The 57,671-nt window shown below is 59.7% G+C and carries 48 protein-coding genes; 14 read left to right on the top strand and 34 right to left on the bottom strand.

What is annotated here, in order from left to right; all coding sequences use genetic code 11:
• Positions 1 to 45: 45 nt before the first annotated feature.
• The 3 genes from clpB to rluD form a co-directional block, all read right to left on the bottom strand.
• Positions 46 to 2,610, bottom strand: a complete 2,565-nt coding sequence (gene clpB / locus KBY02_RS21125; protein WP_058399559.1) for an ATP-dependent chaperone ClpB — start codon at positions 2,608 to 2,610, stop codon at positions 46 to 48.
• Positions 2,611 to 2,781: 171 nt separating this feature from the next.
• Positions 2,782 to 3,510: a peptidoglycan editing factor PgeF gene (pgeF, locus tag KBY02_RS21120; protein ID WP_011266592.1), complete on the bottom strand. Its 729-nt coding sequence runs from the start codon at positions 3,508 to 3,510 to the stop codon at positions 2,782 to 2,784.
• Positions 3,507 to 4,469, bottom strand: coding sequence for a 23S rRNA pseudouridine(1911/1915/1917) synthase RluD (gene rluD, locus KBY02_RS21115; protein WP_002551999.1), 963 nt, complete (start codon positions 4,467 to 4,469; stop codon positions 3,507 to 3,509). The genes pgeF and rluD overlap by 4 nt, the downstream gene beginning before the upstream one ends.
• Before the next feature lie 149 nt (positions 4,470 to 4,618).
• On the opposite strand from rluD, the gene KBY02_RS21110 reads away from it, so the two are divergent.
• The 4 genes from KBY02_RS21110 (at position 4,619) to KBY02_RS21095 (ending at position 8,923) form a co-directional block, all read left to right on the top strand.
• A complete protein-coding gene (locus tag KBY02_RS21110) occupies positions 4,619 to 5,641 on the top strand; it encodes an outer membrane protein assembly factor BamD (protein WP_003371138.1) in 1,023 nt (340 codons plus the stop codon).
• 120 nt (positions 5,642 to 5,761) lie between these two features.
• Complete coding sequence (locus KBY02_RS21105) at positions 5,762 to 6,001, top strand: PP0621 family protein (protein ID WP_011266590.1); 240 nt, start codon at positions 5,762 to 5,764, stop codon at positions 5,999 to 6,001.
• On the top strand, positions 5,991 to 7,583 hold the full coding sequence (locus KBY02_RS21100) for a sensor histidine kinase (RefSeq protein WP_024642307.1): 1,593 nt from the start codon (positions 5,991 to 5,993) through the stop codon (positions 7,581 to 7,583). The genes KBY02_RS21105 and KBY02_RS21100 overlap by 11 nt, the downstream gene beginning before the upstream one ends.
• 2 nt (positions 7,584 to 7,585) lie before the next feature.
• Complete coding sequence (locus KBY02_RS21095; protein WP_024642308.1) at positions 7,586 to 8,923, top strand: sigma-54-dependent transcriptional regulator; 1,338 nt, start codon at positions 7,586 to 7,588, stop codon at positions 8,921 to 8,923.
• Between the two features lie 126 nt (positions 8,924 to 9,049).
• Here the strand turns inward: KBY02_RS21095 and thiO are convergent, their stop codons facing one another.
• The 7 genes from thiO to KBY02_RS21060 are packed head-to-tail and all read right to left on the bottom strand — an operon-like array spanning position 9,050 to position 15,978.
• On the bottom strand, positions 9,050 to 10,153 hold the full coding sequence (gene thiO / locus KBY02_RS21090) for a glycine oxidase ThiO (RefSeq protein WP_024641655.1): 1,104 nt from the start codon (positions 10,151 to 10,153) through the stop codon (positions 9,050 to 9,052).
• A gap of 26 nt (positions 10,154 to 10,179) precedes the next feature.
• Positions 10,180 to 10,581 carry a type IV pilin protein gene (locus KBY02_RS21085; protein ID WP_046720033.1) on the bottom strand — a complete coding sequence of 134 codons (402 nt, stop codon included), beginning with the start codon at positions 10,579 to 10,581 and terminating at the stop codon, positions 10,180 to 10,182.
• A gap of 11 nt (positions 10,582 to 10,592) precedes the next feature.
• Positions 10,593 to 13,790, bottom strand: a complete 3,198-nt coding sequence (locus tag KBY02_RS21080; protein ID WP_024641656.1) for a pilus assembly protein — start codon at positions 13,788 to 13,790, stop codon at positions 10,593 to 10,595.
• A complete protein-coding gene (locus KBY02_RS21075; protein WP_024641657.1) occupies positions 13,777 to 14,274 on the bottom strand; it encodes a PilX N-terminal domain-containing pilus assembly protein in 498 nt (165 codons plus the stop codon). Before KBY02_RS21075 ends, KBY02_RS21080 begins: the two co-directional genes overlap by 14 nt.
• Positions 14,275 to 14,285: 11 nt before the next feature.
• Positions 14,286 to 14,993, bottom strand: coding sequence for a PilW family protein (locus KBY02_RS21070; protein ID WP_004409697.1), 708 nt, complete (start codon positions 14,991 to 14,993; stop codon positions 14,286 to 14,288).
• Positions 14,990 to 15,505 (bottom strand): type IV pilus modification protein PilV, encoded by a 516-nt coding sequence (gene pilV / locus KBY02_RS21065; RefSeq protein WP_024641659.1) that lies wholly within the window; start codon positions 15,503 to 15,505, stop codon positions 14,990 to 14,992. Before pilV ends, KBY02_RS21070 begins: the two co-directional genes overlap by 4 nt.
• Complete coding sequence (locus KBY02_RS21060; RefSeq protein WP_003371119.1) at positions 15,505 to 15,978, bottom strand: GspH/FimT family pseudopilin; 474 nt, start codon at positions 15,976 to 15,978, stop codon at positions 15,505 to 15,507. The genes pilV and KBY02_RS21060 overlap by 1 nt, the downstream gene beginning before the upstream one ends.
• Before the next feature lie 131 nt (positions 15,979 to 16,109).
• Here KBY02_RS21060 and KBY02_RS21055 point away from each other — a divergent pair, with 131 nt between their 5' ends.
• Complete coding sequence (locus tag KBY02_RS21055; protein ID WP_024641660.1) at positions 16,110 to 16,610, top strand: GspH/FimT family pseudopilin; 501 nt, start codon at positions 16,110 to 16,112, stop codon at positions 16,608 to 16,610.
• Positions 16,611 to 16,616: 6 nt separating this feature from the next.
• Here the strand turns inward: KBY02_RS21055 and ispH are convergent, their stop codons facing one another.
• The 6 genes from ispH to murJ all read right to left on the bottom strand — a co-directional run bounded on the left by ispH (position 16,617) and on the right by murJ (position 24,040).
• Positions 16,617 to 17,564, bottom strand: a complete 948-nt coding sequence (gene ispH / locus KBY02_RS21050; protein WP_003318785.1) for a 4-hydroxy-3-methylbut-2-enyl diphosphate reductase — start codon at positions 17,562 to 17,564, stop codon at positions 16,617 to 16,619.
• A 58-nt stretch (positions 17,565 to 17,622) separates the two neighbouring features.
• On the bottom strand, positions 17,623 to 18,099 hold the full coding sequence (locus KBY02_RS21045; protein WP_003318786.1) for an FKBP-type peptidyl-prolyl cis-trans isomerase: 477 nt from the start codon (positions 18,097 to 18,099) through the stop codon (positions 17,623 to 17,625).
• Entirely contained in the window at positions 18,092 to 18,598 is a 507-nt protein-coding gene (gene lspA, locus KBY02_RS21040; RefSeq protein ID WP_011266581.1) for a signal peptidase II, read from the bottom strand. The genes KBY02_RS21045 and lspA overlap by 8 nt, the downstream gene beginning before the upstream one ends.
• The gene (gene ileS, locus KBY02_RS21035) at positions 18,591 to 21,422 is read right to left on the bottom strand and encodes an isoleucine--tRNA ligase (RefSeq protein ID WP_060400904.1); all 2,832 of its coding nucleotides are present in this window, start codon (positions 21,420 to 21,422) and stop codon (positions 18,591 to 18,593) included. Before ileS ends, lspA begins: the two co-directional genes overlap by 8 nt.
• 20 nt (positions 21,423 to 21,442) lie before the next feature.
• The gene (gene ribF / locus KBY02_RS21030; protein ID WP_024641662.1) at positions 21,443 to 22,369 is read right to left on the bottom strand and encodes a bifunctional riboflavin kinase/FAD synthetase; all 927 of its coding nucleotides are present in this window, start codon (positions 22,367 to 22,369) and stop codon (positions 21,443 to 21,445) included.
• Positions 22,370 to 22,501: 132 nt separating this feature from the next.
• Positions 22,502 to 24,040: a murein biosynthesis integral membrane protein MurJ gene (gene murJ / locus KBY02_RS21025; protein ID WP_225650730.1), complete on the bottom strand. Its 1,539-nt coding sequence runs from the start codon at positions 24,038 to 24,040 to the stop codon at positions 22,502 to 22,504.
• A gap of 250 nt (positions 24,041 to 24,290) precedes the next feature.
• On the opposite strand from murJ, the gene rpsT reads away from it, so the two are divergent.
• Positions 24,291 to 24,569 (top strand): 30S ribosomal protein S20, encoded by a 279-nt coding sequence (gene rpsT, locus KBY02_RS21020; protein WP_003344603.1) that lies wholly within the window; start codon positions 24,291 to 24,293, stop codon positions 24,567 to 24,569.
• Between the two features lie 294 nt (positions 24,570 to 24,863).
• Here rpsT and KBY02_RS21015 read toward each other — a convergent pair whose 3' ends face one another.
• From KBY02_RS21015 to rplU, 6 genes are all read right to left on the bottom strand, one after another.
• Complete coding sequence (locus KBY02_RS21015; RefSeq protein WP_024639441.1) at positions 24,864 to 25,925, bottom strand: acyltransferase family protein; 1,062 nt, start codon at positions 25,923 to 25,925, stop codon at positions 24,864 to 24,866.
• A gap of 468 nt (positions 25,926 to 26,393) precedes the next feature.
• Complete coding sequence (locus KBY02_RS21010; RefSeq protein ID WP_003403541.1) at positions 26,394 to 26,864, bottom strand: CreA family protein; 471 nt, start codon at positions 26,862 to 26,864, stop codon at positions 26,394 to 26,396.
• Between the two features lie 25 nt (positions 26,865 to 26,889).
• On the bottom strand, positions 26,890 to 28,008 hold the full coding sequence (gene proB / locus KBY02_RS21005; RefSeq protein WP_060400907.1) for a glutamate 5-kinase: 1,119 nt from the start codon (positions 28,006 to 28,008) through the stop codon (positions 26,890 to 26,892).
• An 89-nt stretch (positions 28,009 to 28,097) separates the two neighbouring features.
• Positions 28,098 to 29,321, bottom strand: a complete 1,224-nt coding sequence (gene cgtA / locus KBY02_RS21000) for an Obg family GTPase CgtA (protein WP_002551973.1) — start codon at positions 29,319 to 29,321, stop codon at positions 28,098 to 28,100.
• Positions 29,322 to 29,537: 216 nt separating this feature from the next.
• Positions 29,538 to 29,813: a 50S ribosomal protein L27 gene (gene rpmA / locus KBY02_RS20995; protein ID WP_002551972.1), complete on the bottom strand. Its 276-nt coding sequence runs from the start codon at positions 29,811 to 29,813 to the stop codon at positions 29,538 to 29,540.
• Positions 29,814 to 29,845: 32 nt separating this feature from the next.
• Entirely contained in the window at positions 29,846 to 30,157 is a 312-nt protein-coding gene (gene rplU, locus KBY02_RS20990) for a 50S ribosomal protein L21 (protein WP_002551971.1), read from the bottom strand.
• Between the two features lie 239 nt (positions 30,158 to 30,396).
• Here rplU and KBY02_RS20985 point away from each other — a divergent pair, with 239 nt between their 5' ends.
• Positions 30,397 to 31,365, top strand: coding sequence for a polyprenyl synthetase family protein (locus KBY02_RS20985; protein WP_003344609.1), 969 nt, complete (start codon positions 30,397 to 30,399; stop codon positions 31,363 to 31,365).
• A 146-nt stretch (positions 31,366 to 31,511) separates the two neighbouring features.
• Here the strand turns inward: KBY02_RS20985 and KBY02_RS20980 are convergent, their stop codons facing one another.
• The 3 genes from KBY02_RS20980 to selD are packed head-to-tail and all read right to left on the bottom strand — an operon-like array spanning position 31,512 to position 34,444.
• Positions 31,512 to 32,276, bottom strand: coding sequence for a sulfite exporter TauE/SafE family protein (locus KBY02_RS20980; protein WP_024639439.1), 765 nt, complete (start codon positions 32,274 to 32,276; stop codon positions 31,512 to 31,514).
• A gap of 33 nt (positions 32,277 to 32,309) precedes the next feature.
• Positions 32,310 to 33,410 (bottom strand): tRNA 2-selenouridine(34) synthase MnmH, encoded by a 1,101-nt coding sequence (gene mnmH, locus KBY02_RS20975; RefSeq protein ID WP_225650729.1) that lies wholly within the window; start codon positions 33,408 to 33,410, stop codon positions 32,310 to 32,312.
• Complete coding sequence (selD, locus tag KBY02_RS20970) at positions 33,410 to 34,444, bottom strand: selenide, water dikinase SelD (protein WP_116891933.1); 1,035 nt, start codon at positions 34,442 to 34,444, stop codon at positions 33,410 to 33,412. The genes mnmH and selD overlap by 1 nt, the downstream gene beginning before the upstream one ends.
• 235 nt (positions 34,445 to 34,679) lie before the next feature.
• Here selD and KBY02_RS20965 point away from each other — a divergent pair, with 235 nt between their 5' ends.
• Genes KBY02_RS20965 through phnE form a run of 4 tightly spaced genes read left to right on the top strand, consistent with a single transcriptional unit; the run spans position 34,680 to position 37,910 of the window.
• Positions 34,680 to 35,531, top strand: coding sequence for a putative selenate ABC transporter substrate-binding protein (locus KBY02_RS20965; protein ID WP_032654650.1), 852 nt, complete (start codon positions 34,680 to 34,682; stop codon positions 35,529 to 35,531).
• Positions 35,528 to 36,325 carry a phosphonate ABC transporter ATP-binding protein gene (locus tag KBY02_RS20960; RefSeq protein ID WP_116800309.1) on the top strand — a complete coding sequence of 266 codons (798 nt, stop codon included), beginning with the start codon at positions 35,528 to 35,530 and terminating at the stop codon, positions 36,323 to 36,325. Before KBY02_RS20965 ends, KBY02_RS20960 begins: the two co-directional genes overlap by 4 nt.
• The gene (locus KBY02_RS20955; protein ID WP_225650728.1) at positions 36,319 to 37,146 is read left to right on the top strand and encodes a PhnE/PtxC family ABC transporter permease; all 828 of its coding nucleotides are present in this window, start codon (positions 36,319 to 36,321) and stop codon (positions 37,144 to 37,146) included. The genes KBY02_RS20960 and KBY02_RS20955 overlap by 7 nt, the downstream gene beginning before the upstream one ends.
• On the top strand, positions 37,143 to 37,910 hold the full coding sequence (phnE, locus tag KBY02_RS20950; protein WP_011266574.1) for a phosphonate ABC transporter, permease protein PhnE: 768 nt from the start codon (positions 37,143 to 37,145) through the stop codon (positions 37,908 to 37,910). Before KBY02_RS20955 ends, phnE begins: the two co-directional genes overlap by 4 nt.
• A 67-nt stretch (positions 37,911 to 37,977) precedes the next feature.
• Here phnE and ggt read toward each other — a convergent pair whose 3' ends face one another.
• From ggt to KBY02_RS20935, 3 genes are all read right to left on the bottom strand, one after another.
• Positions 37,978 to 39,705 (bottom strand): gamma-glutamyltransferase, encoded by a 1,728-nt coding sequence (gene ggt / locus KBY02_RS20945; protein WP_011266573.1) that lies wholly within the window; start codon positions 39,703 to 39,705, stop codon positions 37,978 to 37,980.
• A gap of 204 nt (positions 39,706 to 39,909) precedes the next feature.
• Positions 39,910 to 40,797 (bottom strand): 3-hydroxyisobutyrate dehydrogenase, encoded by an 888-nt coding sequence (gene mmsB / locus KBY02_RS20940; RefSeq protein ID WP_003403556.1) that lies wholly within the window; start codon positions 40,795 to 40,797, stop codon positions 39,910 to 39,912.
• 33 nt (positions 40,798 to 40,830) lie between these two features.
• Positions 40,831 to 42,357, bottom strand: a complete 1,527-nt coding sequence (locus KBY02_RS20935; RefSeq protein WP_225650727.1) for a CoA-acylating methylmalonate-semialdehyde dehydrogenase — start codon at positions 42,355 to 42,357, stop codon at positions 40,831 to 40,833.
• 158 nt (positions 42,358 to 42,515) lie between these two features.
• Here KBY02_RS20935 and KBY02_RS20930 point away from each other — a divergent pair, with 158 nt between their 5' ends.
• Entirely contained in the window at positions 42,516 to 43,463 is a 948-nt protein-coding gene (locus KBY02_RS20930) for a LysR family transcriptional regulator (RefSeq protein ID WP_103714263.1), read from the top strand.
• Between the two features lie 273 nt (positions 43,464 to 43,736).
• On the opposite strand, the gene KBY02_RS20925 is transcribed toward KBY02_RS20930, so the two are convergent.
• Together KBY02_RS20925 and KBY02_RS20920 are read right to left on the bottom strand one after the other, a co-directional pair.
• Positions 43,737 to 44,345, bottom strand: a complete 609-nt coding sequence (locus KBY02_RS20925) for a GAD-like domain-containing protein (protein WP_011266570.1) — start codon at positions 44,343 to 44,345, stop codon at positions 43,737 to 43,739.
• A gap of 15 nt (positions 44,346 to 44,360) precedes the next feature.
• Entirely contained in the window at positions 44,361 to 45,728 is a 1,368-nt protein-coding gene (locus KBY02_RS20920; protein WP_011266569.1) for a DUF6861 domain-containing protein, read from the bottom strand.
• Positions 45,729 to 45,985: 257 nt separating this feature from the next.
• Here KBY02_RS20920 and KBY02_RS20915 point away from each other — a divergent pair, with 257 nt between their 5' ends.
• A complete protein-coding gene (locus KBY02_RS20915) occupies positions 45,986 to 47,125 on the top strand; it encodes a polymorphic toxin type 44 domain-containing protein (RefSeq protein ID WP_096135981.1) in 1,140 nt (379 codons plus the stop codon).
• On the top strand, positions 47,112 to 47,528 hold the full coding sequence (locus KBY02_RS20910; RefSeq protein WP_011266567.1) for a hypothetical protein: 417 nt from the start codon (positions 47,112 to 47,114) through the stop codon (positions 47,526 to 47,528). The genes KBY02_RS20915 and KBY02_RS20910 overlap by 14 nt, the downstream gene beginning before the upstream one ends.
• 96 nt (positions 47,529 to 47,624) lie before the next feature.
• On the opposite strand, the gene KBY02_RS20905 is transcribed toward KBY02_RS20910, so the two are convergent.
• The 4 genes from KBY02_RS20905 to recC form a co-directional block, all read right to left on the bottom strand.
• On the bottom strand, positions 47,625 to 48,029 hold the full coding sequence (locus KBY02_RS20905; RefSeq protein ID WP_003403563.1) for an NUDIX hydrolase: 405 nt from the start codon (positions 48,027 to 48,029) through the stop codon (positions 47,625 to 47,627).
• 120 nt (positions 48,030 to 48,149) lie between these two features.
• A complete protein-coding gene (recD, locus tag KBY02_RS20900; RefSeq protein ID WP_096135982.1) occupies positions 48,150 to 50,243 on the bottom strand; it encodes an exodeoxyribonuclease V subunit alpha in 2,094 nt (697 codons plus the stop codon).
• Positions 50,240 to 53,932 carry an exodeoxyribonuclease V subunit beta gene (recB, locus tag KBY02_RS20895; RefSeq protein ID WP_096135983.1) on the bottom strand — a complete coding sequence of 1,231 codons (3,693 nt, stop codon included), beginning with the start codon at positions 53,930 to 53,932 and terminating at the stop codon, positions 50,240 to 50,242. Before recB ends, recD begins: the two co-directional genes overlap by 4 nt.
• On the bottom strand, positions 53,929 to 57,402 hold the full coding sequence (gene recC, locus KBY02_RS20890) for an exodeoxyribonuclease V subunit gamma (protein ID WP_024641675.1): 3,474 nt from the start codon (positions 57,400 to 57,402) through the stop codon (positions 53,929 to 53,931). The genes recB and recC overlap by 4 nt, the downstream gene beginning before the upstream one ends.
• Positions 57,403 to 57,671: the final 269 nt, after the last annotated feature.

The raw sequence follows: 57,671 nt of genomic DNA, 5'->3' as shown, positions 1-57,671 counted from the left end.
GGCCCTCGGTTCGAGGGCCCTTCTATAGAGCGTTGACGAGCGCTGTCAGACAAACGTGATCTCGTCGTCGACCACCTTGCCGGTGATGGTCGTGCCGGGCATGAAGCTGCCCGAGAGGATCATCTGCGCCAGCGGGTTCTCGATCCAGCGCTGGATCGCCCGCTTCAGCGGGCGTGCGCCATAGACCGGGTCGTAACCAACGGCGATCAGCTTGTCCAGCGCCTCTGGGGTCAGGGTCATCGACAGCTCGCGCTCGGCCAGACGCTTGCGCAGGCGGCCCAGCTGGATGTCGGTGATACCGGCAATCTGGTCACGCGCCAGCGGTTCGAAGATCACCACTTCGTCGATCCGGTTAACGAACTCCGGACGGAAGTGCGTACCGACCGCGTCCATTACCGCAGCACGCTGCGCCTCACGATCACCGACCAGTTCCTGGATCTGCGCCGAGCCGAGGTTGGAGGTCATGACGATCACGGTATTGCGGAAGTCCACCGTACGCCCGTGGCTGTCAGTCAGGCGTCCGTCTTCAAGCACCTGCAAGAGGATGTTGAACACGTCGGAATGCGCCTTCTCGACTTCGTCGAGCAGAATCAGCGAATACGGTTTGCGACGCACGGCTTCGGTCAGGTAGCCGCCCTCTTCGTAACCGACGTAGCCTGGCGGCGCACCGATCAGGCGAGCCACGGAATGTTTCTCCATGAACTCGGACATGTCGATACGCACCATTGCCTCTTCGGTGTCGAACAGGAACTCGGCCAGCGCCTTGCACAGCTCGGTCTTGCCCACGCCGGTCGGGCCGAGGAACATGAACGAGCCGCTCGGGCGGTTAGGGTCGGAAAGCCCGGCACGCGAACGACGCACGGCATTGGAGACCGCGACCACCGCTTCTTCCTGGCCGATCACCCGGTTGTGCAGCAGGGTTTCCATGCGCAACAGCTTGTCGCGCTCGCCTTCGAGCATCTTCGACACCGGGATACCGGTCCACTTCGACACGACCTCGGCAATTTCTTCCTCGGTTACCTTGCTGCGCAGCAACTGGTTTTCCGGCTTGCCGTGCTGGTCGACCATTTGCAGGCTGCGCTCCAGGTCGGGAATGATCCCGTACTGCAACTCGGCCATGCGGTTCAGATCGCCCCGGCGGCGCGCGGCCTCCAGTTCCTGGCGAGACTGTTCGATTTTCTGCTGGATCTGTGCCGAGCCGGTGACCTCGGCTTTTTCCGAGGTCCAGATTTCTTCAAGATCCGCGTACTCAAGCTCAAGACGCTCGATTTCGCCCTGAAGTTTTTCCAGGCGCTTGATCGCTGCCTCGTCCTTTTCCTTCTTGAGGGCCTGAGCTTCTACTTTCAGCTGGATCAGGCGACGTTCAAGGCGGTCGAGCACTTCAGGCTTGGAGTCGATCTCCATGCGAATACGGCTGGCCGCTTCGTCGATCAGGTCGATGGCCTTGTCCGGCAACTGGCGATCGGTGATATAGCGATGGCTCAGCTTGGCCGCCGCGATGATCGCGCCGTCAGTGATGGCGACCTTGTGGTGCACTTCGTAGCGCTCTTTAAGGCCACGCAGGATCGCGATGGTGTCTTCTTCACTTGGCTCGTCGACCAGGACTTTCTGGAATCGACGCTCAAGCGCCGCATCCTTCTCTATATATTGGCGGTACTCGTTGAGCGTGGTAGCCCCCACACAATGCAGCTCGCCGCGCGCCAGCGCAGGTTTGAGCATGTTGCCAGCGTCCATCGAGCCTTCGCCCTTGCCGGCGCCGACCATGGTGTGCAACTCGTCGATGAACAGGATGATCTGGCCTTCCTGCTTGGACAGTTCGTTGAGCAGCGATTTGAGGCGCTCTTCGAACTCACCCCGGTACTTGGCACCGGCAATCAACGCGCCCATGTCCAGCGACAGCAAGCGCTTGCCGCGCAGGCCATCGGGTACTTCGCCATTGATGATGCGCTGCGCCAGGCCCTCGGCAATGGCGGTCTTGCCCACGCCAGGTTCGCCGATCAGCACCGGGTTGTTCTTGGTGCGCCGCTGCAGGACCTGAATGGTGCGACGAATCTCGTCATCACGACCGATCACCGGGTCGAGCTTGCCCTCTTCGGCACGCTTGGTCAGGTCGACGGTGTACTTGTCCAGCGCCTGACGCGACTCTTCGACGTTCGGGTCATTCACGGCACCTTCGCCGCGCAGGTTGTTAATGGCATTTTCCAGGGCCTTCTTGCTGACGCCCTGCCCCAGCAACAATTTGCCGAGCTTGCTGCTCTCGTCCATTGCCGCGAGCAGCACCAGCTCGCTGGAAATGAACTGGTCGCCTTTCTGCTGCGCCAGACGGTCAGCCTGATTGAGCAGGCGCGCCAGATCCTGCGACATGTTGACGTCGCCGGTCGGGTTCTGGATTTTTGGCAGGCGGTCCAGCTCTGCACTCAGTTCCTTGCGCAGGCTGTTGATGTCGAAGCCTACCTGCAACAGCAGAGGCTTGATGGAACCGCCCTGCTGCTCAAGCAGCGCCTGCATCAAGTGCGCAGGTTCGATGGCGGGATGGTCGAGGCCAACGGCCAGCGACTGTGAATCGGATAACGCTAACTGTAATTTACTGGTCAATCTGTCGATACGCATTTGTCACCTTCCTTTAATGCAGGCCGGAGCAATGAACACACCTATAAAGAAAACCTGCTGAATAGCCAGTTAGATGCGGACGATTCTGCGCGTTTCAAGCGGGCCGGGGTTGATACAGATCAGACGAGTGTTCAGGCAAGCCTAGCTGGAATGTGCAAAACAGCCCGGCAATCAGGCGTGTTCGATCCAGATCAGCGAGGCGAAACGACCAGTGCGCGCGGCGCGGCGGTAGGAAAAGAAGCGCGGGTCGGTGAAGGTGTCCAGCCCGCCGCCGTACACGGCAGAGATACCTTGGGCTGCCAGTCGTAACCGGGCGAGCGCGTAGATGTCGGCCATGAAACGATCAGGATTCGAACTGGCGACAAACGCAGCGGCTGCCTGCGGGTGGCTGGCGGTAAAGGCCTCGCGCACTTCGGGGCCGACTTCGAACGAAGGCTGGCCGATGGCCGGCCCCAACCAGACCATGATGTCTTCGGCAGCACTCTGCAGGCTGTCGGCCGTCGCTTCCAGCACCCCGGCCGCCAGTCCACGCCAGCCGGCATGCGCGGCAGCCACACGTGTGCCATCACGACGACAGAACAACGCGGGCAGGCAATCGGCGGTCATTATGGTGCAGGCCACGCCAGGCGTGCTCGTCCAGCTGGCATCGGCCTCGACGACGCGGGATGGATCGGCAGATACGACGTCTATGCCGTGCACCTGCTTCAACCAGACGGGCTGAGCCTTGAGGCTGGAGCTCAGGCGCTGGCGATTGCTCGCCACGGCCTGCGGGCTGTCATCGACGTGATCGCCCAGATTGAAGCTGTCGAATGGGGCCAGGCTGACCCCACCCGAGCGAGTGGTAACGCAGGACTTGATCTGTGCTGGCGCAGGCCAGTCAGGTATCAGCCAGTCATTCACCCGATGAACGCCTCGCGGTCCTGCTTGAGCAAGGACAGCAACCAGACGAAATCGTCCGGCAATGGCGATTCCCAGCTCATGCGCTTACCGGTGGTCGGATGATCCAGCTCCAGGAAGCGGGCATGCAACGCCTGCCGCGGGAAGGTCTTGAGCGAATCGACCATGGTCAGGCTGGCCGCTGGCGGGATACGGAAACGACCGCCATAGGCCGGGTCGCCGACCAACGGGTAGTTGATGTGCGCCATGTGTACGCGAATCTGGTGGGTGCGCCCGGTTTCCAGCTTGACCCGTACATGGGTGTGCGAACGGAAGCGCTCCAGCACGCGGTAATGACTGACCGCCTGCTTGCCGCCTTCCATCACCGCCATGCGCTGACGCTGCTGGCCGTGACGGCCGATCGGTGCGTCGATCTTGCCGCCTGCGGTCACCACGCCGATCACGATGCACTCGTAGATGCGGCTGACACTGCGACTCTGCAACTGAGTAACCAGTTGGGTCTGTGCCTGAATGGTCTTGGCGACCACCATCAGACCGGTGGTGTCCTTGTCCAGACGATGCACGATGCCCGCACGCGGAACATTGATGATGTCCGGCACATGGTGCAGCAGGGCGTTGAGCAGCGTGCCATCGGCATGACCGGCAGCCGGATGCACCACCAGCCCGGCAGGCTTGTTGATGACGAGGATCTGGTCGTCTTCATATATGATGTCGAGCTCGATGTCCTGAGCAACCCATTCACCCTGGGCCTCCTGCTCGGCAATCAGCTCGAGAACAGCGCCACCGTGCACGATGTCGCGAGGGCGCAGAACGCCTCCGTCCACAGTCAGGCGGCCGTCCTTGATCCAGGCGGAAAGGCGCGAGCGCGAGTGCTCAGCGAATAATTGTGCGGCGACTTGATCGAGGCGTTGACCGCCCAATTCGGACGGTACCTCTGCGCGAAGTTCTATATTTTCGGACATGACCAGACTAGGTGGCGGCTAGCCTTTGGTTTCGGCAGCGCGCTTGTGGTTAAATACGGCGTCTTTTGTCCCGCCGGTATCGCGGGGCGCTCATCATAACAGGACGGCCCCGCCCAAGACAGCAGGCCGTTATAGGGACGCAAGCCGCCATGCAAGTGAAACACCTGCTGCTGATCGCCATCCTCGCATTGACTGCGGCCTGTTCGTCGAAGGAAGTCATCGACGAAAACCTCAGCGAAGTCGAGCTGTACCAGCAGGCGCAGGCCGACCTGGGAAATAACAGCTATAACAGTGCCACTGAGAAGCTCAAGGCGCTGGAATCTCGCTATCCGTTCGGTCGCTACGCCGATCAGGCCCAGCTCGAGTTGATCTACTCGAACTACAAAAACGGTGAACCCGAAGCAGCCAAATCCGCTGCCGAGCGTTTCATCCGCCTGCATCCGCAGCACCCGAACGTCGACTACGCGTATTACATGAAGGGCCTGACCTCCTTCGACCAGGACGTGGGCCTTCTGGCGCGCTTCCTGCCGCTGGACCAGACCAAACGTGACCCGGGAGCTGCCCGCGACTCGTTCAACGAGTTCGCCCAGCTGACCAGCCGCTTTCCGAACAGTCGCTATGCGCCTGACGCCAAGCAGCGCATGATTTACCTGCGCAACCTGCTGGCGTCCTACGAAATCCACGTAGCCGACTACTACCTGACCCGTCAGGCCTACGTCGCCGCCGCCAACCGCGGCCGTTATGTAGTGGAAAACTTCCAGGAGACGCCTTCGGTCGGCGACGGTCTGGCAGTGATGGTCGAGTCTTATCAGCGTCTGCACCTTGACGACCTGGCTGCCACCAGCCTGGAAGTGCTGAAGACCAACTACCCGAACCACCCGCAACTGGCTGACGGCAAATTCACCCCGCGTGAAGCCGAGGCCGATAACCGCTCATGGCTGTCGAAAGCGACCCTTGGCCTGATCGACGGTAGCGCACCGCTGCCACCGGGCCAGACCCGTGCCGATCAGGACATGAAGAAGCAGTACCAGGACGCCAAGGACTCCATTCCGAAAGAGCTGCTGCCGGAGAATCAGGCAGAGCTGGACGAACAGGCGGAAAAAGACGCCGAAGCGAAAGGCACCAAGAGCCGTTCGTGGTTCAGCTACATGACCCTGGGTCTGTTCGACTGATCCTGAGCGCATGAAAAAAAGAGGCCTTCGGGCCTCTTTTTTTGTGCATTAATTTTGCCACTGTGCGCCCGCTCGCGGCTTGGCTACACTGCGCCATCGTCAATCACTAAGCTGGTAGTCATGATTCGCTTACTTATGTGGGTCGCGTTGATCGCGGCGGTGGTCTGGTTCGTCAAGCGTCTGATCAATCCCCCCAAGCCGAAACCCCGCGCCGAGCCGCCTGAACTGGCGTCTACCCCCATGGTGCGATGCGCACAGTGTGGCGTTCATCTGCCGCAGGATCGTGCGCTGAGCCAGGCACAGCAATGGTATTGCAGCGAAGCACACCGACTGCAAGGCCCCGCGGCACGTGACCGCTGACTCACCGTCCCTTGTCAGCCCGCAGGCACAGCGGATTCTACGGCTGTACCACCTCTACCGACTGACCATCGGCGTTGTACTGGTTCTGTTGATTTCCAGCAGCCTGGAAACCGAGCTGCTGCAACTGGCCAACCCGAACCTGTTCCGCTCGGGCTGCTGGTTGTATCTGGTGTTCAACATTCTGGTCGTCGTGCTGCTGGAACGCCCCAGCCGTCAGGCACAGTTTTTCGGCCTGGCGATGACCGACGCGATCATGCTCTCCGCACTGTTCTACGCAGCCGGCGGGCCTTCCAGCGGTATCGGCAACCTGTTGATTGCCTCGGTGGCGATCAGCAACGTGTTGCTGCGCGGCCGTATCGGCTTGTTGATCGCTGCGGTTTCGGCCATCGGCATCATCTACCTGACGTTCTACATCAGCTTCGGCACACCCTCGGTTTCCAACGACTACGTGCAGGCTGGCTCGCTGGGCGCCTTGTGCTTCGCCGCCGCCCTGCTGGTGCAGGCACTGACAGCGCGCATGCAGGTCAGCGAGGTGCTGGCCGAACAGCGCGCGGCGGATGTCGACAGCCTTGAAGCACTCAACGCGCTGATCCTGCAACGCATGCGTACCGGCATTCTGGTGCTGGATGCCAACCATCAGGTGCTGCTGGCCAATCAGGGGGCCTTGAACCTGCTGGGCCAGGAACAACTGGTCGGCCAGATCATCGACACCTGCTCGCCACAACTGGTCGAACGCCTGCGCCAGTGGCTCGTCAACCCGATCATGGTGCCGCGCAGCATCACCACCGCCCCCGTCGGGCTGGTGCTGCAACCGAGCTTTGCCACACTCAACCGTGGCGATCAGCGTCAGACGCTGGTTTTTCTCGAAGACCTGTCGCAGATCGCCCATCAGGCGCAGCAGCTCAAGCTTGCCGCGCTGGGGCGCCTGACCGCCGGGATTGCCCATGAGATACGCAACCCGCTGGGCGCCGTCAGTCATGCGGCGCAGTTGCTTAATGAATCGGAAGAGCTCAGTGCAGCGGATCGACGCTTGGGGCAGATCATTCATGAGCAGTCGGGACGCATTGATAGGGTCATCGAAAATGTCCTGCAGTTGTCACGCAGACGCGAAGCGCAACCCGAACTGCTCGATCTGAAAACCTGGCTGGAACACTTTGTCGCTGAATTTCGCAGTTCCGCTGCGCCCAATCAGAAGATTCATGTCGACATCAGCCCTGGCACGCTGACAACCCGCATGGATTCCGGACAACTGACGCAAATCATGACCAACCTGGTGCAGAACGGCCTGCGCTACAGCGGCAAGAATCATCCGTCAGCGCAGGTCTGGCTGAAACTACACAATGACCAGAAGAGCGACCTGCCCACACTGGAAGTGCTGGACGACGGGCCGGGGGTCAGCGAGCAACACCTGAGCAAAATGTTCGAACCGTTTTTCACCACAGAAAGCAAAGGCACCGGCCTTGGTCTATATCTGTCACGTGAACTGTGTGAAAGCAATCAGGCGCATTTGGAATACGCGCCCCGCCCCACGGGTGGCAGTTGCCTGCGCATTACCTTCGCCCACCCGTTCAAGACGAGCTGAGCATGAGCCAACGGCAAAAAATCCTGATAGTCGATGATGAGCCGGATATTCGCGAACTCCTGGAGATCACGCTGGGACGCATGAAACTCGACACCCGTAGTGCGCGTAACGTTGCCGAAGCCCACGACTGGCTGGCCCGCGAACCGTTCGACATGTGCCTGACCGACATGCGTCTGCCGGACGGCAATGGCCTTGAGCTGGTGCAACACATACAGCACGGCTACCCCCACGTGCCGGTGGCGATGATCACTGCCCACGGCAACCTGGACACCGCGATCCACGCGCTGAAGGCCGGAGCTTTCGACTTTGTGACCAAGCCGGTCGACCTGGGCAGGTTGCGCGAGCTGGTCAATAGCGCGCTGAGCCTGCCCGGCGCGCAACCCACGCGCAGCATCGACAACCGCCTGCTGGGCGACTCGCTGGCAATGCGTACCTTGCGCAGTCAGATCGGCAAGCTGGCCCGCAGCCAGGCGCCGATCTACATCAGCGGTGAGTCGGGCAGCGGCAAGGAGCTTGTAGCGAGGCTGATCCACGAGCAGGGTCCGCGCATCGACAAACCTTTCATACCGGTGAACTGCGGCGCCATTCCTTCCGAACTCATGGAAAGCGAATTCTTCGGTCATCGCAAAGGCAGCTTCAGCGGCGCCCACGAAGACAAGCCAGGTCTGTTTCAGGCGGCGCATACCGGGACGCTGTTTCTCGATGAGGTCGCCGACCTGCCGCTGGCCATGCAGGTCAAACTGCTGCGCGCCATTCAGGAAAAATCCATCCGCAGCGTCGGCGGCCAGCAAGAGCAAATCGTCGACGTGCGCATTCTGTGCGCCACCCATAAGAATCTGAATGCGGAGGTCGCGGCGGGTCGGTTCCGGCAGGATCTGTATTACCGATTGAACGTGATCGAAGTGCGCGTGCCCCCGTTGCGCGAGCGGCGTGAGGATATCGACCAACTGGCAGCCAGCGTGCTCAAGCGCCTTGCCGGGAACGGCGCACAACCCGTCGCGCGCCTGAACGCGCAGGCGCTGGAAACGCTGAAGAGCTACCGCTTCCCCGGTAACGTGCGCGAACTGGAAAACATGCTGGAGCGCGCCTACACGCTGTGCGAGAACGATGAAATCCACGCCAGCGACCTGCGCCTGACAGAGTCCGCCAGCCCTCAGGAGAGCGACGGGCCGAGCCTGGCCGACATCGACAACCTTGAAGACTACCTGGAAAGCATCGAACGCCAGCTCATCCTGCAGGCACTGGAAGAAACCCGCTGGAACCGCACCGCTGCAGCAGAAAGGCTCAGTTTGTCGTTCAGGTCACTGCGCTATCGCCTGAAGAAGCTGGGCCTGGATTGAATGCGTTGCGCGGCAAAAACCGTGCGACGCATAGCGTCACGAAAGGCATTCCACTAGAGCGTGCGGAACGATAGGTGCGCGCGAGAACATCGTCGCGCCCCACGCTCCGCGTGACCGACAGGATGACTAGCCTGCGAGGCGACCAGTCGGCGCGTAGGGTGCCGGATCGATGATCGGCTCGCGCTCCAGCAGCAGGTCAGTGATCAACTGGCAGGACGCCGGAGCCAGCACCAGGCCGTTGCGGTAATGCCCGCAGTTGAGCCACAGGCCGTCAAAACCGTCCAGCGGTCCGATGAACGGGATGCCCTCAGGCGAGCCAGGGCGCAGGCCTGCCCACTGGGCGACCGGCTCGGCATGGGCCAATGGCGGAATCAATTCGACGGCCGACGCCTTCAAACTTTCCAATGCGGCCTGCGTGGTGGTTTTGTCGAAACCTTCGTGCTCAAGAGTACTGCCGATCAGGATATGCCCGTCACGACGCGGGATAGCGTAGCGCCCTTTCGCCAGCACCATGCTCGACAGAAAGTCCGATGCGCACTTGTAGAGAATCATCTGGCCTTTTACCGGCTCGACCGGCAGCTCCAGACCCAGGGTCTTGAGCAACTCGCCGCTCCACGCACCCGCCGCCAGAATCACCCGATCACCGGTGATATCCCCTGCTGGTGTCTGCACACCCGAAATCCTGCTGCCTTCACGGGTAAAGCCGCTGACTTCACACTGCTCGCGAATCTCGACATTGGGCAATGCCAGCAAGGCGGCCTTGAGCGATTTGACCAGACGGGGATTACGTACGTTGGCCACATCGGCCATGTAGATCGCCCGCGAATAGCCCTCACCCAGCACCGGCACGGCATCATTCACCGCCGAGATATCCACGCGGTTCAACGAGCGTTTTTCACGGACCGCCCATTCAAGCGCAGACTGCTCGTCATCGAGGTCGAGCCAGTACAGGCCGGTCTTGTGCACTTCGGGGTCGATACCGGTCTGTGCGAGCAAACGCTCGGCGAGGTGCGGGTAGAAGTCCTGCGACCAATGCGCCAGCGCGGTGACCGCAGGGCTGTAGCGCCACGGGTAAAGCGGCGAAACAATCCCGCCGCCCGCCCAGGAGGATTCCTGGCCAACGCCCAAACGATCCAGCAGCACCACGCTGACCTGCTCGGACGCCAGATTGAAGGCGGTCAACAGACCTATGACGCCACCGCCGACAATGACTATTTTTTGCTTGGACATCTTGGTCTCATGACAAGAAAAACGGTTTAGCGGCCCCAGCAGTCTTTGACAGTGACACCGCTGGTTGCGCCCGTGTTGGTACGCGCCCCGGTGCTAGTGATCACGAAACTGCCGCACTTGTCGCCAGCCATCAGCGTGCCTCCGATAGGGTCAGCTGTCAGGGTGAAGTCGGTGGCAGTTAGGGTCGGCGTTATCTTGTAGTACGTATTACCACCAGATACGCCTTTGTAATCCGAGTAATTTCCCTTCTGCGAATAAAACCGCTCCAGCGCCTGGGTTTGCTCGGACAGCAGGCTAGCAATCGCCGACCGCTGGGTGCGCTTCACGTACTCGGTGTAACTGGGGTACGCGATGGCCGCCAGAATACCGACAATCGCCACGACGATCATGAGTTCGATCAACGTAAAGCCCCTGGATGTCGCTCGCATGTCTAGTTTCCCTATTGGATTTGTCGCCACATGATGCGTTGGAAGACGTTCGCACTGCCGCCCTTCTCATTAATCTTGGTGGGCGTGCCGCCGCTGGAGTCAATCACGTACTTGTTATCGTTGGCCCCATTGGTACCGGCAACGATAGAAGCCACTACCGGGATACCAGTACCGATACCGAGACCGCCAATGATCAAATCCGAAGAGTTGATATCGCCGTCATTATTGGTGTCCAGTACCTGGTAATTAAGCATGCTGCCAGTCGCGGCGTTCAGCTCGAACAAGCGCCCGGTCCCGGTGCTTTCGCAGGGGTCGGTAGAGTTGACGGCTGCCGTGGTGAAGATGATACGACCGCGAGAGGTTTGTGCCGGATAGATAATCCGCTCGCCGACATAAGGGGCCGTGGTTGCCAACGGCAGGTACCAGCCTTTCTTGGTGCCCCAATCCACATCATTGGAAGTCGTGGTGTAATACGTATTGCCACTTCCGACTACCGTCCCGTTAATGGCCTGAGGCTGCAGATTGGCCTCAACGATGTTGCCTGAACCGTTGTCGCCATCCCAGATGGCATAGAAATCCTGCAACGAGCTGGTCTGCTTGTCCGCGGTTTCGCTGAATTTCCCGGTGCCGAAATACACGATCTTGCCGTTGAGTGGATGGTCCAGCAACAAGGGCTGAACGGTAATCGACTGACTGGCCCCTTGAGGTGCAGTGAACAGGGGTGAGCCATTGAAAGCGACTTTCCAGCTGGATGCTGCGGCCCCGCTCATGTCGAACTTCCATAGGCGGCCCTTGAGATCGCCCGCATAGGCTGCTTGAACGACATTCTGCGAATTGACCCGAAGTTTCACCGAAGACAACCCGTTATCCGTTTCGCTGCCAATGACCGGAGTCGGAATTTCGGCAATGAACTGTCCGGTGTTGGCGTTGAGTACATACAGGGACGCCCTCCCGGTAAAACTGCCATAACCATTGCCAACGACAACGATCCCGGTGCCATCGGCCATACGCGCTACATCCGGCTTGGAGTAGGTGTATCCAAGGTTGTTGAACTTGTTGTTGGTGTCTGAAGTGTCGGGAGCCTTGACCTCCCACAATGCCCCGATGCTGTCTGCCGAACCTTCGAAAAGCTTGATCGCAAAAAAAGCCTTGCCGCCAGCGCCCAGCCCGGAATACGCCACCGTGCGCCATACACTCCCTGCGGATGCCTGCGTATCGAAGACTGCAATCTGACCATCCACCGTAAAACGGTGAACGCCGGAACCGTAGGAAGAGGATGAAATGGTCGCCAATGAACTCAGAGACGTAGACGGCATATACGCGTATTTACGCGCACCGGAGCTGGCGTCGATCACGTTGAAGAAGCCATCGTTGGCGTTGGCCAGCAGACTGGAACTCATGTTGCTGGACTTGGCAGAAAGGTACGTCGTGTAAGTGGTGTCGCCGAGCAAATCAGACGCCGTCTTCTCTGTCGGCAGCCCGGCCCCCAATGATGAATTGACGATATCGCCCAAGAGTGTGGCACGAGTACGAAGCTTGGCATTGGCCGTGCCTTTGGCCCAGGCAATAACCTCCGCGCCGGTCACTCCGGTGGGCAGCGTAGCGGTAAAGGCATCGCGTTGCGCCTGCGTGAAATTCAGAAAATCCAGGGTGATTTTCGTCGGTGTCGCCGCTGTGCTCCATGACTCGAAAACAGGCGCCTTGGTGCTGCTGGTGATCGTGGTATCAGTGGTCCAGACAGGGGCGCTCAGCGCTCCTGTCGTAGCGTCCAGATTGTAAGCCTTGATCGTGCCATGCCAGTCCGTCGGGTCATAAAGCGTCTGATAGAAGCGGCTGCCCGCCTGAAGGGTGGACGAGTTTGCCACGCCACCGCCGCCCGAACCGGCCTTGGCATAGATATCGCTCAATGCGAGGTTCAAGGCGTTGTTCAAACCGGCACTGTCATTGGTCTGGAAATACTTGCCGTGCCCGTGATTATTGTCGGCAGCGTCTATCAGCATCTGGTTGGCGGCTGTGAAACCAATGGTGTAGGTAGTCATGTTCTGTTGAGAGAAGCCGTCTGTATCCCAACTTTTCTTGGTCAGGTCAGTGGCAGGTGTACTGCTCGCTCTTCGCATGTCGATGTCATAGGCGAACTTGGCGAGGTCGTCCAGATAAAGCGTATCGCCCTCACCATCACCATTAAGATTGGCCCCGTCATTGGCCGCATTCAAGTCCCAATTGGGCAGCGAGCGGGAGGTATTGAGTACATCCTCCGGATCGTTGCTCGGGAACGTTCGATCGTACGTCGGCAAGCCGTCAGTAATCACCACGCCAAAGTTTTTCTGGCAGCGGTACTGTATTGGGCTGGTGTAGGTTTCCGGTGCACCGTTATAGCCGTAAAACGGAGTCATGCCCCGAAAGTAGCGGGTTATCTCATAGTACGTTTCAGCCAACGGCGTATTGGAGTCGCCTCGCAGTGCATTGATGGCCGTATTGAGGGCGGTAACATTGTCGTTTGCATCACGCTGGCTGACACCGCCGTTGTTGTAAGGGTTACTGGCAACAGGGGACAGGTCTGCAACAGGTCTGGAAATCTTCCCTCCACGCCCGGGGTCAGCGTTGGTCGGCGGGTTGAACCCGGCCAGACCGATTCTCAGGGATTTGTTGTTTTCAACCAGCTTCAATGAAACGTTGCGCGCGACGTTGATACGGTAATCGTTGGGAATGATGTTGTTGACGGTGAAGTCTTTGGTAGTAGTGTTGGCGGCCCGCGTCAAGTCAACCAGATAAGAAAGGTAATCTGCAGTGTAGCGAGTGGTGCTCTCGTTACCGGCCGGATCGGGCAACTTCAGGCAGTAACCCACGTTGTCACGCGCAACGTAGGTGTAATCGCTTCTGCACGTGTAGGGCCCGGCAGAGTCCAGCGAAAGCGTATCGTCGCCCTGAATGGAAACGCCTCTGCAGTTAAGAAAACCGCATGACCCTGGCTGCGCATAGATAATCGACGGACGATTGGTCACCGTCGGATCAAAGCCGGCTGCCCAGATGATGTTGTACATACTCCCGGAGTTATCCACCAGCAGCATCAGGTTAGGCGGCACGGCCGACGCACTGAGCAAAGGTACTTGTGCTGGCGTAAACGCATACACGGGCGTAAGGGCATAAAAAGCCAAAAGCGCACCGCCGAGATACTTCAGGCTGCGACGGAGTTTCTCAGCAATTGGCATAAATACTCTCCAGCACCGTGCGCGACGTGCCTTGAATAGCGACTGATGTCACGCGATAGAGCGTTACTGTTCCGGTACAGATCGGTGGCCGATTCACCGGTGTTGCAGTGGTCCCCAGATTCTGTATACCGTAGAAACCGCCTGCCGCAGCGATCCAATTAACCCCGGATGCGCCTACCCCAGCCGTCGTCAAAGAAGTGGATTCCGCAGGCGGTGCACAAGATGCAGTTGTACACTTGGCCATGGTAAAGCCCGTCATCTTGATCGAAGACTCTCCCAACCTTAATGCCGCTTCGGCCTTCTGGAAGGATTGATTGCGCAGGGTGACGCTGCCCGCCATCTTTTCCTGCAGCGTGGCGTTCTGCATGGAAGAGATACCCAGCAGAGTGAGCAGCAGCAGAAACACCAGACTGACCAGCAACACCATACCGCCCTGCCGTGCAGGGAAAGCCTGTATCGATTTGAATCGCACGATCCTGTTCATGCCCGGCCCGTTCAAAAGCGATTACGCAAGTAAGCGACAACATTGTACTTTTGAGACTTTACGATGCCGTTCTGCCCATCCTGCAGCGTCAGGCTGATACGCACACTGCGCACAGCGTCGGCGTTGGCCTTGGTAACAGCCGTGGTATAGGACATCGGGTTACCCGTCATGCCGAAAGAAACACTGAAGTCCGCGACGTTCTGCAACAGCGGCTGCGGAGTGCCGTCCGTGCCATATTTTATGGTCAAGTCTGTTCCGCTGAGCGTGTAGACCAACTGCCGCAACGGAAAGGCCGTCTCCCCCGTAGCCGGCGCACGAGTACTGGCGTAAAGCTGCGTCTTGGACTGACAGTCTGAAACGATGGTCCAGGTGGGCGTACTGCCTGTGGTCCCTACGTCGGCAGTCACCAGCGTCAGCGTCCTGCTCGGATTATCCCAGAGAATTGGAGTATCCAGTGCGATCGGCCACGGGATAGCAGGAGATACAGGCGTGTAGTTTTTGAAGCTCAGGCAGCCATACATGCCGGTCATCCTGATTTCCTGAATCAGTTTGCTCAGCAGGAAACGCGCATCCTCCTGCATCCGCGCTGCGGCATTCTGGCTCTGGTAGGTGCCTCTGGCAGCCGTGAATATCTGCACGATACCCAGGCTGACCACCAGCCCCAGGACCAGCGCCACCATGATTTCGACCAGGCCGAAGCCTCTGGACAGCTTTCTCATGGGTTGACCCCGATCCGCGAGGTCAGCGTAAAATTCCGGTTGGTCGGGCTGCCGGTCGTGTTTCCGGTTGCCTGATTGCTCGATCCCGCAGCCCTTGTGTCGCTCCAGCCGACGTTAATGGTCACCTCCGGAGCCCCGGTGATATCAATGCTGCCGGTACCGCTCGAGCCTGCAAAGTTGATGATGTTGCTTCTGAAATCAGACAGATCCTGCGCTCTGGCATCGTTCGGATTGGCCGCTGGCGCCGCATCCAGATTCGCCAACGCATAAGTCGCCAGCACGTTGGTCGACCCGTTGGCACTGGCATTACCATCAACATTGGCGCGGATACGATCCATCATGTCGTAAGCAATGAAGCTGGCCTGACTGCTCATGGTCGCGCTGTCGGTGTACTTGAGCGCGTTGAGCTGAATGGCCGCCGCGCCCAGCAGGCCGATGGCCAGAATCAATACCGAGACCAGCACCTCGATCAAAGTCATACCGATCTGGCGATGTCGGGTTTCACCGGCCATCAGCAGCCTCCACCCAGGGTGATCCGACCGGTCAGACAGACCTTTATGGTTTTGCTAATGGTGCCTCGGGTGTAGGTCATGGTCACCGCCGCAGCCGGGGCAATGAGCGCGCCCAGGTTGTTGAAATCAATTGCCGTGGCATTGTTATCGGCCACCAGCGTGGCGCCGCTGCTCATGGCCGCTACTTTCCGGAGCGCAGTGGGCGTCGTCTGAGTATCGGAAACCAGATACACCTGCAATTCGTTGGTCCACGCCGTCCCGCTGGTCGGCGCTATACGCACCGCCACTCCCCTGTTTATCGCCTCGAGTCGCGCATAGTTGAGCGCCCGCTGCAAATCGCTGAGTTCGGTATCGGCCTTGTTGCTCTGGATGGAGCTGGTGAAATTCGGGATAGCGATAGCCGCCAGGATGCCCACCAGGGACACAGTGACTAACAATTCGATGAGGCTGAATCCCTTGGCTATATGACGCATTGGGTGTCTCCTAGACGTTACGACTATAAGGCAGCAACGCCGCGGGAAAATCCATAGCGGGACGTACGGTTGTTTTGCCACGACGAACGCCCGCAGTGCGTTGAAACGGCGGTTTCCAGGGAGGAAGGCATATGAAGCATGCAGGATTCACACTGATCGAATTATTGATCGTCGTTGCACTGGTGGCCATCCTCGCCAACGTCGCAACCCCGTCTTTCAAGGAACTCATCGATTCCAGCCGCGGGCTTGCAACCGCCCGGGAGCTGGCCAGCGGCATTCGCTCGGCGAGAGCGACCGCAATCACACGCAATCAGATCGTTACGCTTCATGCCATCGAGAACGACTGGAGCAACGGCTGGCGGATCATACTCGACGCAGATGGCAAAGGTCCCGACGAAAACGATCCGGTGCTGATAGAACGCGCCAATGGTGGCACAGCGCGAGTGGTCGATAACCGCAAGCGTGTAGAGGAAATCAGTTTCAACGGTCTGGGGACGTTGCGGCGCAGGACCGCCAGGACGTTGCACGTATGTGCCGCAGATCAGCCGGTGAGCAACTATCGGGTGATAGTCGCACCGGCCGGGCGCGTGAGGGTCGAGGACACGAAAATCGATGCAGCGCTGTGTGGCTGAATAGCCTCAGAGCAGCGATTTGACGCGCAATTCCTTGGGCATCGAGAAGGTGATGTTCTCCTCGCGGCCGGCAAGCTCATCCGCACCGGTCGCGCCCCAGGCCTGCAATTGCTGGATCACGCCGCGCACCAGCACTTCGGGGGCCGAAGCGCCCGCAGTGATACCAATACGCTCCACCCCGTCGAACCAGCCTTGTTGCATGTCTTCGGCGCCGTCGATGAGGTAGGCCGGAGTCGCCATGCGCTCGGCCAGCTCACGCAGGCGATTGGAGTTGGAGCTGTTCGGACTGCCCACCACCAACACCACATCGCATTCATCGGCCAGTTGCTTGACTGCGTCCTGACGGTTTTGCGTGGCGTAGCAGATGTCGTCCTTGCGCGGCCCGCCAATGGCCGGGAAACGCTTGCGCAAGGCATCGATCACCCGGCTGGTGTCATCCATGGACAAGGTGGTCTGGGTCACGAAGGCCAGGGCTTCAGGGTTGCGCACTTGCAGGCTGGCAACATCCTCTTCGTCCTCGACCAGATAGATCGCACCGCCGTTGGCGGCGTCGTACTGGCCCATGGTGCCTTCGACTTCCGGGTGACCGGCGTGGCCGATCAGGATGCACTCGCGGCCGTCACGGCTGTAACGGGCGACCTCGATATGCACCTTGGTCACCAGCGGACAGGTAGCATCGAAGACTTTCAAGCCACGGCCTGCCGCCTCGGTACGCACAGCCTGGGAGACACCGTGGGCACTGAAGATAACGATGACGTCATCCGGCACCTGATCCAGCTCTTCAACGAAGATCGCACCGCGAGAGCGCAAGTCTTCGACGACAAATTTGTTGTGAACGACTTCATGGCGCACATAAATCGGCGGACCAAACACTTCCAGAGCGCGATTGACGATTTCGATCGCGCGGTCCACTCCGGCACAAAAGCCGCGGGGGTTGGCGAGTTTGATTTGCATGCGGTGCCTCATGGTTGGTACGGGGTAGCCCGGCCTGAGCCGGGCTTGACGGCGAAGGTCAGGAAGCCAGAATCGCCTTCACTTCGAAGATTTCCACTTCAAAGCTCAGAGTCTTGCCTGCCAGCGGGTGATTGAAGTCGATGGTGACCTGCTCGTCATCGAACGCTTTCACCACGCCGGGCAACTCGGTATTGGCGGCGTCGTTGAAGATCACCAGCAACCCTTCGGACAGTTCCATGCCCACGAACTGCGAGCGTGGCATGATCTGCACGTTTTGTGGGTTGGGCTGACCAAAGGCGTTCTCCGGCAGAATCTCGACGGTCTTTTTATCGCCCGCCTTGAAACCGAAAATCGCCATTTCGAAGCCGGGCAGCAGGTTGCCGTCACCGACCTTGAACGTGGCCGGGGCCTTTTCGAAGGTGCTGTCGACGGTATCGCCGTTTTCCAGACGCAGGGCGAAGTGCAGAGTGACCTGCGTGTTCTGACCGATGCGCAGCTCGTCAGACGAGCCTTGAGTCGAAGATTGCTCAGTCATTGACGGTCTCTCCGGTTTTCTTGCTCTTGAACATGTCCAGCGCCAGCATGACTGCGCCGACGCTGATCGCACTGTCCGCGACGTTGAATGCAGGGAAGTACCAGCGGTTCTGCCAGTGAACCAGGATGAAGTCGATCACGTGGCCCAGCACGATACGGTCGTAGAGGTTGCCCAGTGCGCCGCCCAGTACCAGCGCCAGTGCAACGGCCAGCCACGTGTCGTCACGACCCAGGCGTTTGAGCCAGACGACCAGCACGGCGCTGACCACCACCGCGATCAGGGCGAACAGCCAGCGCTGCCAGCCGGCACCGTCGGCCAGAAAACTGAAGGCGGCACCGGTGTTGTAGGCCAGGGTCCAGCTGAACAGGTCGGGAATCACGATGATCTGCTGATACAGGCTCAACGCGTTCTCGAAGTAATACTTGCTGGCCTGGTCAATGACCAGAACCAGCACGCTCAACCACAGCCAGGCCAGACGGCCAAACGAGGCGTTAGGCATAGTGACGGACCTCGCCTGCACCGCTGATGTTGTCTACGCAACGACCGCAGATTTCCGGATGCTCGGGGTTGACCCCCACATCCTCGCGGTGATGCCAGCAACGGGCGCACTTGGCATGACTGGACTTGAGCACTTTCAGCTTCAGACCGGCGACTTCGGTGACCACGGCATCGGCTGGCGCGGACGCGAGCGGCGCCGCACTGGCTGTCGAGGTGATCAGCACGAAGCGCAGCTCGTTGCTCAGCTTCGACAGGTCAGCCACCAGCGACTCCTCGGCATACAGGGTCACTTCAGCCTGCAGGTTGCCGCCAATGGCCTTGGCAGCGCGCAGGTTTTCCATTTCCTTGTTGACCGAGGTCTTCACCGCCATGATCCGCTCCCAGTAGGCGCGGTCCATGTCGAAGTCGGCCGGCATTTCAGTCAGGCCTTCGTACCAGGTGTTGAGCATCACCGACTCGTTGCGCTCGCCGGGCAGGAACTGCCACAGCTCGTCGGCGGTGAACGCCAGGATCGGCGCGATCCAGCGCACCAGCGCTTCGGAGATGTGGAACAGTGCCGTCTGGCACGAACGACGCGCGGTGCTGTTGGCCGCCGTGGTGTACTGACGATCCTTGATGATGTCGAGGTAGAAACCACCCAGCTCCTGCACGCAGAAGTTGTGGATCTTCGAGTAGACGTTCCAGAAGCGGTATTCGCCGTAATGCTCTTGCAGCTCGCGTTGCAGCAGCAGCGTGCGATCCACGGCCCAACGGTCCAGCGCGAGCATTTCCTCGGCGGGCAGGATGTCGGTCGCCGGGTTGAAGCCCGTCAGGTTGGAGAGCAGGAATCGCGCCGTGTTACGGATACGACGATAGGCGTCGGCGCTGCGCTGCAGGATCTGGTCGGAAACCGCCATCTCGCCGGAATAATCGGTCGCCGATACCCACAGACGCATGATGTCGGCACCCAGCGAATCGTTGACCTTCTGTGGCGCTACCACGTTGTTCAGCGATTTGGACATCTTGCGGCCGTTCTCGTCGACCACGAACCCGTGGGTCAGCAGCTCGCGATACGGTGCGTGATCGTCCAGCATGCAGCCGGTCAGCAGTGAGGAGTGGAACCAGCCGCGATGCTGGTCCGAGCCTTCCAGGTACAGGTCGGCACGCGGACCGCTTTCGTGGCCCATCGGGTGCGAACCGCGCAGCACATGCCAGTGCGTGGTGCCCGAGTCGAACCAGACGTCCAGGGTGTCGGAGATCTTGTCGTACTTGCCGGCCTCTTCACCGAGCAACTCGCTGGCGTCGAGCTTGAACCAGGCCTCGATGCCTTCTTTCTCGACACGCTGCGCCACTTCTTCCATCAGCTCGACGGTACGTGGGTGCAGGTCGCCGCTTTCCTTGTGCAGGAAGAACGGAATCGGCACGCCCCAGTTGCGCTGACGCGAGATGCACCAGTCAGGACGGTTGGCGATCATCGAGTGCAGGCGCGCCTGCCCCCATGCCGGAACGAATTCAGTGTCTTCGATGGCCTTGACCGCACGCTTGCGCAGGGTCTCGCCGCTTTCAGGCTGCTTGTCCATGCCAACGAACCACTGCGCCGTGGCGCGATAGATCAAGGGCGACTTGTGGCGCCAGCAGTGCATGTAGCTGTGGCTGATGGTTTCGGTGTCCATCAGGCTGCCGACTTCGACCAGCTTGTCGATGATGTTCTGGTTGGCCTTGAAGATGAATTGGCCACCGAAGAACTCCAGCGACTCGACATACACACCGTTGCTCTGCACCGGGCTGATGATGTCGTCGTTGCTCAGGCCATACTGTTTGCAGATAGTGAAGTCGTCTACGCCATAGGCAGGCGAGCAGTGAACGATCCCCGTGCCCGCACCCAGTTCGACGTAGTCAGCCAGATAGACTGGCGACAGGCGGTCGTAGAACGGATGGCGGAAGTTGATCAGCTCAAGCGCCTGACCGGTAATGGTCGCGATGACGGTGCCTTCCAGCTTGTAACGGGCCAGACAGCTTTCGACCAGTTCGGCGGCCAGTACCAGCAGCTTGTCGCCGACATCGACCAGCGCGTATTCGAATTCCGGGTGGACGTTCAGTGCCTGGTTGGCGGGGATGGTCCACGGTGTGGTGGTCCAGATCACGATGGACGCAGGCTTGCCCAGCGACGGCACGCCGAACGCGGCTGCCAGTTTCGCTTCGTCGGCGATCGGGAACGCGACGTCGATGGTCGAGGACTTCTTGTCCTGATACTCGACTTCGGCTTCAGCCAGTGCCGAACCGCAATCGAAACACCAGTTGACCGGCTTGAGGCCCTTGAAGACGAAACCGCCCTTGACCATCTCGGCCAGCGCGCGGATTTCCCCGGCTTCGTTGGCAAAGTTCATGGTCAGGTACGGATTGCTCCAGTCGCCCAGCACGCCTAGACGGATGAATTCGGACTTCTGGCCTTCGATCTGCTCGGACGCATAGGCGCGGCACAGCTCACGCGTACGGTCTGCGGAGAGGTTCTTGCCGTGGGTCACTTCGACCTTGTGCTCGATCGGCAGACCATGGCAGTCCCAGCCCGGCACATACGGGGCATCGAAGCCCGCCAGGGTCTTGGAACGCAGGATCATGTCCTTGAGAATCTTGTTGACCGCATGACCGATGTGAATATTGCCGTTGGCGTACGGAGGACCGTCGTGCAGAACGAACTTGGGACGATCCTTGCCAATCTCGCGCAGCTTCTGGTACAGGCCAATGCTGTCCCAGCGCTGCAGAGTTTGCGGCTCGCGCTGGGGCAGGCCGGCCTTCATAGGGAAGGCGGTGTCCGGAAGGTTTAGCGTGGCTTTATAGTCAGTCATTTCAGGCTCTTGTTTAGCGGTTAGCCATGCCAATGGGCACGGGCGGCGGCGACGTCCGCATTGATCGCCGTCTTGAGCGCCTCCAGTGAGGCGAAACGCTGCTCATCACGCAGCTTGTGGTGGAAAGCCACCGTCAAACGCCGGTCATAAAGATCGCCGGCAAAATCCAGAAGATGCACTTCAAGGTGGGCACTGCCATCACCGGTGACCGTCGGGCGCACACCGATGTTGGCGACCCCCGGCCAGGTTTTGCCATCGATGTCCGTGCTGACCAGATAGACCCCGCTCAGCGGTACACGACGACGCTTGAGTTGTACGTTGGCGGTGGGCGTACCCAGCTGGCGCGCCAGCTTCTGGCCGTGCAATACCCGCCCGGCTATCTGGAACGGACGACCGAGCATACGCTCGGCCAGGGCAAAGTCTGACGCAGCCAGAGCCTTGCGCACCTTGGTGCTGCTGACCCGGATGCCATCTATTTCAACGGTCTGCGCCGCTTCTACGGTAAAACCATACGATGTGCCGGCCTGTTGCAGGAAGTCGAAGTCACCGACCCGGTCGAAGCCGAAACGAAAATCGTCGCCCACTTCGAGGTGCTGGACACCGAGGCCGTCGATCAGCACGGTCTCGACAAAACTTGCCGCGCTGAGCTTGCACAGACGCTGATTGAAGGACAGGCACAGTACCCGGTCAACGCCTTCGGCACTCAGCAGTTCGAGCTTGTCACGCAGACGGGCCAGACGTGCCGGCGCCGTCTCGGGCGCAAAGAACTCACGCGGCTGCGGCTCGAAGATCACCACACAACTGGGCACACCCAATTCGACGGCACGCTCGCGCAGACGCGCCAGGATAGCCTGGTGGCCGCGATGAACGCCGTCGAAATTGCCAATCGTGGCGACGCAGCCCCGATGTTCGGGGCGCAGGTTGTGAAGGCCTCTAACCAGCTGCATAACGCACTTCTTGCTCATAAAGTGGCCGATTATAACCACACACGGCCGTGGACGACAGGCAACACACCAAGACCGGATGAAGGTTCTCGGCGTGTGGCGACAAAAACCGAAGGTCAACCCCTGCAACGCGCCCTACATAATGGCTTTGCGGGCGAAATCCCGGAGGCGGAAGCCTAATAAAAGAAGCATGGCGAAATAGGTCACGACGCCGGCTGCAACCAGCGCACCCAGACGCAGAAAACGCTCCAGCATGTGACCTTCGTCCCACGCCGGCATGACATGCATGAGCCCCAGCAGCACCGCCGACATCACCGCGACGGCAATCACCAGCTTGAACAGGAACTTCGTCCAGCCTGGCTGCGGCTGAAACAGATCCTGCTTGCGCAACTGCCAGAACAACAACCCGGCATTGATGCACGCCCCCACACTGATCGCCAGCGCCAGACCGGCATGCTGCAAGGGCACGATGAAGGCCAGGTTGAGCAGTTGAGTCACTATGAGGGTGAAGATCGCGATTTTCACCGGGGTGCGGATATTTTGTTGAGCATAAAAGCCGGGGGCCAGCACCTTGATCAGGATGATCCCCAGCAACCCGACCGAATAGGCGACCAGCGCACGCTGGGTCTTGGCCGCGTCGAGCGCGTCGAATTTACCATACTGAAACAACGAAACGGTCAACGGTTCGGCGAGCAGCCCCAGCGCCAGGGTGCAAGGCAGAACCAGCACAAAACACAGCCGCAGGCCCCAGTCGAGAATTCGCGAATATTCCTGGCGATCCCGTTGCGCATAGGTTTTGGACAGTATCGGCAGCAGAATCGTACCCAGCGCCACACCCAGCACACCGGAGGGCAGCTCCATCAAGCGGTCGGCGTAGTACATCCATGACACCGAGCCAGCGACGAGAAACGAGGCAAAGATCGTGTTGATGATCAGAGAAATCTGACTGACAGAGACGCCAAGGATGGCGGGCAGCATCTGCTTCATTACCCGCCAGACCCCGGTGTCGCGCAGATTCAGGCGCGGCAGCACCAGCATGCCGATCTTTTTCAGGTGCGGCAGTTGGTAAAGCAGCTGCAGCAGGCCGCCCACCAGAACCGCCCAGCCCAGCGCCATGACCGGCGGATCGAAATACGGCGTCAGGAACAGCGCGAAGAAAATCATGCTGACGTTGAGCAGCGTGGGCACGAACGCTGGCACCGAGAAACGGTTCCAGGTATTGAGGATCGCCCCGGCCATCGAGGACAGGGAGATCAGCAATATATAAGGAAAGGTCACCCGCAGCAGGTCCGAGGTGAGGGCGAATTTCTCCGGGGTGTCGACAAAGCCGGGCGCGGTGGCCCAGATCACCCAGGGCGCAAATATCACTCCGAGCAGTGTCACCAGCGCCAGCGCCAGGGTCAGCAGCCCGGTGACATACGAAATGAATGTACGCGTCGCCTCCTCCCCCTGCTGGCTCTTGTACTCGGCCAGGATCGGCACGAATGCCTGGGAAAAGGCACCCTCGGCGAAAATACGGCGCAGCAGATTGGGCAGCTTGAAGGCGATGAAGAACGCATCCGTGGCCATTCCGGCACCGAAAGTGCGCGCGATGATGGTGTCGCGGACAAAGCCCAGAACCCTGGAAACCATGGTGATAGAGCTGACGGCGGCGAGTGACTTGAGTAGATTCATTGAAAGAGTTGTGCGCCTTGGCAAAGGATGGGCGATTAAGCCAGCCATTTATGCGATACTTCGCGCCGCAAAAACGCCCGAAGCAAAGGCCGCGAGTTTACAGGTCACAGGCCGGAAATAAATCCTCCAGTCAAATGTAGCAACCACTCAGCGGAACACCTTAACTGCCCTTGACAAGACTTCAACTCATCGGCATGATTCGCGGCCTATTTTGTTTGCTATTTCACAAAGTCTTTCGAGGAGCTCGACGGTGGCCAACACACCTTCCGCCAAAAAACGTGCAAAACAGGCTGAGAAGCGTCGCAGCCACAACGCCAGCCTGCGTTCCATGGTTCGTACCTACATCAAGAATGTAGTGAAAGCCATTGACGCAAAAGACGCAGAAAAAGCGCAAGCCGCTTATGTTCTGGCTGTTCCTGTTATCGACCGTATGGCCGATAAAGGCATCATCCACAAGAACAAGGCTGCTCGCCACAAAGGTCGTCTGAACGGTCACATCAAGGCTCTGAGCCTTGCTGCTGCAGCCTAAGCGACACGCTGGTTAAAAAACCGACCTCAGGGTCGGTTTTTTATTGCCTGCTTGAAAGCCGCCTCGGCCCAGGCATCTCACAGATCATTGCCGGTCAAGCCGACTGGCCCGCCAAACAGCGGGTAGGGTGTGGCGACAACGGCTTCAATGCCTTGAGCAAGACTGCGCAGAGCACTCATGTGCCGATCGGCAGACCGTAACAGCTGCACCGTCAGCGGACACAAGGTTGCTCAAATCCCGCCTTCTGAGCTCACCACAATAAACATAGCCACGGCCTGAGTTTTAGCGCATCGGTCATTTCTGCCCAGCAGATAAAACACTGGCAACTTTTTTACCCACCCTGATGAAGGGCTTTTCAACCCACTCAAACATGAAAAACGCCAACACGATGCTTGCAGCGATCGACAGAATGAACACCCCTGCTTTTTCAACGATCGGTGCATTGCCAGGAATGATTTTAATCAGGAACATCATCAGGGAATAATGAACAAGATAAAGCGAATAGGAGATATCACCGAGAAAAATCAATAGCCTGTTACCCTTCACTTCAGCGCGATAACCGAGCATCACAACCGACGACACAATAATTAATGCCAGCCAAAAACCGCCACGGAGACCGAAGTCTTGCCACCCCAAAAGGCAGGCACTTATTATCGCCAACAGAAGAGCCAACTGCATAAGCCTTCGCCCCGACAGCGACAGGTCGGGCAACCTGTTCGCGAGCATTAACTCAGCCAGCATCATGCCGGCGATGAATTCGAAAGTGATGGTATTGCTAATAATCTTAATCCAGGCCTGCCATACGTGCACCACAACAATATCGGGCGAGGCCTGTGATGAAAAATCAAAATGACCATTGTAATACAGCTGAAATCCTACCGAAGACACCAGAAAAACCAGCGCGCAGACGTAGCTGCGGTAGCGATAGCTGATGCTCATTGAAATAGTGAATACAAGGTAGAACACAACCTCATAGGTGAGGGTCCAGGGCGGTCCGAGCGCGCTGAATCCAAACGACGGCGCCACGAGACTATAGTCCTGCAGACAAAAATAGAGACTGCATATCATCTGATCGAGGGGTTTTTCAGGGTAAACAAACAGGTAGGAAAGCAGCCACACCACAAAAAAAGCCGGCCATATACGAAAGAGGCGCCTGATCACAAATGATATCGGCCTTTCAGGGGACTGATAAGTGATCAACGTCATAATGAAACCACTCACAATAAAAAAAATATCCACGCCCAGCAAGGCAGGTATATGATCTATCCAGTCGCCGCCCAAAAAAAACGAATTATGCCCAACGACAACAAGTAATGCAGCGAATCCACGCAAGTACTGCAATGAGATCATTCTCATGAGTGCCTACCCTCTTGATACGCCGAAGCCTCCAATGAGTAAATTTTATTCAGCGTGATCATTAAGTAATAGCGTGCTTACCCCCACCAGCCGGCTATTACGAACTGGCCACATCAAACCACTTCGTTCATCAACCCGTCTACTGACAGAAATAACAGGTAGGCCGTTTTTTCAATCCGCGGCCGCAAGGCCGATGTTATTTGCCAGACGACATGATTCAGCCGTCCGCACGAGCTTCGGAATCAGAGGCAAGAGGCTGGAAGTAAGACGACATGCGCATGGGTGCTTTTTTGAGACGAAAAAGAAGTGCATCCTGATGGATCGGGCATCAGCAGTGGCAGTAGCGCACTGCCAAAACGCATAAGCCCAACCCGGGATGTACTCTTTACCGCACAGAACTGCGAACAACCGATGCAGAGCGCCACCACAACGCCCTGACATGGCAACTCCCCTCCGCGCGCAGGAGGATCAAGGCGCTGGCGCGGTTGTCCATGGCAGGATCGGAATGGCGGTCACGGCATTCTGCGGGCTGCCTTCGATGACCCGGTCGCTGTAGACCAGGTACACCAGTGCATTGCGCTTCTTGTCGAAGAAACGCACCACCTGCATAGTCTTGAAGACCAGCGAAGTACGCTCCTTGAACACCTCGTCGCCGTCCTTGAGGGTTTCCTTGAAGCGGATCGGCCCGACCTGGCGACAGGCGATGGACGCCTCGGCACGGTCTTCGGCCAATCCCAGACCACCCCTCACACCGCCCGTCTTGGCGCGTGACAGGTAGCACGTCACCCCGTCCACCTTGGGATCATCAAACGCCTCGACCACGATTCGATCGTTGGGCCCGACCATCTTGAACACGGTCGACACCTGACCGATCTCTTCGGCCGAGACCAGCACCGGGACCAGCAACGCGGCCGCCAATAAACCTTTCATGAAGCGCATCAACGATTCCTTTTGCAGCCTTGAGTCAGACGAGGATCAGGTTATCCCGATGAATCAGCTCAGGCTCGGCCATATAGCCCAGCTCGCGCACGATGGATTCGGAAGAGTGACCAATGATTTTCTGGGCCTCGATGGCACTGTAGTTACTCAGCCCACGAGCGATCTCGCGACCGTCCTGAGCGACGCATACCACCATCTCGCCGCGCCGGAAGCTGCCCTGGACCAGTTTGACGCCCACCGGCAGCAGGCTTTTCTGATCCCTGGCCAGCGCCGCAACAGCGCCATCATCCAGCACCAGCGTACCGCGGGTCTGCAGATGACCTGCCAGCCACTGCTTGCGTGCTGCGAGCATGCCGCGCTCCGGGGACAGCAGCGTACCCAACCGCTCCCCTCCCTTGAGCCGCGCCAGAACGCGCTCGATGCGCCCGCCGACGATGACGGTATGCGCACCGGAACGTGCCGCCAGTCGCGCTGCACGCAACTTGGTCTGCATGCCGCCGCGACCCAGCGCACCGCCGGTACCACCGGCCACTGCATCCAGCGCCGGATCATCGGCACGCGCTTCGTAAATCAGCTGCGCCTTCGGGTTGTTGCGCGGATCGGCGTCGAACATGCCGTCACGGTCGGTCAGGATGACCAGCAGATCAGCTTCGACCAGATTGGCAACCAGCGCCGCCAGCGTGTCGTTATCGCCAAAACGGATTTCGTCGGTGACCACTGTGTCGTTTTCATTGATGACCGGCACAACCCCAAGCTCGACCAGCGTGCGCAGGGTGCTACGGGCATTCAGGTAGCGCTTGCGGTCCGACAGGTCATCGTGAGTCAGAAGGATCTGCGCGGTATGTCGGCCATGCTCGGCGAAGCTCGATTCCCACGCCTGCACCAAGCCCATCTGACCAATCGCCGCAGCAGCCTGAAGCTCATGCATGGCGCTGGGTCGGGCCGTCCAGCCAAGACGGCTCATGCCGGCAGCCACCGCCCCGGAAGACACCAGTACCAGCTCGACACCCGCCTCGTGCAGCGCCACCATCTGCTCCACCCAAACACCCATGGCGTTGCGATCCAGACCCTTGCCATCCGCCGTCAGCAAGGCACTGCCAATCTTCACAACCCAGCGCTGGGCGCCCGTCACTTTGCTGCGCATCTTTTTCCAACCCTAGCCAGAGATTTTCAAATTCGGGATACAAAAACGCCGCTAACAATCGTAGCGGCGTTCAAGTTTACTTCAAGCGATCAGTCACGGACGTAAATGATTTCCGGACCATCTTCATCGTCCACATCTTCTTCATCCCAGTCATCGTCACCGATGTCATGCACGCTCTTCACGCCACTGCGACGCAGGGCACGCTGATCGTCCAGTGCCTGCAACTGGGCACGGGCTTCGTCTTCGATGCGCTGATCGAGCTCGGCCAGCTCTTCGGCGTAACCAGGCTCTTCGGCGATACGCTGGCTGCGCTCTTCAAGGTAACGCATGATGTCGCGGGTCAGTTGCTCGGTGCCTTCTTTGGCAATGGCAGAGATCACGTAAACCGGGCCGGTCCACTCCAGACGATCGACGATCTCCTGCTTGCGCGCTTCCTGCTCCTCTTCGAGAATCTGATCGCACTTGTTCAGCACCAGCCAGCGATCACGCTCGGCCAGCGACGGGCTGAATTTCTCCAGCTCGTTGACGATCACTTCAGCCGCATCCGGAGCACTGCTTTCATCCAGCGGCGCCATATCGACGAGGTGCAGCAACAGACGGGTACGCGCCAGGTGCTTGAGGAAGCGAATCCCCAGGCCTGCGCCGTCGGATGCACCCTCGATCAGACCTGGAATGTCGGCAACCACAAAGCTTTTCCAGCGATCGACACTGACCACGCCCAGGTTCGGCACCAGCGTGGTGAACGGATAGTCGGCAACCTTTGGCTTGGCCGCAGACACCGAACGGATGAAGGTACTCTTGCCCGCATTTGGCAGACCGAGCAGGCCGACGTCGGCCAGCACTTTCAGCTCGAGCTTGAGATCACGCTGATCACCCGGCTTGCCCGGTGTGGTCTGGCGCGGAGCGCGGTTGGTACTGGACTTGAATCGGGTGTTACCCAGACCGTGCCAGCCGCCCTGCGCAACCATCAGGCGCTGACCGTCCTTGGTCAGGTCACCGATGATTTCCTGAGTAGTGGCGTCGATGATGGTGGTCCCGACCGGCACACGCAGCACCAGCTCTTCACCCTTGCGACCGGTGCAGTCGGCGCTGCCACCGTTGGAGCCGCGCTCGGCGTCGAAGTGGCGGGTGTAACGGTAGTCGACCAGCGTGTTCAGGTTGACGTCGGCGACCATGAAGATCGAGCCGCCATCACCACCATCACCGCCGTTGGGACCACCGTTTTCAATGAATTTTTCGCGACGGAAGCTCATGCAACCGTTGCCGCCATCACCGGCTTTTACTCGAATGGATACTTCATCTACAAATTTCATAACGCACGCCTCCCGCCACAGGGACGAGCAGAACCACATAAATTACATAAGACTCTTGCAAAAATGAGCGTTGCGATACCGATCAGAAACCAGCGACCCCATGGGTCAACATCACAACAGCCCGCACAAACAGTTTTGCAAGAGACTCACCTGCCTCTCTACCTCTACAAACAAAAAAGCCCCGTCGCAAGACAGGGCTCTTAAGCTACTGCGTGATTACGCTGCGGAGACTTCAGTCTTCGGAACGATGCTCACGTAGCGGCGACCGAAGGCGCCCTTGACCTGAAACTTGATCACGCCTTCCACTTTCGCGAACAGGGTGTGATCTTTACCCATGCCAACGCCGTAGCCAGCGTGGAATTGGGTGCCGCGCTGACGCACGATGATGTTGCCAGGGATGATAGCCTGGCCGCCATACATCTTCACGCCAAGGCGTTTGGCTTCTGAGTCGCGCCCGTTACGGGTACTACCACCAGCTTTTTTGTGAGCCATGAGTCAATTCTCCAGTTGAGGATTAGGCTGAATTAAGCCTGAATACCTGTAATTTTGATCTCGGTGTACCACTGGCGGTGGCCCATACGCTTCATGTGGTGCTTACGACGACGGAACTTGATGATACGAACCTTATCGTGACGACCTTGCGAAACCACTTCAGCCACAACGGTAGCGCCAGCAACAACGGGAGCACCGATATTGACGTCGTCGCCATTGCCAACCAGCAGAACGCGGTCAAACGTGACGGATTCGCCAGTAGCGATTTCCAGTTTTTCAATTTTCAGGTATTCACCTGGGGCGACTTTGTACTGCTTGCCACCGGTAACAATTACTGCGTACATGGTATTTCTCCGAAAATCCTGCTCACCCAGCTCTTTATAAGAAGAGTATCGGCTGGCATGGCTGCATGGGGCTGGAACGGCCCGTTTGCATTGCGTAAGGCAGGTGCTGCCCAGGAAAGTTAGGGTGCGCGATTGTACGCAAGGCATTCGCGTGTTGCAAGAGGCGGCTCGTCATACCTTGACACGCTCTACCCCGCGACCTAGCATGCGGCGCAACCTATCCGGAGCACCTGTCGCTGATGCAACCCCAAGCCTTCTACCGCGCGGTGGCGGACGACTTTAGTGCCGTTGACCTTATCATCAAAAAGCAACTGACGTCGCGCGTACCGCTGGTCTCGAAAATCGGTGATTACATCACGTCGGCAGGTGGCAAGCGCCTGCGCCCGTTGCTGGTGCTGCTGTGTGGCAAGGCACTGGGTCGCGAAGGCGATGATGTTCGCCTGCTCGCCGCTACCATCGAATTCCTGCACACCGCGACCCTGCTGCATGACGACGTGGTCGACATGTCCGGCATGCGTCGTGGTCGTTCCACCGCCAACGCGCTCTGGGGCAATGCGCCCAGCGTATTGGTGGGCGACTTCCTTTATTCGCGCTCGTTCGAAATGATGGTCGAGCTGGGCTCGATGGAAGTCATGAAGATTCTGTCCAAGGCAACCCGCATCATCGCCGAAGGCGAAGTGTTGCAGCTCTCGAAGATTCGTGACGCCAGCACCACCGAAGAAACCTACATGGAAGTGATTCGTGGCAAGACAGCCATGCTGTTCGAAGCCTCGACGCACAGTGCCGCTGCCCTGTGCAACGCCCCCCAGGAACAGAGCGAAGCACTGCGCACGTTCGGCGACCACCTGGGTGTGGCCTTCCAGCTGGTGGATGACCTGCTCGACTACCGTGGCGATGCCGAGACACTGGGCAAGAACGTCGGTGACGACCTCGCCGAAGGCAAGCCGACCCTGCCGCTGATCTACACCATGCGTGAAGGCAGCCCGGAACAGGCCGCGCTGGTTCGTCAGGCGATCCAGAAAGGTGGTCTGGAAGATCTGGAAAGCATCCGCAATGCAGTGGAAAGCGCCGGTGCCCTCGATTACACCGCACAGCTGGCCCGCGACTACGCGGCCCGCGCCATTGCCTGCCTGGACGCGCTGCCGCCCAGCGAGTACCGCGACGCACTGGTCGAACTGAGCGAGTTTGCGGTCGCCCGCACGCACTGACATTCGCAGCAGTCAAAAGCCCGTCCAGCGACGGGCTCGGCAAATGGCAGTCAGCGCGCAATCCTTCATCCTCTCCTGCATGAAATCCGGAAAACACTGAATCCTCAGTGCAAGCCGCGTATGCCCGCGATACAGCGCATGACTGATCAGCCTTTTATCAGCAGATGCAGCCCCAGCAGGCCCATGCCGATAAAGAACACACGCTTGAACAGCACTGCGCTGATTCGCTGGCGCAGCCATTGCCCCAGCAGCATGCCCAACAGGGCCGGAATCAGCGCCAGCGTGGAGGCGCCCAGCTCTGCGCCGCCCAATGCGCCGTTCCACGACAAACCTGCCGCCAGCGCCAGCGTCGAGACGGTGAAGGACAACCCCAGCGCCTGGACCAGTTGGTCGCGCTCAAGCCCCAGCGCCTGCAAATAAGGCACCACGGGAATCACGAACACCCCGGTGGCCGAAGCGATAAACCCGGTGATCAGGCCGCACAGCGGACCCAACCAGCGCTCGGCAGCGGCTGCAACCTTGAGGGTCGGCAGGAATAACCCGCTCAGTGCGTAGAGAAACAACGCGCCACCCAACGCGCGGGTCATTGAATGACCGCCACTCATGCCCAGCCAGAACGCCCCGGCCAGCGTGCCGATGAAAATCATGCTCAGCATCGGCCATAGCCGCTTCAGCAAAGGCCGCAGGCTCCCACCCGTCGCCAGTTGCCAGACGTTGGTGAATGTCGACGGGATGATCAGCAACGCCGCAGCCTGCGCCGGCAGCATGGCCAGCCCCAGCAACCCCATTGCCACCGTGGGCAAGCCCAGGCCGATGACACCCTTGACCGTTCCGGCCAGCAGAAAGGTGCCGATCACCAGCGCCGAAAGGCCCCAGCCCAGCGTTTGATAGAAATCGAGGATCGAGTGCATGGCGTCCCTTGCCAGATGGATAGAGGTTGAGGCTTAACGTTGCTCAGAGCGCTCGCGCAGATAGGCCAGCACTTGCGCTTGATCACCTGCGAATTCGATACGCGCCGCTTTGTGTTCGCGCTGGTAAGCGTACATCGGGTCGTAATATTCGCCGAGCAGCCCTTCGATCCAGCCTCTGTGCAGGTCAACCGCACCGCTACGCTGCTGTTCTTCCAGCGCCGCCTGCATCAGGTCCGACAGGCGCTGATGACGCTCGCCGCCCAGACGTTTGTGAATGTTGTTCAGGCTTTGCAACAAACGCTCGGCAAACAGGCCAAAGCCCTGCTCTTCGCCCTTGACGGTGATGAACTCTGCGCAGAGGTTGATCACGTAGTCCTCGAGAATGCGCTCGACGCGGTTCTCGAAGCTGTCTTCCAGCCAGACCATCGGGCAGCCCTGCATCGCCTGGTGCAGTTCCAGCGGCACGTTGCAACTGCCGACCAGACGGCTTTCATCTTCCACAACAAATTGCTCGATACCGGCTGCGCGCTTCTTGAGCAGGTCGATGGCCAGGCGGTTCTCGAAGTCGATCTGCGCCGGCTGCCCGGTGGCACGCTTGCCGAAGCTGGAGCCCCGGTGATTGGCGATGCCTTCCAGGTCCACGCTATTGCGCAGTTGCGTCAATACTTCGGTCTTGCCCGTGCCTGTCATCCCGCCGAGCACGACGATACTGCATTCGCTCACCGCCTCGTGCAGGGTATCCAGCAGGAACGTGCGCATCGCCTTGTAGCCGCCAAGAACCAGCGGGTAGTCGACCCCGGCATCCTTCAGCCAGCGCTGCACGGTCTGCGAGCGCAGCCCGCCGCGAAAGCAGTACAGGTAGCCGTCCGGATTGGCTTTAGCGAACTCGATCCACGCATTGACGCGTTCATCCTTGACCTGACCGCAGACCAATTGATGCCCGAGCTGGATAGCGGCGTCCTGACCGTGTTGCTTGTAGCAGGTGCCGACCTTTTGCCGCTCGATGTCATTCATCAGCGGCAGGTTGATCACGCCAGGGAAAGCCCCCTTGGAAAACTCCACCGGAGCCCGAGCGTCCATCATCGGCACGTCGTTGAGAAACAGTGCACGGTAGTCGCTGCTGTTGTCGGCCATCAGAACACCTCGACGGCGTGGGTCTGTCGCTCATGCAGGGTGCCGATAGGGGTAAGCAGCAGCCCCAGTTCGGCGGCCACGATCAGAAACTCGGCTTCACCTTCAGGGCTGACCGCGACCAACAGACCACCGCTGGTCTGCGGATCACACAACAGATCACGCTGGGCATCGCTCAGTGCGCCGATCCTGTCGCCGTAACTTTCAAAATTGCGCAATGTACCGCCCGGCACACAGCCCTCGGCAATGTAGTGCTCGACGCCGGGCAGACGCGGTACAGCAGCGTAGTCCAGACGTGCGGTCAGACCTGCGCCGTCAGCCATTTCAACCAGATGCCCGAGCAGGCCGAAGCCGGTGACGTCGGTCATTGCCTGCACCCCTTCGAGCTTGCCGAACCGGCTGCCCGGCTTGTTCAGGGTACACATCCAGTCACGCGCCAGACCGATGTCCTCATCGCGCAACTTCGATTTTTTCTCGGCCGTGGTGAGGATGCCGATGCCCAGAGGCTTGGTCAGGTACAAGGTGCTCCCCGCCAGGGCAGTGTCGTTGCGCTTCATGTGCTTTTTCTGCACCACGCCGGTCACCGCCAGACCGAAGATCGGCTCCGGCGCATCGATGGAATGCCCGCCCGCCAGCGGAATACCGGCAGCATCGCAGACGGCACGACCACCGCGAATGACTTCACGTGCGACCTCTGGCGGCAGGATGTTGACCGGCCAGCCGAGAATGGCGATGGCCATCAGCGGGTCGCCGCCCATCGCATAGATGTCGCTGATGGCATTGGTCGCGGCGATACGGCCGAAGTCGAACGGGTCATCGACGATGGGCATGAAGAAGTCCGTGGTCGAGACCACGCCGCGCTCGTCATCCAGCGCATAGACCGCCGCGTCATCACGCGAGGCATTGCCAACCCAGAGTCTGGGGTCAAGGTTCTGAGCGCCGCTGCCAGCGAGTATCACGTCCAGCACCTTGGGGGAAATCTTGCAGCCACACCCTGCTCCGTGACTGTACTGGGTCAGGCGGATTGGCTCATTCATCGCGACACTCTCGGTTACCGGGAAACAGGCTGTGGAGTCTAGGGGCTGTTCCCTTATCAGCGCAAACCGCGTCGTGCGCCGGTCGCGCATTCGGGCGATGAATCTGCCGAACTGGCCTTTCTCGCCATGCCTCTTATAATCCCCGCGCATCATCACCGAATCCTGTGAAGCGCCGCCTGCTCGTGCACGCGGGCTTCAGGCTATCCTTTTTCCGCTATTGAACCGGAGAACCCCCATGCTCAAGCGTACCCTGGCGCTCGCCGCCGGCCTTGCCCTGTCCTTCTCCGCCCTGACCAGCCACGCTGCCGAGACCCTGCGCGTCTCGGCCATTCCCGACGAAGCGCCCACCGAACTGCTGCGCAAGTTCAAGCCGCTGGGGGCTTATCTGGAGCAACGGCTGGGCATGAAGGTCGAGTTCGTTCCGGTCGCGGATTATCCGGCAGTGGTCGAAGCGCTGGCCACTGACCGGCTCGACATGGCCTGGCTGGGCGGTTTCACCTTCGTTCAGGTCAACCTCAAGACCGGCAATGCAGTCCCACTGGTACAGCGTGAGCAGGACGCCAGGTTCACCAGCAAATTCATCACCTCCGATCCGAACGTGAAAACCCTGGCGGACCTCAAGGGCAAGACGTTTGCCTTTGGCTCGGTGTCGTCGACATCCGGCAGCCTGATGCCGCGCTACTTCATGCTCAAGGAAAACATCAAGCCGGAAACGTTCTTCAGCCGCGTCGCCTATTCCGGCGCGCATGACGCAACCGCCGCATGGGTTCAGGCGGGCAAGGTCGATGCAGGCGTGCTCAATGCCAGCGTGTGGGACAAGCTGGTCGCCAGCGGCAAGGTCGACACCAACAAGGTTCATGTCTTCCAGACCACACCGGCTTATTTCGACTACAACTGGACCGTACGCGGCAGCCTCGACCCGGCACTGGCAGCGAAGATCAAACAGGCTTTCCTCGACCTCGACCCGGCCAACCCGGAGCAGAAGGCGATCCTCGATCTTCAGGCCGCCAGCCGCTTCATCGAAACCAAGCCAGAGAACTACAAAGGCATCGAAGAAGCCGCACGCGCTGCCGACCTGCTGAAATGACCCTGCGTCTGTCCGCCATCGAGCTGCGCCACAGCGACGGCACACTGGCGTTGCGCGGCCTGGACCTGAGCATCGCTCGTGGCGAACGGGTAGCGATCATCGGGCCGTCCGGTGCGGGCAAGACCACGCTGCTCAACCTGCTGGCCAGCGCTCTGCCGCCCAGTGCCGGGCAACTGCAGGTGCTGGGGACTGATCCCTGGCAGCTCTCCAGCACACGACGCCAGCGCCTGCGCAGCCGCATTGCGCTGATTCATCAGGCACCGCCGTTGCCGGCGCGCCAGCGAGTGGTGACTGCGGTGTCGGCGGGCAGGCTTGGTCAGTGGGGGCTGGGCAAAAGCCTGCTGAACCTGCTGCATCCACTCGACATCAGCGGCGCCCGCGAGGTGCTGGCGCGTCTGGACCTGGCGGACAAATTGTTCGAGCGTTGCCAGCAGTTGTCCGGCGGACAGCTGCAACGTGTCGGCATTGCCCGCGCCTTGTATCAGCAACCCGAACTGCTGCTGGCCGACGAGCCGGTTTCGGCGATGGACCCGCGCCTCGCCGATCACACCCTGGCGCTGCTGGGTCAGCACGCCATCGAGCACAACGTGACGCTGGTCGCCAGCCTGCATGCGGTGGAACTGGCGCTGGCGCATTTTCCGCGAATCATCGGGGTGCGCGACGGGCGCATTCACTTCGACCTCGCCGCCAGCGAGGTCGGCCGGGAGCATCTCGACACGCTGTATGCCAATGAACAACTCAGCCCTCAGCCGGTTTCGGATGCGGCTGAAACACGCTGGACGCCGCGATGCTGAGTCGGGATCAGCGCGACCCGGCGGCAACGCCGCGCCTGTTGCTGACGTTGCTGGCGGTCGCCCTGCTCTGGCCGGGCATTCGTCTGGCCGAACTGAATCCGCTGGTACTGCTGCAAGCCGATAATGCGCGGACGATGGGCAGCTTTCTCGCCGGGTTCTGGCCGGTGGCGCACTCTGCGGAATTCCTCGGGCTGCTGCTGGATGCGACGCTGCAAACCCTGGCGATCGCCACAGCCGGCATAGCCCTTGCGCTGCTGCTGGCCGTTCCGGCAAGCCTGCTCGCCAGCCAAGCATTGTCGCTGTCGGCCGCCTCACGCGGCGGCCGCCCCGGCTGGCCCGGCCAGTGCCTGCGCTGGCCGGCACGCGGGGTGTTGATCTTTCTGCGCAGCGTGCCGGAAATCATTTGGGCGCTGTTGTTCGTGCGCGCGGTCGGCCTGGGCCCGACGGCGGGCGTGCTGGCCATCGCCATCACCTATGCAGGCATGCTCGGCAAGGTGTACGCGGAGATTTTCGAATCGGTGGACCAACGCCCGGCCCACGCGCTGCTCCAGGCAGGCAGCGGTCGCCTGGCCGCACTGGCTTACGGCATCCTGCCCAACGCGGCAGCCGAACTGACCTCCTACACCGTGTACCGCTGGGAGTGCGCCGTGCGCGCTTCGGTGGTCATGGGCTTCGTCGGCGCAGGCGGACTGGGTCAGCAGATCGACCTGTCGATGCGCATGTTCGCCGGTGACGAAGTGGCGAGCATGCTGCTGACCTTCCTGCTGCTGGTGCTGCTCGCCGACCAGCTCAGCCGTTTGCTGCGCAGGCAGTTCACATGAAGCGCGCAGGCAATCTGCTGCTGGTGCTGGCGCTGATCGCAGCAGTGATCGCATCGTTTGTGTACCTCGGCCTCGACCTGTTCACCCTGGGCAGCCACGACAACCTGACGCAGATGGGCCGTTACGCGTTGCGCTTCATGAGCCCTGACCTGAGCGACCCTCATCTGCAGGCAATCGGCCAGGGCGCCCTGGAAACCCTGGCCATGTCTGCACTCGGCACCTTGCTGGCCGCCATTGCAGGTTTGCTCCTGGCCCTGCCCGCAGCCGGACGCTTCGGCTGGTTCCTGCGCAGCCTGAGTCGCCTGCTGCTCAATGCGCTGCGCGCCATTCCGGAACTGGTGTGGGCCGTGTTGATGGTGCTGGCCGCCGGGCTCGGCCCCAATGCCGGCACGCTGGCACTGGCGCTGCACACCACGGGCGTTCTGGGCCGTCTGTTTGCCGAGGCGCTGGAAAATACCGCGCCGCAACCCGCTGCAGCGATTCGTCTGCAGGGCGGCAGCGCCTGGCAGGCGTTCAGCTACGGCACCCTGCCCAACCTCTGGCCACAACTGCTGGCGTATACGCTGTATCGCTGGGAGAACAACATTCGCATGGCCAGCGTACTGGGTTTTGTCGGCGCGGGCGGTCTGGGGCAGATGCTGTATGTCAGCCTCAGCCTGTTTCAGGAAGCGCAGGCCAGCACCGTGATTCTGGCGATGCTGATACTGGTGTTCGCCGTCGACGCCTTGAGCGGCTGGAGCAGGCAGCGCTGGGTGCGTAACTGAGCAGACCTCAGAACGCAAAACGCCACGACCCTGAAGCTTAGGGCCGTGGCGTGACTGGCAGCGTGACTCAATAGCCGAGCGACAACCCAGTGTTGCGACGCGGGTCGTTGGCGCCGTAGAAGCGGTTGTTACCGACCGGTTTGCCACCCAGCGAAGGCGCGCCCACCAGAATCGCCGCCACATGATTGAGCGGCTGCGGACCTGCGAACTTTTGACCCCAGCTCTGGAGAATCTTCAGCGTGTCAGGGCTGACCGCGAAGGTATCGATGTTGGTTTCCTCAGGCTGCCATTGCTGGTGGAAACGCGGCGCGTCCACCGCTTCCTGAATGTTCATGCCGTAGTCGATGACATTGAGCATGGTCAGCAGCGTGGCGGTAATGATGCGGCTGCCGCCCGGCGTGCCGACGACCATCACTGCCTTGCCGTCCTTGGTGACAATGGTCGGGCTCATCGACGACAGCGGCGTCTTGCCCGGTGCGATGGCGTTGGCTTCGCCCTGCACCAGTCCGTACATGTTGGGCACGCCGACCTTGACGGTGAAATCATCCATTTCGTCGTTGAGAATCACGCCAGTCTTGCTGGCCATGACGCCCGCGCCGAACCAGTTGTTCAGGGTGTAGGTCACCGAAACCGCATTGCCCCATTTGTCGACAATCGAATAGTGGGTGGTGTTGCTGCCTTCATGGGGCGCGACGCCGGGTTTGATCTTGTTCGAGTCACCGGCCTTTTGCGGATCGATGGCAGCGCGCAGCTTGGCGGCATACTTGACGTCCAGCAGGTGCTCGACCGGATTCTTGACGAAGTCCGGGTCGCCCAGGTAGCTGTTGCGGTCTGCGTAGGCGTGACGCATGGCCTCGATCTGATAATGCATGCCCTGCGCCGAGCGGAAGCCCAGCTCTTTCATCGGGTAGCCTTCGAGGATGTTCAGAATCTGGCAGATGACCACACCACCGGAGCTCGGAGGCGGTGCCGAGACCACGTGGTAGCCACGGTAGTCACATTCGACCGGAGCCAGCTCGCGGGTCTTGTAATGGTCGAGGTCAGCCTGGGTGATGATGCCCTTGCCGGCCTGGCTGGAATCGACCAGTGCCTTGGCAACCCAGCCCTTGTAGAAACCGTCGCTGCCCTTCTCGGACACTTCCTTGAGGGTCTTGGCCAGGTCTTTCTGCACCAGCTTCTGACCGACCTGCATCGGCTCGCCCTTGTCGAGGAAGATCGACCCGGAATCGGCCATGTCCGCCTTGAACACATCCGTGGCGCTCGACAGCATGTCGACATCGCCCTGCCCCAGCACAAAACCGTCCTCGGCGAGCTTGATTGCCGGCGCGATAACTTCTTCACGCTTGCGGGTGCCGTACTTGCTGAGGGCCATTTCCATACCGGACACGGTGCCAGGCACGCCGACGGCCAGATGGCCCTTGGCACTCAGATCAGGGATGACCTTGCCGTCCTTGTCCAGGTACATGTTCGCAGTCGCGGCCAACGGCGCCTTTTCACGGAAGTCGAGGAAGGTCTTGCGCCCGTCGGCCAGCTGAATGGTCATGAACCCGCCGCCGCCGAGGTTGCCGGCAGCGGGATAGACCACCGCCAGCGCGTAGCCAACCGCTACGGCCGCATCGACCGCATTACCACCAGCCTTGAGTACATCGACACCCACGTGGGTAGCCAGGTGCTGAGCCGTGACGACCATGCCGTTTTCGGCTGCGACCGGGGCTTGTGACGCGGCGAATGTGGGGGAATACGCGACAATCAATGCCGTCGCGATCAACGATCTGGCGAGGGGTTCGAACTTCATGGTCGATCTCTTCTTTTTCTGGGTCAGGGACGTTTGATGTGAAGCGCCAGCCTCTAGACGAGGGATGCGGCACTTCTCGTCGAAGCGTACCGAGCATCCCGGCGCGGGTCTGACGAAGTCCAAAGTATCCGGTTCTGCCACGTTTTCCTACTGTAAAAACCGGATACACATTAACGCCCCGCTTATCCCCGACACGTGCGACACCTACGCTTTCGGGCGATACCCCTCAATGATCGCCGAGAAATCCTTGCCGCCATCGCCACGCAGGCTCATCGCCTGGTACAGCTGTTGCGCCACTGCGCCGAGGATGACCGGTTGATGCGCCGAGCGCGCGGCCTCGGTTGCCAGACCCAGGTCCTTGAGCATCAGTTCGGCGCCAAAGCCGCCGCTGTAACCGCGTGACGCGGGCGCGCTTTCGACGATGCCGGGCCACGGGTTATAGGCCTCGGAACTCCAGCAACGACCGGTCGAGGTATTGATGATGCCGGCCAGCACTTCGGTGTCGATACCCAGCGCATTGCCCAAGGCCATGGACTCGGCCACGCCGATCATGGAAATCGCCAGCAGCATGTTGTTGCAGATCTTGGCGATCTGGCCGGTGCCCACGTCACCACAATGCACGATGTTGCGGCCCATCTGTTCCAGCACTGGTTTGAGCACAGCGAAATGACCGGCAGAGCCTCCGACCATGAAGGTCAACGTACCGGCCTGCGCCCCACCGGTGCCGCCCGACACCGGCGCATCGCCCAACACCACGCCTTGCTGCGCAGCGACGGCGGCGATGTCGCGGATGGTCTGCGGATCGATGGTGCTGCAATCAACCGCCGGAACACCGGGTGAGATGCCTTTCAGAACGCCATCGTCATTGAGGTACACGCTGCGCACATGCGCCGCCGCGGGCAGCATGGTGATGACCAGTTCAGTGCCTTGGGCCGCCTGTGCGGGTGAGTCGCTGACCTGTGCGCCCAGCTCGGCGAACTCGGCCAGTACGCTCTTGTTGAGGTCGAACACCTGCAAGGCGTGACCGGCTCTGATCAGGTTGCGGGCCATGGGCGCGCCCATATTGCCCAGACCGATAAATGCGATGTTCATTATTGTTCTCCCGGGCGAATTGACCGCCAGCGCTCAGCGCAGATTGATCGTGGTGTTCACGCCATCGTTGACGCTGTCGTCATCGAACCAGCGGCTGGTGACGGTCTTGGTCTGAGTGTAGAACTGCACCACCTGTTTGCCGTACGGGCCCAGATCGCCCAGTTTGGAACCCCGCGAGCCGGTAAAACTGAAAAACGGCACCGGCACGGGAATTGGAATATTGATCCCGACCTGCCCGACATCGATCTCGCTTTGGAACTTGCGCGCCGCCGCGCCGCTCTGGGTGAACAGCCCGGTGCCGTTGCCGAACGGGTTGGCGTTGACCAGCGCGATAGCCTCATCGAGGGTATCGACTTCCAGCACCACCAGCACCGGCCCGAAAATTTCCTGAGTGTAGATCTGCATGTCGGTGGTGACGCCCGAGAACAAGGTCGGCCCCACGAAGTTGCCGCCCTCGTAACCCGGCACCGAAACCTCCCGACCATCCAGTTCCAGCGTCGCGCCTTCACGCACACCGCTCTCGATCAGGTCCAGAATGCGTTGTTTGGCCCGTCGTGAAATCACCGGCCCGATGTCGGTGCCCGGTTCCTGGCCGGCATTGACCTTGAGAGTCTGCGCCCGCACCTTGAGGTCGGGCAGCCACTGTTTCGACGCGCCGACCAGCACCACCACAGAGGTCGCCATGCACCGCTGACCCGCCGCACCAAAACCTGCGCCCACCAGCGCGTTCAGCGTTTGCTCACGGTTGGCATCAGGTAGCACAACGGCATGATTCTTCGCGCCCATCATTGCCTGCACCCGCTTGCCATGCCGACCGGCCAGATCGTAGACATGCGTGCCGACCGCCGTCGAACCGACGAAGGAAACAGCCTTGATGTCCTGGTGCGTGCAGATCGCGTCCACCACCTCCTTGCCACCATGCACCACATTGAGCACACCGGGCGGCACCCCCGCCTCGATCGCCAGCTCGACCAGCAACAGGGTCGACAGCGGATCCTGCTCGGAAGGCTTGAGCACGAATGTATTGCCGCAGGCGATCGCCATCGGAAACATCCACAGCGGAATCATCGCCGGGAAGTTGAACGGCGTGATCCCGGCGCACACACCGATCGGCTGGCGCAGCGTGTAGGTGTCGACGCCGCTGGCGACGTTCTCGGCAAACTCGCCCATTTGCAGCGTGCCTATCGAACAGGCGTGCTCGACCACTTCCAGGCCCCGAAAGATATCGCCCTCGGCATCGGCCAGCGTCTTGCCCTGCTCGGCACTGAGTACCGCCGCAATACGTTTGGAGTGCTCGCGGATCAGCGCCTGCAACTTGAGCATGATGCGCATACGCACACCGATGGGTGTTTCCCGCCAGGTTCGATAGGCCGCGTGCGCGGCTGCGACGGCGGCGTCCACTTCACTGGCCGTGGCGAATGGCACCTGGGCGAGGATTTCCTGAGTGGCCGGGTTGACGATGTCTTGCCATTCGCTGCTTTGCGAGTCGATCCACTCGCCGTTGATCAGCAGTTTCACGCGAGCAATCGAGGTCGTCGTGGGGTTCAGTGAGGCATTCATTTCAGCGATTCTCCCTTCAGCAAACCACGCATCCACAGCCTGTGCAGAAGGATGATCGTGGCCTCCCGGCAGTCTTGTTTTTGAATTGGTCAGGGGGCGTGCTTTGGAGTATAGATGTGCAAACTTCTAACAAGAACGCAGATAAAAGCAGGGTCAACATGCAAAAAAACATCACCTCCCTGGGGCTGTTGAACTGGGATGACCTGAAGTTTTTCCTCGAGGTGGCACGCACCCGAAAAGTCAGCAGCGCGGCCCGCCGCCTGGGCGTCGACTACACCACCGTATCGCGGCGCATCAACTCGCTGGAAACCTCGCTGGGCACGCTGCTGTTCGAGAAATCGCGCAACAATGGCTTCATCATGACCGCCGAAGGTCAGCGCCTGCTGGGCTATGCAGAATCCATCGAAAGCACACTGCACATGGCCTGCGAGCAGGTTTCCGGGTCCAGCGTCGCGTTATCCGGGCACGTCCGCATGGGCTGCACCGAAGGCTTCGGCAGCTTCTTCATCACCCCGCAACTGAGCCACTTTCTCGACAGCTACCCGAGCATTTCGCTGGACATCCTGCCGCTGCCGCACTTCATAAGCCTGTCGAAACGCGAGGCGGATATCGTCATCGCCCTGGAGCGCCCCGAACACGGTCCTTACGTGTGTTGCAAGCTCTGCGATTACAGCTTGGGCCTGTACGCGACCCAGGCCTACCTCGACAACCACTCGCCCATCGAACACAAGGCAGACCTGAGCGAGCACGTTTTCATCAGCTACGTCGACGACTTGGCGTTCAGCTCCGAGCTGCTGTACATGAGCAACCTGCTGCCCAACGCCCAGGCACAACTGCGCAGCACCAGCGTCATCGCCCAATACACCGCCGCCCTGCAGGGCCGCGCACTGGCCATCCTGCCATGCTTCCTCGCCGCCCAAGACCCACGCCTACTGCCGGTGCTGAGGGAGGAAGTGAACATCACTCGTCAATTCTGGATGTACTGCCGGGAGGACCTGCGCAAGTTGAAGCGGATCACGTTGCTGTGGGATTACATTCGGGAGGTGACGGAGTTGAATAAGGGGTTTTTGTTGGGGGAAAACCGCGCTATTCGCTTCCTTGAGTGACAGATTTTCAAGGGATCAGGTGGCCGTATCGTAGCGAGGTAGACAGGCGTTGGCCGACGGTTTGTGACAGTTGTTGGTACAGGACTTGTGACAGGAAATGGTTAACAACTCTCGCTTGAAACCCAGTTTCCCCACGCTCCATGTCTCACGCCACCTCTCTGTACACAGCCTCTTTCATTATATTTCCAGCAGAAAACAAAGCCCCCGATAAAGGAGGCTATTATTTTTGGCGGCGAGACTTGAATACGCTAAAGACATGCCCGCATGAATACCTCAAAAGCGATAAGGCTGAAGCTCTGCAAGCTGGGAAAGCAGTATTAAATGCTCCACTGCTTTTAGTTTCTCAATATGATCAAGGGATGCCGATCCGCCAAGCATTAATGCTGGAACAAAACCATACATTTCATCATGGCGTAGCGTACCAAGCTGTCTTCTTGCCGGTTTGAACAAATCTTCCAGATCGTTAGAGTCCACATTTCTGGACAACAAAAAACCTTGTAGCTCTCTGTTCATTTCTTCGGTTGTAATTTCAAAGTCATGGATCACGCATCGAGAGAAGACACTGGTTATCTTCAGCGAAAATCCCGTTTTTTCGCCCCATAGATAAAGATCGCCGAACGCCCCACGTGCAATCAGATGATAATTGTCGCGCTTTTCAAATTTAGTTCCCTCAAGCCAAGAAGCTACTACTCCTTCATATTCTTGCGGGTTTACTATCCAAAAAATCCCGTCACCGTATCCGCACCAGCCGTGCTCAGTCCAGTATTCCAGAAGCTGACTAGGCAGTTTGCCCCTATAGCGCTCAATACTTGATGCTGGCACTTCTTGGCGATCGACAGGGCCACCAAACTTCTCTAAGAACCTAGCAAATACCTTATCCACGAATATCTCCTTTAGTCAACACTTATGTAATTTAACATTGAGGAAAGTTGAATCTCGCATAGTTTCTGGCACTTTTTCAGCAGCCGCTTTGAGGTTTTGGATTTTTGGTCTCCACTGAGGGCCAATGCTGGAGTTAACTTGTCTGTCTCCGAAATCCGCGATGATGTCCTTCCCGCCAGCTGTTAGGTCAGGATTGTGAAGACCTGCGAGACTTGCCATCGTTTCCCTGGCCTTTTTAATTGCAGCTTCCTCCGCGTCTAGAGGGCTCATCTCTTTTTGAAATTCCCTCTGAAACCGTTCTTGTAAAGTATCTTTTAAGTCCGTACGGGCTTTCTTTGCCGCCATAGCATCGCGTTTAACGGGGTTAGCTATATTTTTTAAGTATTCCTCAACCGTCAGCCGATTCAGCCCGTCCTCCTGTCCCTTCAACTGTCGCTCGAACTCTCCAACTTTGGAGGCCGGCATCTTGTCTGCCTTGAAGCATTCTACCTCATGGCGCGGCATAGTATTTGGCTTGCCCTTGGGCGGTTCTTTGTCTTTTGCAGATGGGCTGTTCGGTGGTGGTTCTTGCGGCCCAAGTGCGCCTCTGCGAGGTTCTGCCGTTTGTAGGTCAGGGTGTTTTTTCAATGCGTCTTCATGCTTTAGCATCCATTGGCCAAGCTTTGCACCTCGCTCGCTTCCTCGCATCTCAGTTGCGAGTACACTTAGGTTTCCACGACCTCGCGTCAGATAAGCAACGATGGCGCTTAGCAAGAGAATCACTACGGCCTCATGGGAGCGTGCAATATCCCACGCACCTTGTTGTGCTGACATGGTGTCGTCGGAAAAGGAGCTTAACGGATTACCGGTTCGCTCCCTAGGGCCGTTCCAAGCGGTAGAAACCCCACGAATATAGCCAGTAGCTATAGGCTTAAGGCCTTCCGTAAAGAATTCAGCAATCGAGGCCAGCCCCAGTACTCCAAGAATCCACGTTCCCGCTTGCACTCCAATCAGTGCTCCTGCCGTTGCGCCTGGGAAGGCGCCGACGCCCCCAGCAAGTAATCCGACTCCTCCACCTATTGTGGCGCCGGTTAAAGCGCTGCCGATAATGATCATCGCCATGTCGACCACTGTGCTGATCATTTCGTCGATGATGCTTCGAATATCAAGGTCAGAAAAGCGTTTGAGGATGCTGTTGGTGGCCTCTTTTTCGCCTAAATCACATGCTTGACGGACACACCTGACTCGGCGATAGATCAGATCGATACTAAGTATATTTATGGAGCTTGGTGGGCTGAGAGGATTCATGCCCCTTTCGCGTACCCCGAGGTCGCCCTTACGAAATAGGCGTTCTGCATAAGCCTCGATATCGAGCCAACTGGGTATCTTTGTCCATAAAGACATTCATCGCTCCTGCGTTTGGGAAAGAATCGAGGAAGCTAAACATTGAGCCATGCTATGTCAAAAGTGATTTCAAGCTGAGCACGGAGCTTATGCTAGTTCGCTCCCATTGAGGTGACCCCGACTTTTCGATCAGATTCTCAAGGTCCTTCACAAAACTAAGATTTCCCCTACATACCGCCTTTTGCGCCTCCGGTAGCCTGCCACGCGTCAACTAAACGCTGGTTGTCTACGGATCAAAGACGCAAGGACGGCATGCAATGATTTCTTCAGCCCGATTGGGCGACAAGCACGCCTGCCCATTACCGGGTCACGGTACAACGCCTATCGCTTCTGCATCCGGTGACGTCAACATCAACGGCATGGGCGCGGCACGTGTGGGGGATACCTGCGGGTGTGGCGCGGTCATCACTGCAGGCTTTCCTTCCATTCTGGTGAATGGCCGTCCCATGGCCCACTTGGGAAGCCCCACCAGTCACGGCGGGACAATCATCACCGGCTCAAGCAATGTTGGTGGCGGCTTCGTCATGGGTGACGCTGGTGGCGCGACCATTATCAATTTCATGGCGCTGGGGGCCTTCCGGCCAGACGGCTCCGTGGACGACGAGAAGATGGCGACCTTGCTGGCTGACCCGAAGCTCACGGAGAAAGCCTTGGCGGCGAATGCTTTGGTAGGCCCTGAAGCAGCCGGTAAGAAGTCAGATGCGCAGCCTGAGTCAAAAGCGGAACCTGTTGTTTGCAAACACCCTGACAGGATGGAAGAGCTGGCGACTTATATTGCTGGAGAGATGAACGCCAACATCAACAGCCCAGAAGTGCTACAGATACAAGAACTGAACAGCTTTGATCCTGATGAGGAAACACGTAAATACGCTGCACTGCCATTTTACCTGCGACTCGGCCAAGGGCCGGATTTTTACACTATGGCACTGGTGAAAAAGACCAAAGCGTTTGCCATTTGGACTGAGCGTGTCGGCCAAGACAGGCCATGGGACCACAAGCCAATATTGGCGAAACTCTTCGGTGGGATATGGCAAAAGCAAGGAGAGTACGAATATTTCTATGATATCTGGTCAAACGTTCATTACGGTTACGTTGGCGTGGCAGGTAGGTTTTCTGAAAGTGTGTTACTGGACGGTGCGGGTATTGAGCAGATTGGGTCAGACACTTGGCGTCTCATAAAAGACCCTAAGAGATTTGATGGCCCGCGAAGGACTGAGGGCGTTGAGGGTATGCGTGCATGGGATGACACCCCCGATAGGGTTTCGATCATGATAGGGATGAATCTGTACAAGGAATATCCAAACGGCGGCCTTACCGGAAAGATCGTTATGTACAAAGTGTTGGCCGTACCTATAAGCGACTGGGCGACAGGGGTCCAACCGCATGTCTGCAAGTGAGAAAAATTTCTACCTAGCGCGATGGATTATAGGCTTTGCTTGCCTCCTGATCGCTGGATGGTATTTAGCACTGCCAAGGGTCGTCATTTATTACTCAGCCGATGGCTCAAAAGGATTTCATTACGTACTCAATACGCAGCATTCAATCTTACGACGGGACTTGCTGCCCGGCGAGACAACCGGTGACACCGGTCATATTTTGCCCGACGAGGATTTCTTTATGATGTTCGATTGGTGGGCTGATAAGACCCCGCCACGGTGCATCGACATCACACCAAAACGGTGGAGCATGTTGGATATTTATCTTGATGGGAGCGGTAAGATTGACATCGCCAAGACAGCCCCTGACGTCACTGCTCGTCTGAAACAGTGTCCGGGGCGACCAGACCCCTTCCGGCCCTGAGGCGTGCTACCCGCGCCACGTCAAACTCGGCACAGCCAATGAGTAAACACAGAAAACACTCCCGGCATCTAAAGAAGAGCTGACCCATACCCAGACTCAAGTAACGGTCTCCCTGAGAAAGCTCAAGGCATCCTTGAAAATATGATGCCATCTGTCAGACGGCTCACTCATCAGCGGATGCCAGAAGAATCTGAAATCGTGTCCTCCATCATCCTCTGCAAAATGCACCCAGCTATCGGGAAGGTCTTGAGCCACCTGACATTCATGAAATGCCCAGATATGTCCCGTTATGGTGGAGTGCCACTCACCCAGGTTTCGCTTTGCTGTCGCTTGAATCCCGGCCTCCTCCATTAACTCCCGCACAGCAGCCGCGCAAGTTGACTCGCCTGGTTCCACACTGCCCTTCACCAATTGCAGGCCCGCCAACGGATGCTCGAATGCCAGAATCTCCAGCACTCCCCGGTCTCGCAGAACCACAGCACACGCTTTATCCGCCGTCATGCAGTTACACCCTGGCCTTTTCAATTGACCCTTGAACCCGGTTGAAGCGCATAGGGATTATGGCGCTCGACTTCGTACCTGCAATGCACGGTAACGAATCGCCAGACAGCACGGACATGATCAAAGCCCCAGCATCAACCCACTCAGGCGTTTGACCTTGCGGCGCAGGGCTTCTTCGAAGATGCCCTGGCGCGGTTCGATGAGGCTGAACCAGTGCTTGGCGCGGGTGATGCCGGTGTAGATGAGCTCCTTGGTCAGTACCGGGTTGAGCGCTTCGGGCAGGATCAGGGCGGTGTGGGCGAATTCCGAGCCCTGGGATTTGTGTACGGTCATGGCGTACACGGTTTCGACCTCGTTGAGGCGGCTGGGCAGGACGAAGCGTACGCCTTCGCTGCCGTCGTTGCGGGGGAAGGCGACGCGCAATACCTGTTTGCCCTCGCCGTCGCGCTCGGGCAGGCGCAAGGTGATGCCGATGTCGCCGTTCATCAGGCCGAGGCCGTAGTCGTTGTGGGTCATCAGCACCGGGCGACCTTCGTACCATTGCTGTTCGCTTTCGATCAGCTTCGCGCTGAACAGCGCGTGCGTGATGCGCTGGTTCAAGCCTTCCACGCCCCACGGGCCTTTGCGCACGGCACACAGCAGTTGAAAGGCATCGAAGGCGCTGAGTACCGAGCGCGCCCAGCGGGTCCAGCACGCGTCGTCCAGTGCCGAATCATCGGCGGGACGCTCGGCGGCGAGTACGTTCAGGTAATGCCGGTAACCCTGCGGACCTTGCTCGCCCCTGCCAAGACCGTCGAGCACCAGGCGTTCGAACTTGAGGTCCTGCTCGCCCTTGAGAGCCAAGGCGAACAGGTCGTCATGACTGCCCGCCGACAGCAGCGCGCGGGCCTGTTGGTCCTGTTGCTGGTTGACCAGCCGGGCCAACTGGCCGATCCCACTGCCTTGGCCGAAGCGACGTGAGTGGCGCAGCATCACCACTTGCTGGGCCAACGGATGCTGCTGTGCATCGCCCTGGCGCAAACCGCCCTTGCCGAGGTCTTCGCCGCTGACGGCTTCCAGCCAGGCCTGGGTGTCGGGGCTGTAGAAACCTTCTTCGGCGTCGCGGCACAAATCCCCGAGTACCGCCCCCGCCTCAACGGATGCCAGCTGGTCCTTGTCACCCAGCAGAACCATGCGTGCATGCGCAGGCAGTGCGTCGAGCAGGTTAGCCATCATTTCCAGGTCGATCATGGAGGCTTCATCAACCACCAGCACGTCGAGCGGCAGTAAATTGCCCGCATGGTGGCGGAAATGCCGGGTACCGGGGCGACTGCCCAGCAGGCGGTGGACGGTGGTCACCTCGCTGGGGATTTTCTGGCGTACGTCGTCACTCACATCCAGGCTCTTCACCTGTTGGCTGATGGACTCGGTCAGACGTGCCGCCGCCTTGCCGGTGGGTGCCGCGAGACGGATGCGCAGCGGCTGGCCACTCTGTACCGCCGGGGCCTGCAACAAGGCCAGCAGGCGCACCACCGTGGTGGTTTTGCCGGTGCCGGGGCCGCCGGTGATGATGCTGAAGCCCTTGCGGGTCGCCAGTGCGCAGGCAAGTTTCTGCCAGTCAATGACGGCTTGTGGCGAGGGATCGGCCGGGCCGAACAACGCGTCGAGCTGCTGCGGCAGCCCCTCCGGCGGCGTCTCACGCTGGGCCAGGCGCTGACGCAAGGCGGCAGCGATACGCCGTTCGTAAGTCCAGTAGCGACGCAGGTACAGACGTCGTTCGGCAAGCACCAGCGGTTTTTGTCGCGCTTCGGCACTTGAATCGCCCACCTCTGCGACCAGCATGCTGTCTGCCAGCGCCTGGCACCAGGCGGCGCCATCCAGTGCTGCCAGCAGTTGTGAAGGCAGCAGCATCGGCGCGCTCTGCTGATCGCCTTCGGGTGGCAGTGACAGGGCGAAGTCCGGTTCTTTGAGGGTCTCGTACAGATCAAGGCAGACGTGACCGTGGCCGAGCTGATGGCTGGTAAGCGCCGCAGCCACCAGCACCAACGGATCGGCCTGCGGATCGAGGTCACTGAGGAACGCGACGAACGCCTTGTCCAGAGCACGCAACCAGCCGCGCTCGACCCAACGTTCGAGCAGGATCAGCAGATCGCTGACACGCGTCAGCGGGCTCAACTCAGCGAGGCTGATGTCGTCCAGCGCGGTAGGCAACAGATCATCGAACGAGCGGCTCATGCCAATGCTCCCGGCAGGTCATGCGCTATCGGTTTGCCCTGAAACAGCAGGTCCAGACTCTCGATCAGCTCACGTGGCGGACGGGCGAAATACGCGCCCTGAGAGGCTGAGCGACTACCGCGCAGGAACAGGTACAGCGCGCCGCCCATGTGCTGGTCGTAATCGTAGTCGGCCATCCGCGTCTTGAGCTGGCGGTGCAGAGCCAGCAGGTACAGGACGTATTGCAGGTCGTAGCGGTTGTCGAGAATGGCGGTTTCCATGGCCAGCGGGGTGTACGCACTGTCGTCGCTGCCCAGCCAGTTGGACTTGTAGTCCGCCACGTAATACCGGCCTTCGTGTTCGAACGTCAGGTCGATAAAGCCCTTGAACATGCCGTTGAGCGAGACCGTCTCGGTCGCAGCACGCGGCGCGTTGTCGTGGGTGAAGCGGCGCACGAGGGCGTCCATTTGCGCGACGTTGACGTTATTGCTGGCGAACCAGAATTCCATTTCCACACGGTACTGATTGGGCTGATCCAGCTCGCCCAAGGCCACCGGTGCGGCATCAGGCGACAGGCGCAGCGGCATGTTCAGCAGGTGCTGCAGCCAATCGCTCAGGGTATTGATCCAGCCCGCCCAACCGCGCCGATTACAGCGACGGGCGACGGCGTCCTGCAGTTTGTCCGGCGCGTGCGCGGTATTTGCAAAACCTTCGTTGCCAGCCCATTCGAGCAGCCCGTGCAGAAAGGTGCCGGGATTGGGGCCACGCGGAAAACGATGGATATCGCCGCCGCTGGTCAGGATGTCGCGCGGGGCTTCGGGGTCCAGACGCTCGTCGTCGAACAGTTTCTGTGCCTGCGGGCTGTCAGGCGATTCATCGGCACCGGCCGTCACCGTGTCGCCGATACGCAGGGCACTGTAGGACGCGATCCACCAGTTCTCGGCAGCGCGGCGTTTGGGCACCAGCAGCTTGACCAGCGCCGCTGCGTTGCGCGGCGCACTGAAGCGCTCGTCGGTGGGCTCCGGAACAGGCTGCAAGGCAATTGCGCCACACCCCTGGGCCAGATCACGCAACCAGATGTTCAACTCCGCCGACTCGGCCAGCGCTGCGCCACCGCCCAGCAGGTAACCCAGTGCGGAACGGTGCAGCATGGAGGTGTTGGCATTGCCGCGCTTGAGGTCGGCGACGCCCAGCCAGCAGGCATGTTCCGATCGGGTCAGTGCGACGTAGAGCAAACGCAGGTCTTCGGCCAGACGTTCGTCATCAGCTTGCTGAATCAGCGCCTCGGTAGGCTGCAGGCTGATCTGCGACTTGCCGTCGGCGTCATGAAACTGCAGCGGCAAGCGACTGCCGTCCACCGGTTTCGACGAGCAAATGAACGGCAGGAACACCAGCGGATACTGCAAGCCCTTGGACTTGTGAATAGTAACCACCTTGACCAGTTGCTCGTCGCTTTCCAGGCGCAGGATCTGCTCTTCCCCGGCCTGACCGGAGAGTGCCAAGTGGTCGCCCAGATGACGGATCAGCGCCTGTTCGCCATCCAGTTCGGCGGCGGCCTGCTGCAGCAGCTCAGACAGGTGCAGCAGGTTGGTGAGTACTCGCTCGCCGTCGCTGCGGGTCATCAAGGTCTGTGGCAGGGCAAAGTCGTGCAGCAGACGACGCAGCATCGGCAGCACGCCCTGGCTGCGCCATATGGCGCGATAGCCACGAAACTGCATGACGCGCCGCTCCCATGCCAGCTCGTCCTGATTCAGGCGTTCCAGCTCGGCCAGCGGCAGGTCCAGCGTGATACACGCCAGCGCGGCACGCAGCGTGCGCTCGGAGTCCGGCTCGGCACAGGCCTTGAGCCAGGACAGCAGGTCGTGGGCTTCCTGAGCAGCGAACACCGAATCCTTGTCGGACAGGTACACGCTGCGCACACCCCGCGCGGTCAGTTGCTGACGCACCGCCTGCGCTTCCTTGCCGTCGCGGACCAGAATCGCAATGTCGGCCGGACGCAGCCCGCGCAGTGTGCTGTCGGGCGTGACGAAACCGGCACTACCCTGCTGACCGGCATTGAGCAGACGCACGATCTCGCTCGCGCAACTGGCTGCCAACTGTTGACGATAAACCACGCCGGATACCGGCTGGTCGCTCTGCAGGTGCCAGACCGTCAGCGCCGTCAGGGGTGCACCGTCGACGTGCAGCGTCTCTTTGCGGCCTTGGGCCAGCGCATCGGAGAACGGCACCTGATTGCCGTGCTCGTCACGAAACAGGAACGCACCGCGACCTTGCTCACGTTGCTCTGCCAGCGTGAACACACGGTTGACCGACTCGACCATCGCATGACTGGAGCGGTAGTTGGTGTCCAGCGTATGCCAACGGCCATCGGTAGCCTGCCGGGCACGCAGGTAGGTGTAGATATCGGCGCCGCGAAAGGCATAGATCGCCTGTTTCGGGTCACCGATCAGGAACAGCCCGGTCTGCTCATCGTTGGCCTCGAGACGATAGATGCTGTCGAAGATCCGGTACTGGACCGGGTCGGTGTCCTGGAATTCGTCGATCAACGCCACCGGAAACTGCTCGCGAATCAGGGTGGCCAGACGCTCGCCGCCAGCGGCATGCAGGGCCGCGTCGAGCCTGAGCAGCATGTCATCAAAGCCCATCTCGGCGCGGCGACGCTTCTCTTCTTCAAAGCGGACACTGACCCACTGCGCCGCATGCTGCAACACGGCAGCGTCCGGTTTGGGCAAGCCATCGAGCGCCGCCTTCAGCTGTGCCATGGCCTCGAAGGCCGGGTGCGCAGGTGGATCGCCCTTCCAGGCTTCGGCAATGCCGTCGGGGGTCAGACGAGTGAAACCGGTGCCCAGATCCAGCGCTTCCTGTGTGTCGTCAGCGGCCCAGGCGGCGAGCTTTTCGAACCAGGGCTTGAAATAGCGCTCCTGCATTTTGCGGCCATCGACTGCCTTGCGAGCGACTGCGTCCTGACACAGCGCATACAACTCGTCGGACCAAACGGCCCACGGCGCTTTCAGCGCGGCAAGCGCTGCCCGGCGCTCTTGCAATGACGCCGCGATCAGTTCGGCCGGTTCCTGGGTGAGTGGGCTGCGATCGCGTCCGAACAGACCTCGCACACGCGGCAGCAACGCCGCGGGGCCGCTGAGGTTTTCCCGCACCCAGGTCAACGCGTCGCCGCTCATGGGGTAGCAGAAGCGCCGCCAGTAATCGCGCAGGACTTCGCCGAGCAAATCGCTGTGATCGGCTTCCAGCGTCTGGGTGAACAGGCTGCCGCTGTCGAATGCGTGCTCGCGCAACATGCGCTGGCACCAACTGTGGATGGTCGAGACCGCGGCCTCGTCCATCCACTGCGCGGCGATGTCCAGACGGCTGGCACAGGCAGGCCATAGCGACGCTTCAAACTGTTCACGCAGCTCGGCAATCAGGCCATCGGGGGAAGGGATCTCGTCACGAAAGAAGCGTGCAGCCTCCGCCAGCCGGGTACGAATTCTGTCACGCAGTTCCTTGGTCGCGGCGTCGGTAAAGGTCACCACAAGGATCTGCGGCGGCAGCAGTTCACGACCAAAGCCGCACTGCTCGGTACCGTGGCCGAGCACCAGACGCAAGTACAAGGCGGAGATGGTGAAGGTCTTGCCGGTCCCGGCGCTGGCCTCGATCAACTGGCTGCCGCGCAGTGGGAAGCGCAGCGCCAGAGGAAGGGATTGCTCACTCATGCGCCGCCCTCCCCGCCGGACAACGACTGCCAGGGCGCGTCGTAAATCGGTTTGTAGAGCGTCTCGCACCAGCCTGCAAATTCTTCACTGTCGATCAGTGCGTCAAAGTCCGGGAACTGCCGAGCCAGTGCCGTGCTTTCGCGACGCTCGCCATCGCTGGTCTGTCCGTCACCTTCGTAGGCTTTGCGGGCAGCCGCTTCGGCTTTGTCGGCAGGCTGGCCCAACCAGGCGAAGGCGGTTTTGACCGCGACCGGAAGGGGTTCCTGCATGCCGTGCAGCCAGGCCGTCAGCAAGTGATTGAGCGTGGTGACGGCACTCGCCTTGTCCAGCGGCTCCAGCATCAGGGTTTCATCACTGGCGACCAGTGCCGTGCTCAACGGCAGGTCGCAGGCGCACGCCACCAGGTGATTGACCCACGGCCGAATCAGCCGGTGCCACTTGCGGGTCTTTTTCGAGCCGATGCTGTTGGGAATGGCGGTGACCAGCAATAGCTCGCCGCGGGCGTTACGGTGCAGCCCGCCCAGCCAGCCGTCGATGCTCACACCCGCATGGCTGAAGCCGATCGGTAAAGCGCTGCTCAGGGTCTCGGGCCAGAGGGTCAACAGATCGTGGTAGCGCCTGAGTACGTCAGGCAGCGGCTCGATCAGCTCGCTCTGCATCAAGGTGCCGAAGCCCGCGAGCGGCAGCAGTCCACTGGCTTGCAGTTTCAGCGCCTGGGTTTTCAGGGCGGCATCCATATCGTCAGGGGAAACCATCGCTGCGCTGAGCAGGCTTTCACTGAGGCCGTAACGCTCAAGGGCATCGAGCACGAACGGTTCCTCATCGGCGAGCGGCGCTTCAGCCACCTCGAAATAGATCTTCAGGCGCTGACTAAAAAAGTGCTTTACCGGGTTTCTCAGGAAATCCTGTAACTGCGCAATGGACAGCGGTTCTTCTTGTTCATGAGCAGGCAGCGCTTGAGGCACAGCCACCTGAAGGTCGGTTTCATGCAGCAGGCGCCACTCGCGGGCGAAGCTGAAATAACCTGTGCCGGCGTGGAAGTAATTGGCGCTGAAGGGTTGCAACGGGTGATTCACAGTCAGGGCTTTCAGCAAGCGCTGATCATCGTGTTTACCGTCCGGATCGGTCTCGCCGGCCAGCTTCCAGCCACTGGCGAGGTGATCGCGCAGCTGACCGATGAGCACCGAAGCTGGACGCTCACTGTTGTCACGAATGCTGTGGCCAACCCAACTGACATACAACTGGTCCCTGGCCGAGAGCAAGGCTTCCAGCAACAGGTAACGATCGTCTTCACGCCGGGAACGGTCGCCGGGGCGGTAATCGCTGCCCATCAGGTCGAAATCCAGCGGCGGTTGCGCACGCGGGTAATCGCCGTCGTTCATGCCTAACAGGCAGACCACTTTGAACGGGATGGCGCGCATGGGCATCAGCGTGCAGAAGTTGACCGAGCCCGCCAGAAAACGCTGGGACAGGCGCCCTTGATCGAGCCCGGCCAGCCACGCTTCACGCACAACGGTCAACGGCAGCTCATCAGTCAACCTTACCGTTGCACAGGTTTCCAGCCAGTTCTCGCGCAGTGTTTCCAGTTGGGCAAGCAGGTAGTCGTCATGCTCGCTGTCGGCGAGGAAGAACAACTGCAGCAGCGATTGCAGACGGGCACCCCATGCTTCCGGAGTGGTGGGTGTCGACAGCTCTGTGTGGGCGACCTGGAGAGCATCAATCAACGCGACCAGCGGACCGATCAACGCCGCATCAAGCCCGCCGATCTCATCGTAAGGTTCGATACCGTCGTAAGCCGCGCCGGCACCCACGGCGTAACCCAGCAACATGCGACGCAGGCCGAAATGCCAGCTGTTCTGCTCAAGGGCATCCGGCAGCCCCAGACCGGCACGCTGTTGAGCATTGAGGCCCCAACGAATGCCTGCGCCTTCTATCCAGCGATGCAGCGTTGGCAGGTCACGCTCCTGAATCCTGAAGCGTGCGCGCAAAGCCGGAACGTCCAGCAGGTCGAGAATCTCGCTGACCGGGAAACGGCTGTCCGGGAGTTTGAGCAGGTGCTCGACAGCAATCAGCAACGGCTCGCGGCCGCGCTGGCCCTGGTCAGCCAGCGTAAAGGGGATGAAGCGACGATCTTCGCGCTCGATCTGCCCGAATACCGCGCGTATGTGTGGGGCATAGCTGTCGATATCCGGGACCATGACAATCACGTCACGCGGGCGCAGGCCAGGGTCTTTGCTGAATCTCGCCAGTAGCTGGTCATGCAGCACCTCTACTTCGCGCTGCGCGCTGTGAGCCACATGGAAGCGGATCGAGCGGTCCTCAGAAGGATTGACTGCCGGCCACAGCTCACGGGTTTCATCCAGCGGACGCAGCTCGAGGATATCGTCCTGCAGCTGGTTCAGAAGGTTGGTGGGCTCTGACTCACTGAACAGGTCAATCCGCTCGTCCTTGAACGAGGAACGGTAGCTGCGTGGATCGTCGTGGCTGTCCAGCAGGTTGATGTAATCGCGTCCCTGCTTGCCCCAGGCCGCGAGCAACGGGTGGGCATGCTGATGCAGCGCTTGCGGGTCGAGGACCATCGGCATGCCGCTCTTGCGCGCCTGACGCTTGTACTGGTGACGCAACAGGTCCTTGTCGGCGACGATATCGGTCCAGTGGTGACGACACGGATTGTGCACACAGAGCAGAACCTGACTGAATCTGGCCAGCCCTGCCAACGCCTCGAGCGCTTGTGCCGGCAGTGACGAAATGCCGAAAACGATGACCCGTGCCGGCAAGCCCGGTGGCGCTTCGGTCATATTGCCGATGCGCTCGATGAAGCGCTGATGCACGCCTGCACGGCTCTGCGACATCCCTTCAGCCCCGACATCGTCCAGCAGCGCGCGCCACAGTTCGGCTTGCCAGCAATTGGCGGCTGACAATGGCCTGGACTGACCTCGTACGTCGCGCAATTGATGGCGGCCAGCGGCCCAGTCTTGCAGCCAGTCAGCGCGGTAAACCTGATATTGGTCGAACAGATCGGACAGGCGTTCGGACAATTGATAGCGCTTGCGCAGATCAGTGTCGTCGGTCAGGAAGCGCTGCAGCGGTTCGAAGTGCGGCTGATTGATCAGCGACGGCAGCAAGCGCATCAAGCGCCAGGTCAAAGGGGTCTTGTCGAGCAAGGACGTCTGGGGGATCTCGTCCGCACCCAGCACCATGCGATACAGCGTCCACATGAAACTGCCGGGCAACTGGACGTCTATGGCGGCAGCGATACCACAGCCACCGTTATCTTCATCCTGAGCATCTTCGGCCAAGGCCAGCTTCAGCCACTGTGCAATGCCGTTGCTCTGCACCAGAGCAATCTCGTTTTCCAGGGGCGCCAATGGATATCGCCGCATCCAGGACACAACCAGACTGCGCAGTTCATCCGGGCGGTTGCCTTGAACCACCATGAAGCCTGCACTCAGAGAGGTTGTAACGGACATGCTTGCTTCCTTGACGGGTGCGTGGAACCTGATGCCGAACCATAAGGGCAAGCGCGCCGGATTGCCATAAGCACGTGGGTCTGGATGACTGCCGGAGAGGTGGAGTTATGAGTTCAGGAGAAGACAGAGGTTTCTGGAACCCCAGACAAACAAAAACCCTCAACGCGTAAGCGAAGAGGGTTTCTGGAATTCAATCTTGACGATGACCTACTCTCACATGGGGAAACCCCACACTACCATCGGCGATACATCGTTTCACTACTGAGTTC

The organism is Pseudomonas sp. P129, from assembly GCF_020312195.1.
Classification (GTDB): Bacteria; Pseudomonadota; Gammaproteobacteria; order Pseudomonadales; family Pseudomonadaceae; genus Aquipseudomonas; species Aquipseudomonas fragariae.
The sequence above is the reverse complement of the archived record's forward strand: the minus strand, read 5'-3'. Positions and strand labels throughout refer to the sequence as shown.

Coding starts and splice junctions, on each gene's coding strand:
- KBY02_RS21105 (WP_011266590.1), top strand. CDS start 5,762: ATGATTCGCTTACTTATGTGGGTCGCGTTGATCGCGGCGGTGGTCTGG.
- KBY02_RS20955 (WP_225650728.1), top strand. CDS start 36,319: ATGCTGAGTCGGGATCAGCGCGACCCGGCGGCAACGCCGCGCCTGTTG.
- KBY02_RS21085 (WP_046720033.1), bottom strand. CDS start 10,581: ATGCGAGCGACATCCAGGGGCTTTACGTTGATCGAACTCATGATCGTC.
- KBY02_RS21080 (WP_024641656.1), bottom strand. CDS start 13,790: ATGCCAATTGCTGAGAAACTCCGTCGCAGCCTGAAGTATCTCGGCGGT.
- KBY02_RS20905 (WP_003403563.1), bottom strand. CDS start 48,029: ATGACGGCGGATAAAGCGTGTGCTGTGGTTCTGCGAGACCGGGGAGTG.
- KBY02_RS20980 (WP_024639439.1), bottom strand. CDS start 32,276: ATGCACTCGATCCTCGATTTCTATCAAACGCTGGGCTGGGGCCTTTCG.
- recD (WP_096135982.1), bottom strand. CDS start 50,243: ATGAGCCGCTCGTTCGATGATCTGTTGCCTACCGCGCTGGACGACATC.
- ggt (WP_011266573.1), bottom strand. CDS start 39,705: ATGAAGTTCGAACCCCTCGCCAGATCGTTGATCGCGACGGCATTGATT.
- ispH (WP_003318785.1), bottom strand. CDS start 17,564: ATGCAAATCAAACTCGCCAACCCCCGCGGCTTTTGTGCCGGAGTGGAC.
- recB (WP_096135983.1), bottom strand. CDS start 53,932: ATGAGTGAGCAATCCCTTCCTCTGGCGCTGCGCTTCCCACTGCGCGGC.
- KBY02_RS20930 (WP_103714263.1), top strand. CDS start 42,516: ATGCAAAAAAACATCACCTCCCTGGGGCTGTTGAACTGGGATGACCTG.
- KBY02_RS21110 (WP_003371138.1), top strand. CDS start 4,619: ATGCAAGTGAAACACCTGCTGCTGATCGCCATCCTCGCATTGACTGCG.
- KBY02_RS20985 (WP_003344609.1), top strand. CDS start 30,397: ATGCAACCCCAAGCCTTCTACCGCGCGGTGGCGGACGACTTTAGTGCC.
- lspA (WP_011266581.1), bottom strand. CDS start 18,598: ATGCCTAACGCCTCGTTTGGCCGTCTGGCCTGGCTGTGGTTGAGCGTG.
- ribF (WP_024641662.1), bottom strand. CDS start 22,369: ATGCAGCTGGTTAGAGGCCTTCACAACCTGCGCCCCGAACATCGGGGC.
- KBY02_RS20910 (WP_011266567.1), top strand. CDS start 47,112: ATGTCTGCAAGTGAGAAAAATTTCTACCTAGCGCGATGGATTATAGGC.
- proB (WP_060400907.1), bottom strand. CDS start 28,008: ATGCGCAGCAAAGTGACGGGCGCCCAGCGCTGGGTTGTGAAGATTGGC.
- rpmA (WP_002551972.1), bottom strand. CDS start 29,813: ATGGCTCACAAAAAAGCTGGTGGTAGTACCCGTAACGGGCGCGACTCA.
- KBY02_RS21075 (WP_024641657.1), bottom strand. CDS start 14,274: ATGAACAGGATCGTGCGATTCAAATCGATACAGGCTTTCCCTGCACGG.
- thiO (WP_024641655.1), bottom strand. CDS start 10,153: ATGTCCAAGCAAAAAATAGTCATTGTCGGCGGTGGCGTCATAGGTCTG.
- KBY02_RS21055 (WP_024641660.1), top strand. CDS start 16,110: ATGAAGCATGCAGGATTCACACTGATCGAATTATTGATCGTCGTTGCA.
- selD (WP_116891933.1), bottom strand. CDS start 34,444: ATGAATGAGCCAATCCGCCTGACCCAGTACAGTCACGGAGCAGGGTGT.
- pilV (WP_024641659.1), bottom strand. CDS start 15,505: ATGGCCGGTGAAACCCGACATCGCCAGATCGGTATGACTTTGATCGAG.
- KBY02_RS20965 (WP_032654650.1), top strand. CDS start 34,680: ATGCTCAAGCGTACCCTGGCGCTCGCCGCCGGCCTTGCCCTGTCCTTC.
- KBY02_RS21060 (WP_003371119.1), bottom strand. CDS start 15,978: ATGCGTCATATAGCCAAGGGATTCAGCCTCATCGAATTGTTAGTCACT.
- phnE (WP_011266574.1), top strand. CDS start 37,143: ATGAAGCGCGCAGGCAATCTGCTGCTGGTGCTGGCGCTGATCGCAGCA.
- murJ (WP_225650730.1), bottom strand. CDS start 24,040: ATGAATCTACTCAAGTCACTCGCCGCCGTCAGCTCTATCACCATGGTT.
- KBY02_RS21095 (WP_024642308.1), top strand. CDS start 7,586: ATGAGCCAACGGCAAAAAATCCTGATAGTCGATGATGAGCCGGATATT.
- KBY02_RS21045 (WP_003318786.1), bottom strand. CDS start 18,099: ATGACTGAGCAATCTTCGACTCAAGGCTCGTCTGACGAGCTGCGCATC.
- recC (WP_024641675.1), bottom strand. CDS start 57,402: ATGTCCGTTACAACCTCTCTGAGTGCAGGCTTCATGGTGGTTCAAGGC.
- mnmH (WP_225650729.1), bottom strand. CDS start 33,410: ATGGCCGACAACAGCAGCGACTACCGTGCACTGTTTCTCAACGACGTG.
- KBY02_RS21010 (WP_003403541.1), bottom strand. CDS start 26,864: ATGCGCTTCATGAAAGGTTTATTGGCGGCCGCGTTGCTGGTCCCGGTG.
- ileS (WP_060400904.1), bottom strand. CDS start 21,422: ATGACTGACTATAAAGCCACGCTAAACCTTCCGGACACCGCCTTCCCT.
- KBY02_RS20920 (WP_011266569.1), bottom strand. CDS start 45,728: ATGTCTTTATGGACAAAGATACCCAGTTGGCTCGATATCGAGGCTTAT.
- clpB (WP_058399559.1), bottom strand. CDS start 2,610: ATGCGTATCGACAGATTGACCAGTAAATTACAGTTAGCGTTATCCGAT.
- rluD (WP_002551999.1), bottom strand. CDS start 4,469: ATGTCCGAAAATATAGAACTTCGCGCAGAGGTACCGTCCGAATTGGGC.
- KBY02_RS20960 (WP_116800309.1), top strand. CDS start 35,528: ATGACCCTGCGTCTGTCCGCCATCGAGCTGCGCCACAGCGACGGCACA.
- KBY02_RS20935 (WP_225650727.1), bottom strand. CDS start 42,357: ATGAATGCCTCACTGAACCCCACGACGACCTCGATTGCTCGCGTGAAA.
- KBY02_RS21070 (WP_004409697.1), bottom strand. CDS start 14,993: ATGAGAAAGCTGTCCAGAGGCTTCGGCCTGGTCGAAATCATGGTGGCG.
- cgtA (WP_002551973.1), bottom strand. CDS start 29,321: ATGAAATTTGTAGATGAAGTATCCATTCGAGTAAAAGCCGGTGATGGC.
- rplU (WP_002551971.1), bottom strand. CDS start 30,157: ATGTACGCAGTAATTGTTACCGGTGGCAAGCAGTACAAAGTCGCCCCA.
- KBY02_RS20915 (WP_096135981.1), top strand. CDS start 45,986: ATGATTTCTTCAGCCCGATTGGGCGACAAGCACGCCTGCCCATTACCG.
- KBY02_RS21015 (WP_024639441.1), bottom strand. CDS start 25,925: ATGAGAATGATCTCATTGCAGTACTTGCGTGGATTCGCTGCATTACTT.
- mmsB (WP_003403556.1), bottom strand. CDS start 40,797: ATGAACATCGCATTTATCGGTCTGGGCAATATGGGCGCGCCCATGGCC.